Source organism: Corynebacterium freiburgense (assembly GCF_030408815.1).
Lineage (GTDB): Bacteria > Actinomycetota > Actinomycetes > Mycobacteriales > Mycobacteriaceae > Corynebacterium > Corynebacterium freiburgense.
In genome coordinates this window covers 2133843-2191195 of sequence record NZ_CP047355.1, presented here as the reverse complement: position 1 = coordinate 2191195, position 57353 = coordinate 2133843, and the positions used below count along the sequence as shown (strand labels likewise).

At 50.5% G+C, this 57353-nt stretch carries 58 protein-coding genes and 3 tRNA genes (2 of these 61 cut by a window edge); 39 read left to right on the top strand and 22 right to left on the bottom strand.

Translation table 11 applies throughout. The annotated features are described in order from the left end of the window. Nucleotides 1-61 carry the beginning of a 4-alpha-glucanotransferase gene (gene malQ, locus CFREI_RS09905; RefSeq protein WP_027011772.1) on the bottom strand. 2078 nt of this gene lie to the left of the window's left edge, so 61 of the gene's 2139 nt are visible here — the first part of the coding sequence; its start codon is at nt 59-61; the stop codon falls past the left edge of the window. A gap of 106 nt (nt 62-167) precedes the next feature. On the opposite strand from malQ, the gene CFREI_RS09900 reads away from it, so the two are divergent. From CFREI_RS09900 to hemW, 3 genes are all read left to right on the top strand, one after another. Then, a complete protein-coding gene (locus tag CFREI_RS09900; protein ID WP_027011773.1) occupies nt 168-2003 on the top strand; it encodes an AMP-dependent synthetase/ligase in 1836 nt (611 codons plus the stop codon). Nucleotides 2004-2327: 324 nt separating this feature from the next. Next, nucleotides 2328-3020, top strand: a complete 693-nt coding sequence (locus tag CFREI_RS09895; protein WP_027011774.1) for a hypothetical protein — start codon at nt 2328-2330, stop codon at nt 3018-3020. Continuing rightward, nucleotides 3017-4195, top strand: coding sequence for a radical SAM family heme chaperone HemW (gene hemW, locus CFREI_RS09890; protein ID WP_027011775.1), 1179 nt, complete (start codon nt 3017-3019; stop codon nt 4193-4195). Before CFREI_RS09895 ends, hemW begins: the two co-directional genes overlap by 4 nt. 92 nt (nt 4196-4287) lie before the next feature. On the opposite strand, the gene CFREI_RS09885 is transcribed toward hemW, so the two are convergent. After that, entirely contained in the window at nt 4288-4611 is a 324-nt protein-coding gene (locus tag CFREI_RS09885) for a hypothetical protein (RefSeq protein WP_027011776.1), read from the bottom strand. A gap of 426 nt (nt 4612-5037) precedes the next feature. Then, nucleotides 5038-5838 (bottom strand): class I SAM-dependent methyltransferase, encoded by an 801-nt coding sequence (locus tag CFREI_RS09880; protein WP_027011777.1) that lies wholly within the window; start codon nt 5836-5838, stop codon nt 5038-5040. Between the two features lie 92 nt (nt 5839-5930). On the opposite strand from CFREI_RS09880, the gene hrcA reads away from it, so the two are divergent. From hrcA to CFREI_RS09830, 10 genes are all read left to right on the top strand, one after another. Continuing rightward, the gene (gene hrcA / locus CFREI_RS09875) at nt 5931-6929 is read left to right on the top strand and encodes a heat-inducible transcriptional repressor HrcA (RefSeq protein WP_027011778.1); all 999 of its coding nucleotides are present in this window, start codon (nt 5931-5933) and stop codon (nt 6927-6929) included. Between the two features lie 54 nt (nt 6930-6983). Beyond that, the gene (gene dnaJ, locus CFREI_RS09870) at nt 6984-8111 is read left to right on the top strand and encodes a molecular chaperone DnaJ (RefSeq protein WP_027011779.1); all 1128 of its coding nucleotides are present in this window, start codon (nt 6984-6986) and stop codon (nt 8109-8111) included. Next, on the top strand, nt 8111-8851 hold the full coding sequence (locus CFREI_RS09865) for a 16S rRNA (uracil(1498)-N(3))-methyltransferase (protein ID WP_027011780.1): 741 nt from the start codon (nt 8111-8113) through the stop codon (nt 8849-8851). Before dnaJ ends, CFREI_RS09865 begins: the two co-directional genes overlap by 1 nt. Before the next feature lie 34 nt (nt 8852-8885). Beyond that, the gene (locus CFREI_RS09860) at nt 8886-9857 is read left to right on the top strand and encodes a PhoH family protein (protein ID WP_420834535.1); all 972 of its coding nucleotides are present in this window, start codon (nt 8886-8888) and stop codon (nt 9855-9857) included. Beyond that, entirely contained in the window at nt 9857-10432 is a 576-nt protein-coding gene (ybeY, locus tag CFREI_RS09855; protein WP_027011782.1) for an rRNA maturation RNase YbeY, read from the top strand. Before CFREI_RS09860 ends, ybeY begins: the two co-directional genes overlap by 1 nt. Next, the gene (locus CFREI_RS09850) at nt 10432-11736 is read left to right on the top strand and encodes a hemolysin family protein (protein WP_027011783.1); all 1305 of its coding nucleotides are present in this window, start codon (nt 10432-10434) and stop codon (nt 11734-11736) included. Before ybeY ends, CFREI_RS09850 begins: the two co-directional genes overlap by 1 nt. A 10-nt stretch (nt 11737-11746) precedes the next feature. Beyond that, nucleotides 11747-12658: a GTPase Era gene (gene era, locus CFREI_RS09845; RefSeq protein WP_027011784.1), complete on the top strand. Its 912-nt coding sequence runs from the start codon at nt 11747-11749 to the stop codon at nt 12656-12658. Nucleotide 12659: 1 nt separating this feature from the next. After that, on the top strand, nt 12660-13406 hold the full coding sequence (recO, locus tag CFREI_RS09840) for a DNA repair protein RecO (protein ID WP_027011785.1): 747 nt from the start codon (nt 12660-12662) through the stop codon (nt 13404-13406). A 78-nt stretch (nt 13407-13484) separates the two neighbouring features. Continuing rightward, the gene (locus CFREI_RS09835; protein ID WP_240483193.1) at nt 13485-14156 is read left to right on the top strand and encodes an isoprenyl transferase; all 672 of its coding nucleotides are present in this window, start codon (nt 13485-13487) and stop codon (nt 14154-14156) included. Beyond that, entirely contained in the window at nt 14153-15250 is a 1098-nt protein-coding gene (locus CFREI_RS09830; RefSeq protein WP_027011787.1) for a VIT1/CCC1 transporter family protein, read from the top strand. The genes CFREI_RS09835 and CFREI_RS09830 overlap by 4 nt, the downstream gene beginning before the upstream one ends. A gap of 569 nt (nt 15251-15819) precedes the next feature. Here the strand turns inward: CFREI_RS09830 and CFREI_RS09825 are convergent. Next, entirely contained in the window at nt 15820-16239 is a 420-nt protein-coding gene (locus CFREI_RS09825; RefSeq protein ID WP_027011788.1) for a Fur family transcriptional regulator, read from the bottom strand. 366 nt (nt 16240-16605) lie between these two features. Continuing rightward, the gene (locus CFREI_RS09820; RefSeq protein WP_276201881.1) at nt 16606-16731 is read right to left on the bottom strand and encodes a hypothetical protein; all 126 of its coding nucleotides are present in this window, start codon (nt 16729-16731) and stop codon (nt 16606-16608) included. On the opposite strand from CFREI_RS09820, the gene CFREI_RS09815 reads away from it, so the two are divergent. From CFREI_RS09815 to CFREI_RS09805, 3 genes are read left to right on the top strand one after another with little or no spacing between them, the layout of a single operon-like run. Next, the gene (locus CFREI_RS09815) at nt 16712-18097 is read left to right on the top strand and encodes a glycine--tRNA ligase (RefSeq protein WP_027011790.1); all 1386 of its coding nucleotides are present in this window, start codon (nt 16712-16714) and stop codon (nt 18095-18097) included. The two genes, CFREI_RS09820 and CFREI_RS09815, sit on opposite strands and share 20 nt — an antisense overlap. Nucleotides 18098-18113: 16 nt before the next feature. Next, nucleotides 18114-18665: a hypothetical protein gene (locus CFREI_RS09810; protein ID WP_051255785.1), complete on the top strand. Its 552-nt coding sequence runs from the start codon at nt 18114-18116 to the stop codon at nt 18663-18665. Between the two features lie 25 nt (nt 18666-18690). Further along, on the top strand, nt 18691-19131 hold the full coding sequence (locus tag CFREI_RS09805) for a hypothetical protein (RefSeq protein WP_027011791.1): 441 nt from the start codon (nt 18691-18693) through the stop codon (nt 19129-19131). Nucleotides 19132-19740: 609 nt separating this feature from the next. On the opposite strand, the gene CFREI_RS09800 is transcribed toward CFREI_RS09805, so the two are convergent. The 3 genes from CFREI_RS09800 to CFREI_RS09790 form a co-directional block, all read right to left on the bottom strand. Next, the gene (locus tag CFREI_RS09800) at nt 19741-20352 is read right to left on the bottom strand and encodes a Fic family protein (protein WP_027011792.1); all 612 of its coding nucleotides are present in this window, start codon (nt 20350-20352) and stop codon (nt 19741-19743) included. Then, nucleotides 20349-20546, bottom strand: a complete 198-nt coding sequence (locus tag CFREI_RS09795) for a hypothetical protein (protein ID WP_027011793.1) — start codon at nt 20544-20546, stop codon at nt 20349-20351. Before CFREI_RS09795 ends, CFREI_RS09800 begins: the two co-directional genes overlap by 4 nt. A gap of 148 nt (nt 20547-20694) precedes the next feature. Continuing rightward, nucleotides 20695-22743, bottom strand: a complete 2049-nt coding sequence (locus CFREI_RS09790) for a TPM domain-containing protein (protein ID WP_051255786.1) — start codon at nt 22741-22743, stop codon at nt 20695-20697. Nucleotides 22744-22817: 74 nt separating this feature from the next. On the opposite strand from CFREI_RS09790, the gene CFREI_RS09785 reads away from it, so the two are divergent. The 3 genes from CFREI_RS09785 to CFREI_RS09775 all read left to right on the top strand — a co-directional run bounded on the left by CFREI_RS09785 (nt 22818) and on the right by CFREI_RS09775 (nt 25801). Next, the gene (locus CFREI_RS09785; protein WP_027011795.1) at nt 22818-24113 is read left to right on the top strand and encodes a deoxyguanosinetriphosphate triphosphohydrolase; all 1296 of its coding nucleotides are present in this window, start codon (nt 22818-22820) and stop codon (nt 24111-24113) included. A gap of 82 nt (nt 24114-24195) precedes the next feature. Beyond that, nucleotides 24196-25413 (top strand): MFS transporter, encoded by a 1218-nt coding sequence (locus CFREI_RS09780; protein ID WP_051255787.1) that lies wholly within the window; start codon nt 24196-24198, stop codon nt 25411-25413. 28 nt (nt 25414-25441) lie between these two features. After that, a complete protein-coding gene (locus CFREI_RS09775) occupies nt 25442-25801 on the top strand; it encodes an ArsR/SmtB family transcription factor (protein WP_027011796.1) in 360 nt (119 codons plus the stop codon). Nucleotides 25802-25841: 40 nt separating this feature from the next. Here the strand turns inward: CFREI_RS09775 and CFREI_RS09770 are convergent, their stop codons facing one another. Further along, nucleotides 25842-26348, bottom strand: coding sequence for a guanyl-specific ribonuclease (locus tag CFREI_RS09770; protein WP_027011797.1), 507 nt, complete (start codon nt 26346-26348; stop codon nt 25842-25844). A 290-nt stretch (nt 26349-26638) separates the two neighbouring features. Here CFREI_RS09770 and CFREI_RS09765 point away from each other — a divergent pair, with 290 nt between their 5' ends. Further along, nucleotides 26639-27850 (top strand): HNH endonuclease signature motif containing protein, encoded by a 1212-nt coding sequence (locus CFREI_RS09765; protein ID WP_027011798.1) that lies wholly within the window; start codon nt 26639-26641, stop codon nt 27848-27850. A 10-nt stretch (nt 27851-27860) separates the two neighbouring features. After that, nucleotides 27861-29648, top strand: a complete 1788-nt coding sequence (gene dnaG / locus CFREI_RS09760; protein ID WP_027011799.1) for a DNA primase — start codon at nt 27861-27863, stop codon at nt 29646-29648. On the opposite strand, the gene CFREI_RS09755 is transcribed toward dnaG, so the two are convergent. The 3 genes from CFREI_RS09755 to CFREI_RS09745 all read right to left on the bottom strand — a co-directional run bounded on the left by CFREI_RS09755 (nt 29645) and on the right by CFREI_RS09745 (nt 31882). Continuing rightward, the gene (locus CFREI_RS09755; protein ID WP_027011800.1) at nt 29645-29875 is read right to left on the bottom strand and encodes a hypothetical protein; all 231 of its coding nucleotides are present in this window, start codon (nt 29873-29875) and stop codon (nt 29645-29647) included. The two genes, dnaG and CFREI_RS09755, sit on opposite strands and share 4 nt — an antisense overlap. Continuing rightward, complete coding sequence (gene betT, locus CFREI_RS09750; protein WP_051255788.1) at nt 29872-31755, bottom strand: choline BCCT transporter BetT; 1884 nt, start codon at nt 31753-31755, stop codon at nt 29872-29874. The genes CFREI_RS09755 and betT overlap by 4 nt, the downstream gene beginning before the upstream one ends. Nucleotides 31756-31809: 54 nt before the next feature. Further along, nucleotides 31810-31882 (bottom strand) — tRNA-Asn (locus tag CFREI_RS09745). 116 nt (nt 31883-31998) lie between these two features. On the opposite strand from CFREI_RS09745, the gene CFREI_RS09740 reads away from it, so the two are divergent. The 6 genes from CFREI_RS09740 to CFREI_RS09715 all read left to right on the top strand — a co-directional run bounded on the left by CFREI_RS09740 (nt 31999) and on the right by CFREI_RS09715 (nt 36154). After that, nucleotides 31999-32072 (top strand) — tRNA-Ile (locus CFREI_RS09740). 541 nt (nt 32073-32613) lie between these two features. Next, the gene (locus tag CFREI_RS09735) at nt 32614-32781 is read left to right on the top strand and encodes a hypothetical protein (RefSeq protein ID WP_156907692.1); all 168 of its coding nucleotides are present in this window, start codon (nt 32614-32616) and stop codon (nt 32779-32781) included. A gap of 12 nt (nt 32782-32793) precedes the next feature. Continuing rightward, nucleotides 32794-33423: a trimeric intracellular cation channel family protein gene (locus CFREI_RS09730; RefSeq protein WP_051255789.1), complete on the top strand. Its 630-nt coding sequence runs from the start codon at nt 32794-32796 to the stop codon at nt 33421-33423. 128 nt (nt 33424-33551) lie between these two features. Next, complete coding sequence (locus tag CFREI_RS09725) at nt 33552-34844, top strand: dicarboxylate/amino acid:cation symporter (protein ID WP_051255790.1); 1293 nt, start codon at nt 33552-33554, stop codon at nt 34842-34844. Between the two features lie 11 nt (nt 34845-34855). Then, entirely contained in the window at nt 34856-35662 is an 807-nt protein-coding gene (locus CFREI_RS09720) for a serine hydrolase domain-containing protein (RefSeq protein WP_027011803.1), read from the top strand. Nucleotides 35663-35845: 183 nt separating this feature from the next. Next, entirely contained in the window at nt 35846-36154 is a 309-nt protein-coding gene (locus CFREI_RS09715) for a hypothetical protein (protein ID WP_156907693.1), read from the top strand. Here the strand turns inward: CFREI_RS09715 and CFREI_RS09710 are convergent. Further along, a complete protein-coding gene (locus CFREI_RS09710; RefSeq protein WP_290246068.1) occupies nt 36151-36387 on the bottom strand; it encodes an acyl carrier protein in 237 nt (78 codons plus the stop codon). The two genes, CFREI_RS09715 and CFREI_RS09710, sit on opposite strands and share 4 nt — an antisense overlap. Nucleotides 36388-36406: 19 nt before the next feature. On the opposite strand from CFREI_RS09710, the gene CFREI_RS09705 reads away from it, so the two are divergent. Beyond that, nucleotides 36407-37336 carry an alpha/beta fold hydrolase gene (locus CFREI_RS09705; protein WP_051255792.1) on the top strand — a complete coding sequence of 310 codons (930 nt, stop codon included), beginning with the start codon at nt 36407-36409 and terminating at the stop codon, nt 37334-37336. Here CFREI_RS09705 and CFREI_RS09700 read toward each other — a convergent pair. The 3 genes from CFREI_RS09700 to aceE form a co-directional block, all read right to left on the bottom strand. Then, the gene (locus tag CFREI_RS09700; protein WP_027011804.1) at nt 37331-37813 is read right to left on the bottom strand and encodes a hypothetical protein; all 483 of its coding nucleotides are present in this window, start codon (nt 37811-37813) and stop codon (nt 37331-37333) included. The genes CFREI_RS09705 and CFREI_RS09700 overlap by 6 nt on opposite strands. A 112-nt stretch (nt 37814-37925) precedes the next feature. Continuing rightward, nucleotides 37926-38456, bottom strand: coding sequence for a DUF1707 SHOCT-like domain-containing protein (locus CFREI_RS09695; RefSeq protein WP_027011805.1), 531 nt, complete (start codon nt 38454-38456; stop codon nt 37926-37928). Nucleotides 38457-38551: 95 nt separating this feature from the next. Next, the gene (gene aceE, locus CFREI_RS09690; RefSeq protein ID WP_027011806.1) at nt 38552-41290 is read right to left on the bottom strand and encodes a pyruvate dehydrogenase (acetyl-transferring), homodimeric type; all 2739 of its coding nucleotides are present in this window, start codon (nt 41288-41290) and stop codon (nt 38552-38554) included. Between the two features lie 286 nt (nt 41291-41576). On the opposite strand from aceE, the gene CFREI_RS09685 reads away from it, so the two are divergent. From CFREI_RS09685 to cbiB, 5 genes are all read left to right on the top strand, one after another. Continuing rightward, a complete protein-coding gene (locus CFREI_RS09685) occupies nt 41577-42005 on the top strand; it encodes a DUF3052 domain-containing protein (RefSeq protein ID WP_027011807.1) in 429 nt (142 codons plus the stop codon). Nucleotides 42006-42063: 58 nt separating this feature from the next. Beyond that, a tRNA-Val gene (locus CFREI_RS09680) sits at nt 42064-42139 on the top strand. Between the two features lie 164 nt (nt 42140-42303). Next, nucleotides 42304-42612, top strand: a complete 309-nt coding sequence (locus CFREI_RS09675; RefSeq protein ID WP_027011808.1) for a hypothetical protein — start codon at nt 42304-42306, stop codon at nt 42610-42612. 228 nt (nt 42613-42840) lie between these two features. Beyond that, nucleotides 42841-43977 (top strand): acyl-CoA thioesterase/BAAT N-terminal domain-containing protein, encoded by a 1137-nt coding sequence (locus CFREI_RS09670; protein WP_027011809.1) that lies wholly within the window; start codon nt 42841-42843, stop codon nt 43975-43977. Next, the gene (cbiB, locus tag CFREI_RS09665; RefSeq protein WP_027011810.1) at nt 43974-44903 is read left to right on the top strand and encodes an adenosylcobinamide-phosphate synthase CbiB; all 930 of its coding nucleotides are present in this window, start codon (nt 43974-43976) and stop codon (nt 44901-44903) included. Before CFREI_RS09670 ends, cbiB begins: the two co-directional genes overlap by 4 nt. Nucleotides 44904-45233: 330 nt before the next feature. Here cbiB and CFREI_RS09660 read toward each other — a convergent pair whose 3' ends face one another. From CFREI_RS09660 to CFREI_RS09645, 4 genes are all read right to left on the bottom strand, one after another. Next, the gene (locus tag CFREI_RS09660; protein ID WP_156907694.1) at nt 45234-46238 is read right to left on the bottom strand and encodes a hypothetical protein; all 1005 of its coding nucleotides are present in this window, start codon (nt 46236-46238) and stop codon (nt 45234-45236) included. 43 nt (nt 46239-46281) lie between these two features. Continuing rightward, complete coding sequence (locus CFREI_RS09655) at nt 46282-47613, bottom strand: hypothetical protein (protein ID WP_156907695.1); 1332 nt, start codon at nt 47611-47613, stop codon at nt 46282-46284. A 114-nt stretch (nt 47614-47727) separates the two neighbouring features. Beyond that, nucleotides 47728-48114 (bottom strand): VOC family protein, encoded by a 387-nt coding sequence (locus CFREI_RS09650; RefSeq protein ID WP_035111324.1) that lies wholly within the window; start codon nt 48112-48114, stop codon nt 47728-47730. Nucleotides 48115-48207: 93 nt separating this feature from the next. After that, nucleotides 48208-48951: a helix-turn-helix domain-containing protein gene (locus CFREI_RS09645; RefSeq protein WP_027011814.1), complete on the bottom strand. Its 744-nt coding sequence runs from the start codon at nt 48949-48951 to the stop codon at nt 48208-48210. Nucleotides 48952-49084: 133 nt separating this feature from the next. Between CFREI_RS09645 and CFREI_RS09640 the strand changes: the two genes are divergently transcribed. From CFREI_RS09640 to CFREI_RS09625, 4 genes are all read left to right on the top strand, one after another. Next, the gene (locus CFREI_RS09640; protein WP_027011815.1) at nt 49085-51022 is read left to right on the top strand and encodes a vWA domain-containing protein; all 1938 of its coding nucleotides are present in this window, start codon (nt 49085-49087) and stop codon (nt 51020-51022) included. A gap of 378 nt (nt 51023-51400) precedes the next feature. Next, nucleotides 51401-51601, top strand: a complete 201-nt coding sequence (locus tag CFREI_RS09635) for a hypothetical protein (RefSeq protein WP_027011816.1) — start codon at nt 51401-51403, stop codon at nt 51599-51601. 422 nt (nt 51602-52023) lie between these two features. Next, nucleotides 52024-53001: a hypothetical protein gene (locus CFREI_RS09630; protein WP_027011817.1), complete on the top strand. Its 978-nt coding sequence runs from the start codon at nt 52024-52026 to the stop codon at nt 52999-53001. A 490-nt stretch (nt 53002-53491) separates the two neighbouring features. Then, on the top strand, nt 53492-54436 hold the full coding sequence (locus tag CFREI_RS09625; protein WP_027011818.1) for an Abi family protein: 945 nt from the start codon (nt 53492-53494) through the stop codon (nt 54434-54436). Between the two features lie 329 nt (nt 54437-54765). Here CFREI_RS09625 and CFREI_RS09620 read toward each other — a convergent pair whose 3' ends face one another. Together CFREI_RS09620 and CFREI_RS09615 are read right to left on the bottom strand one after the other, a co-directional pair. Next, nucleotides 54766-55617 (bottom strand): DUF4062 domain-containing protein, encoded by an 852-nt coding sequence (locus tag CFREI_RS09620; protein ID WP_027011819.1) that lies wholly within the window; start codon nt 55615-55617, stop codon nt 54766-54768. Nucleotides 55618-56251: 634 nt separating this feature from the next. Beyond that, a complete protein-coding gene (locus tag CFREI_RS09615) occupies nt 56252-56623 on the bottom strand; it encodes a PI-PLC domain-containing protein (RefSeq protein ID WP_027011820.1) in 372 nt (123 codons plus the stop codon). A gap of 125 nt (nt 56624-56748) precedes the next feature. Between CFREI_RS09615 and CFREI_RS09610 the strand changes: the two genes are divergently transcribed. Together CFREI_RS09610 and CFREI_RS09605 are read left to right on the top strand one after the other, a co-directional pair. Further along, nucleotides 56749-56934 carry a hypothetical protein gene (locus tag CFREI_RS09610; protein WP_027011821.1) on the top strand — a complete coding sequence of 62 codons (186 nt, stop codon included), beginning with the start codon at nt 56749-56751 and terminating at the stop codon, nt 56932-56934. 276 nt (nt 56935-57210) lie between these two features. Next, nucleotides 57211-57353, top strand: partial view of a VOC family protein gene (locus CFREI_RS09605; RefSeq protein ID WP_027011822.1) — the 5' end (the start) only. It continues 262 nt past the right edge of the window; only the first 143 of its 405 coding nucleotides appear in the window; its start codon is at nt 57211-57213; its stop codon lies off the right edge, out of view.

Genomic DNA, 57353 nt, shown 5'->3' with positions numbered 1-57353 from the left:
AGTACGAAGTAGCCACTCTGTGGGCTTCTGCAAGGTTTTTTAGTTCATCTCTATAAGTCACAAATAAATATCTTGCCACTTTGTTGGCTTCTTCTAGGCATTGTAGAGCGCATACGCGTACTTTGATATGGAGAGTAGGAATATTTTTCACGCCAAGGAGCAATGCAATCGTGCAGGAATACACCACCCCAGCAGCCTATGAAGTCGCCGAAAATGAAACGTGCCTTACCGCACTTTTGGCAACCGCCCAGGCCCGGCCATTTGGGGTGCTTTTTACTCGCCCTCGGAGTTTTGAATGGGTGAATGTGACGGCCAGTGAATTCGTGGAGGAGGTGTTTGAAGTTGCTAAAGGGTTGATTGCAAATGGTGTTCAACAAGGTGATCGTGTGGCATTACTTAGTGAGACCCGCTACGAATGGACCTTACTGGACTTTGCAATTTGGGCAGCGGGGGCGGTAACTGTTCCGATTTATGGTTCGTCTTCACCAAGTCAAGTGCAATGGATTATTGAAGATTCCGGGGCGGTATTTGCCATTACGGAAACCATTGAGCACACGGATATGATGAAGCACCTCGAATTAGATAATGAGGGCAATCCGCAGCTAAAAGGTTCTACATCGCAATTGCGGCGGGTATTGGAAATTAATGCTTCCGCCATTCAAACCTTGAAATTCGAAGGCCGCGGTATTTCAGACGCACAGGTCCAAGAGCGTATCGACGCCACGCGGGCTCAAGACCTTGCTTCACTGGTATACACCTCAGGTACTACAGGACGTCCGAAGGGCTGTCGGCTTACCCACCATAATTGGCTGGCGGAAGTTCGGGCACTGCTGACCCATCCGATTGGTCATATTGCGATTCCAGGTAGCCGGGTACTTACGTTTTTGCCACTGGCTCATGTGCTTGCCCGTGCGGTGTCATTGGCTGTGGTTATTGGTGGTGCAACGCAATCGCACTGGTCGGATTTTTCTTCATTGGCGGTGGAGTTCCAGCGTGCTCGCCCGAATTTAATTTTGGGCGTTCCGCGTGTGTTCGAAAAGGTTCGTAATGGTGCGGAAGCAAATGCATTCGATAAGGGGGTGGTTGCTGGCACCATGTTCCAGGCGGCGGAAAAAGTTGCTATTGAGTATTCCCGGGCCTTAGACACCATTGATGGGCCTTCCAAGGTGCTTAAGCTGAAGCACAAGACATTTGATCGGTTGGTGTATTCCAAGATCCGTGCGGCTATGGGGGCATCGGTGCGGTACTGTATTTCCGGTGGTTCAGCCATGAATCATGATGTTTTGCACTTTTTCCGCGGTCTTGGCGTGACAATCTACGAGGGCTATGGGCTGACCGAGACCGCTGCTGCGGCTGCCGTAAATTACGATGATAATATTATTGGCACGGTCGGGCGTCCTGTTGGTGGCGTGTCAGCGCGGATCAATGAGGAGGGGGAGATCCTGCTTCGCGGTGAAACACTCTTTGATGGGTATTGGAATAATCCAGAAGCCACTGCGGACTCAATGACTGAGGATGGCTGGTTTAATACTGGGGATTTAGGCGAGATTCTTGAGTCTGGTCATATTGTAATCACAGGTCGTAAAAAGGATCTTATTGTTACGGCCGGTGGTAAAAATGTCTCTCCAGGCCCCATGGAAGATCGATTGCGTAGCCATCCGCTTATTAGTCAAGCGCTTGTTGTTGGCGATGGCAAGCCCTTTGTTGGTGCACTCATTACCCTCGATGATGAGGCGTTCAAACGATGGAAGCTCAATCGTAATATTTCAGAGTCCAAGTCCATAAAAGATCTAGCCACAGATCCTATGCTGCGCGCCGAAATTCAGGACGCTATTAATGACACTAATGCGCAAGTTTCTGCAGCTGAGGCGATTAAGAAGTTCTATATTTTGGATCGGGATCTTCTTGAGGAAGAAGATGAACTGACACCGACCATGAAGATCAAACGCAATGTGGTGGTGCAGCGTTATTCTGACACAATCGATCAGTTGTATAAACGCTAGGTTGCATTAGGGGCGAGTCGCCTAAATGTGCGGGGCACAAGGCATTTAGGCGATGCGGGGGTAATTTCGGTACATCGCTAAGGTGTTCGTTTTGGATTGCAAACCGCGAGGTACCTGCGGATACGGGGGTAGGGGCGTCGATAAACATAGCGAGAAGTTGCGTACACCCGAAGCACCCCCGCTGTCCTGTGCCTCCACCTTTCTGGAGTGTCCCACGGCGAGGCTTCCCCAACCAACATAAGAAGTGTCTTAGGGTCGTATTCGTTAACGGCCGCCGATACCAATGCGGCGGCTGTACCCGTTCAAGAACCTTAAGGAGCAGCCGTGCATGTGACTGACGCGAAGCTGCGCCACCGCGAACTCACCCAAGAGGTCTACGATATTGGCGATGAAGTAGCCACATACATAGACAACCTTGTGGAAGCACTCACGGATTGGGATACCGAACTCGTAGCAGACTGCCGCCTCGAATTCGATGAGATTGTGGTTGAAGCGCGCGATGACTCCCGCCGTGTTGTAGCCGAGCTCGCCGGAGTGCGCCAAGCTTTAGTGTCCGGGCTGCGTTCCGGATCCATGAGCACAGCGCGCAATATACGCGAACCCATGGTGGAACGCCCAAGCCGGTTGCGTGCGGTAGACCTGCTGCAAACATACCCACTCGATGGCAGCCCCATTGCCGTCCGAGAGCTTGCCGACGCCCTGAACGCCCGTTCGTCCGCCGTAGTGGAAAACCTTGGCGCAATCACCGAATGGGTCATCGATCAAACCGCCGTAGCCGCAGCCGACCTCGACTCACTCAGCCTCCCCCTCCTCTTCTCCCGCACCCGTGATCTGGTGACCAGCGCCGTCGAAGCCTGGACCATTGCAGTTGCCCAAGCCCACCCCGCCTATACTCGTACTATGCGCGGACATAACCCCCCACAATTCCTTATGGAACGTGCACGTATCGACGCCGTGGTCGCCCGCGTAGCACGCCGCCGAGCAGAAGCCACCCGCGACGGAGGCTATGCCTCATGACGGCCCCCTTCGGGGTATATATCCACGTCCCATTCTGTGCATCACGCTGCGGATATTGCGACTTTAACACCTACACGCCAGGTGAACTAGGCAACCCAAACTCGCCGGAGGAATACCTTAAAGCACTCCGCGCCGAGCTTACTATGGCGGCAGGTGGGGGCCGAGTTGGAGTCGGCCCTGGTGAAGGGATCCTTGGTGGAGGGCCGGCCGACACTATCTTTATTGGTGGCGGCACCCCATCTATGCTTGGAACCCGCCTGGTAGAAATACTTTCTTACATTCGCGACACCTTTGGGATCGCCCCAGGTGCCGAAATCACCACCGAAGCCAACCCCGAATCCACCTCACCCGAATTCTTTGAAGCATTACGCGCCGGCGGGTTCACCCGAATCTCCCTAGGCATGCAATCCGCCGCACCCCACGTACTCCGTGTTTTGGAACGCCGCCACACCCCAGGGCGCGCACTCGCTGCTGCTGCCGAAGCACAAGCCGCCGGATTTAACCACATCAACCTGGACATGATTTATGGAACACCCGGCGAAACGAATGAGGATGTGGAAGCCACCCTTGAAGCGATCCTTTCCACCAATGTAGACCACGTTTCCGCATACTCACTCATTGTGGAAGACGGAACCGCTATGGCCCGCAAAGTTCGCCGCGGCGAAATTCCCAACCCAGATGAAGACGTCCTCGCCGAGCGCTACAACATTATCGACGCCCGGCTACGTGAAGCTGGATTCGAATGGTACGAAGTTTCCAACTGGGCAAAACCAGGAGGTGAATGCCAACACAACCTCGGATACTGGCGCGATGGAAACTGGTGGGGTGCAGGGCCAGGTGCGCATTCCCATATCGACCACACCCGCTTCTATAACGTAAAACACCCGGCACGCTATACGGCCTTATGTATGGGAGATGAGCTGCCAATCCAAGAAACCGAAACACTCACCGCTGCCGATCGACGAATAGAACGCATAATGCTCGGGATGCGCCTACGCGAAGGCCTACCCATTGAAATGTTTGGTCAAGGGGCACTTGCAGTGGTGAAACAATACTGTGACCAGGGGCTACTACTTCACCACGGTGATGCAATTGCATTAGCTCCCAAGGGGAGACTCTTAGCCGATGGGATAATTACCGACATTATTATCGGAGATGAAAAAGAGGGACGCTGATTGTGTTGGCGAGGCTGTAAACATCGCAGGAATGCTAGGTATTCCGGATAATAACCCACGAGATGATACGGCAGCGACGGTTCATCACACTCCTACAGAGATAACGCCCCCGTTGTGATTGCTATTGCAACTGTAATGAGCGCAAAACAACCAAAACCAAGCGCAATAGACACAAATTTCAACTTGGCCGCGTGTTCCCGCGTCTCCGTACCCTGCACGCAGGCGGCGTAATAAGCCAAAGCGAAACCTGCCCCAATACCAACACCTGCAAGCAAGGAATTACCCCAAGTACCAACAGCATTCATCACCGCGGAGCGATACCAAGACACAAAAAGCCAGGTAAAACCCATGCCAAGCAGTACAGCCGAACAAGAGTATAGGCGATACGAAAAGAGCTTTGTTTTATCTTTACTCATATCGTTTCCTATCCATAGGATGTGTTTTTGAAACGTAAATTAGTGAAAGCAAGGTTGCGCTACAAACATATAAATCGGTCTACTTAAACGCTAACAGGGTTGCTCATATCATGATATGAAAAGCTGCAGTTATTTGTTTTATTCACGATTTTGATTTGAAATATTGTAAATTAAATGTCAGTGTGTGACTGCTTTGACGGCAAGTACTAAATCATTGTGACCTCATTCTAAAAGATTTTAAACAATTCAGACTCGTAAATTTAGGGGACGTATTGTGTCACAATAATTGACACAATACGAAGTACTGGAAATTTTATATACTCACCGCTGGAAAGTTCATTGCGACTGTAGATATTGCAATGCGGGTACTTTAGTCACCCCAATGAAGAGTTCAAGCAAAAGGCCCAAGCCCAACCCATTTCTCTATCAGTCCGCAAAGTCCATGTTCACTTGGTACATTCCTTTGATTTTTTCAAAGAATCCGAATCCGATCCGGTGCCCTAAGGGTAATGCTTTGCGTTGGCTCGGTGGGAGGTAGTTGAGTAGGTTGAATTCGATTTCGTAGTTGGTGATTCGGTCGCTCCATGTTTTAGGTTCATAGGGATCTTTGATGCGGAAGGGCATGGCGCAAGGTGTTCCTTGTTTTGCGATGGATTTTTCGCTGAATCCGATGACAGTGGGGGATTCATTGTCAAAACTAAAGCGTCCGCCTGGGAATCGTTTGGCCATTTCAGCAATCAGTGCTTTGCCTTCTTCTACCTGGAGGTAATACATTACGCCAGCGGCGATGGCGAACATGCCGTTGGTATTGTTTACGTGGTTCATCCAGGTGTGGTCGGTAGCAGAGTAGGGGAGGTCGTGTTCATTGGGGGCTTTGGTGATCCACCGGCTTCGGGCTTCTATTACCTCTGGCAGGTCAAGGTTGTATATGGTGCAGTCTTCATCTTTGAGATCAAGGGTGAGGGTGTCAAGGCCGCATCCGATATTGACGATTGCTGCACCTGGATGTTCGCGCAGATAGCGTTTTGCTTCAAACACGGTGATTTGGTGGCGTATTCCGTAGACTGCCACGGGGAATCCTTCCATGGCTTTGGCCGGGGTGCCTTCGGCTTTTCCTATTTCTTCAGCTTTTATGGCCCAGGGGTCTTGAAAGAGTTCTGGCCAATTGTGGGCTGCTTGGGCGCGGCCAAAGAGTGGATAGAAAAGAGTGTGGGAGACAGTGTCCATATATATAGGTTAGGTTAGCCTTGCTCTCGGGGGTAAGTTTGCTGGATGGGTAGACTGAGGTTTCGGGTCTTGTGTCTGTTAGGAGGTTTTGGGTGTCTAGTGCCACTGAGCAGCGACGTTATAAGGTGTTGTGCGCCATTGTGGCGGATTACATTGCCTCTCAGGAGCCGGTGGGCTCGAAGTCATTGGTTGATCGGCATAATTTGGGGGTGAGTTCGGCGACCATTCGGAATGATATGGCGGTGTTGGAATCGGAGGGCTATATCGTTCAGCAGCACGCAAGTTCGGGGCGGATTCCAACTGAGAAGGGATACCGGGCGTTTGTGGATTCAATCCATGAAATTAAGCCTCTATCTAAGGCGGAGCGCCGTGCGATTCTTGCATTCCTTGATCAGGGGGTGGATTTGGAGGATGTACTGCGCCGTAGTGTGCAATTGTTGAGCCAGCTGACTCGCCAGGCTGCCGTAGTGCAATTGCCTACTTTAAAGGTTTCTCGGGTGCGGCATTGTGAGGTGGTGGAATTAACGCCAACGCGATTGCTATTGGTGCTTATTACGGATACTGGCCGGGTGGATCAGCGGAATGTTGAGCTAGATGAGCAATTAGGTCCGGAGAAAGTGGTGCGGTTGCGCGACGCTTTGAATGCCAGGCTTGCGGGGAAGACTTTAAGTGATGCGAGTGTGGCTATGGCGGATATGGCTGTCGACGCCCCGTTTGATTTACGGAATGCTGCGATTCGCTGTGCCACGGTGTTGATTGAAACTTTGGTTGAGGCGCCGAATGACCGGCTGATTCTTTCGGGGGCGTCTCATTTGTTTCCAACCGGGTTGCCGGGTGTAGTGGAAGCACTTGAGGAGCAGGTTGTGGTGTTAAAGCTTTTGTCTAGTGCGCAAAATGTGGGGCAGGTAAAGGTTTCCATTGGGGATGAAGAGCTGCGGGGTGCCGCCGTGGTTGCTGCAGGTTATGGTGCACCAGGTGCTACGTTTGGTGGCATGGGCGTTGTGGGCCCGAATTATATGGATTATTCGGGAACAATGTCGAAGGTATCTGCTGTTGCACAATATGTAGGTCGGGTACTTGCCGGCCAATAGGCTACAATGCCTTGACGTTGATTGAATGGTTCATAAGGGAGTTAGTGGAACACCGTGGCTCGTGATTATTACGGCATTCTCGGAGTTGAAAAGTCCGCGACGGATACCGAAATTAAAAAGGCGTATCGACGCCTCGCGCGGAAGTATCACCCGGATGTGAATGATACTGCTGAAGCGGCAGAGAAGTTCCGTGAGGTCACTTTGGCCTACGAGGTTTTAACTACGCCGGAAAAGCGTCGGATTGTTGATTTGGGCGGGGATCCAATGGAACAATCGGCGAGCCCAGGCGGTGGCTTCGGCGGCTTTAGTGGCTTCGAAGATATTTTTGGCGCATTTTTTGGTGGTGCGCAGTCTCGTGGCCCGCGTTCGCGTGTGCAACCGGGTGATGATGCCTTGTTGCGCGCCGCAATTACGCTGGAAGAAGCATTTAGCGGCGTCAAAAAGAATATTACTGTGGATACCGCGGTGCTGTGTGATCGTTGTGAGGGGACAGGGTCGGAATCGAAGGCTCGTCCGCATACCTGTGGACATTGCCATGGGACTGGTGAAATCCAGGAAGTGCAGCGTTCATTTTTAGGTAATGTAATGACTTCCCGGCCATGTCCGGCGTGTCAGGGATTCGGCGAAATTATCGATGATCCCTGTACGAAATGCCATGGCGATGGCCGCGTAAAAGCGCGTCGTGATTTAGTAGTGAACGTACCTGCCGGTATTAGCGATGGTATGCGCATTCGAATGGCTGGCCAGGGTGAAGTTGGGCATGGCGGCGGTCCCGCAGGCGATTTATATGTGGAGATTACAACCATGCCACACCCAGTGTTTACGCGGGAAGGCGATAATCTGCATGTAACGGTGAGGGTGCCTATGGTGGATGCCGCGCTGGGTACGGAGTTTGAGGTTCCTTCGCTATCTGGTGAACAGGTGAAGTTCCAGGTTGCGCCAGGCACACAGCCTGGGGAGCGGGTACACTTGCAGGGTGCGGGTATGCCGCATTTGCGTGCCGAAGGTGCAGGCGACATTGTGGCCCATATGGATGTGATTATTCCGAAGGATTTGGATTCACAATCCAAGGAGCATTTGCAAAAGCTGCGTGCACACCGACAGGAAAAAGTGCGGATTCAGGATATGCAGAAAGAAGAGGAAAGCTTATTTAGTCGATTGCGGAGTCGATTCCGCCGCTAATGTCGCTTCCAGTATTTCTGTGGTCTTCCGGCCCGCTGCCAGCCCCAGGTTCCGCTGCGGTATTGCAGGGCCCGGAGGCTCGGCATGCCCTGGCGGTTCAACGCTTAGGGCAGGGGGAACAATGCATGCTTATCGACGGTCGCGGGCATGGCGTTATTGTGACGGTGACGGGTGGCAGCGGTAAAGATACTCTGCAATTTGTGGTGGAGCGAGGCGTCGAAAAGCAAGCGCTAAGGCCTCGGGTAACACTTGTACAGGCATTGCCGAAATCTGAGCGTTCTGAATTGGCGGTCGATCTGGCCACCCAAGGCGGCGTGGACCGTATTGTGCCATGGCAGGCTGAACGGTGCATCGCCAAATGGGGGCAGAAAGCACAGAAAGGCGTGGCAAAATGGCGGAATCAAGCCTTGGCTTCCGCCAAGCAATCACGTAGGTTGGATGTGCCGGAAATAGCGGACTTGGCAAGCACAAAGGATATTGAAGCGCTTATTCGAAACTGCAATGGAATTGCGGTGTTGCTCCATGAGGAGTCTTCGGTGCCTTTTGCGAGCCTGCAATACGCTGACGTGGAAGAAGTGATTTTGGTGGTCGGCCCGGAAGGCGGCCTAAGCCCCGACGAAGTCGAACGTTTCACCGAAGCTGGTGCACGTGCAGTGGTGCTTGGCCCGCAGGTATTGCGCACCGCCAGTGCCGCATTCGCTGCACTTGCCGCACTCGGAGTGCTTACGCAACGCTGGTAACCTATGGCTCAAAACGAAAAGGAATACTTTGGCCATTTACAATAAAACCACCGAAATTTTTACCGAACTTTACCAACTGGATGAAGAGCACGCTCAAACAATCCTGGGCACCGCCGATGAAAACTTGCGTGTCTTAGAAAACCAACTTGCCTGCGATATTTTTATCCGTGGAACCAAGGTGACGCTCACTGGCCCAGCCCATGAAGTTTCGCGAGCGAAAAAAACCCTTGATGAACTCCAGGCTATTGCCCGACGCGGCCATGTAATTAGCCCGGCAACCGTAAAAAATGCCGTTAATATTGTCACTATTGAATCCCCGCATTCTGTGCGGGAAGTGCTTGCCGCAGATATTGTTACCCGCCGTGGAAAAACCGTACGGGCAAAAACTCTTGGGCAAAAACACTATGTTGATGCCATAGATAACAATACGATTGTGTTTGGTTTAGGTCCTGCTGGCTCCGGTAAAACATATCTGGCTATGGCAAAGGCCGTGCAGGCATTACAAACCAAGCAGGTCAATAGGATTATTCTTACCCGCCCGGCGGTGGAAGCCGGTGAAAAACTCGGTTTTCTTCCCGGTACGCTTAACGATAAAATCGACCCCTATCTACGACCACTACATGATGCTTTACGTGATATGGTCGAGCCGGAAATTATTCCAAAACTTATGGAAGCCGGCATCGTTGAAGTTGCGCCATTAGCCTATATGCGGGGACGAACATTAAATGATGCATTTATTATTTTAGATGAAGCGCAGAATACTACCGCTGCGCAAATGAAAATGTTTCTAACCCGGCTAGGTTTTGGGTCTAAAATGGTGGTCACCGGGGATATTACCCAAATAGATTTACCTGGCGGCCAAAAATCCGGTCTGCGGCTTGTGCGCCATATTCTTCGCGGCGTGGATGGCGTGCATTTTAGCGAACTCACTTCTGAAGATGTTGTGCGTCATAGTTTAGTGGGCGCTATCGTAGATGCTTACGAGCAATACGAAAAGGACAAATAATGACCATTGAGGTGTTTAATGAATCCGGCTACGAAGGAGTAAACGAAGAAGCCCTTATTAACGTAGCAACCTTTGCACTCAATGCAATGGATATTCACCGCGATGCGGAAGCCTCAATCCATATTGTGGACCTAGATACCATTGCGGACTTGCATGTACGTTGGCTGGACCTTGAGGGGCCAACGGATGTAATGAGTTTCCCAATGGATGAGCTCACACCAGGCTCAGGGCGGCCAGATGGTCCGGAAATAGGGCCAGCAATGCTCGGGGATATTGTGCTCTGCCCGGAATTTGCTGCCCGCCAAGCCGAAAAAGCCCGCCACTCCCTTGGGCATGAATTAGCGCTACTAACTATCCATGGTTGCCTGCACTTATTGGGCTACGATCATGAAGATCCAGCCGATGAACAAGAAATGTTCGCGCTGCAAAATGAGCTATTAGCAGCTTGGTATGACTCAGGCGGAGCATACGAACCGAAGCCATCTGGCCCAGAGGCGTTTCCAAGCGCCGCTGATCGTGACGACGCCCCGCCAACCACCGGCGGTTCTCTGCCCGCGGTAGGTGAACCAAACTAATGGAGGTACTTCTAGGACTCGGTGCCGCCGCAGCCCTTATCCTTTCCGGAGCGCTTGGCACCGTGGAGTCTGCCGTTGCCTCAATTTCCCGCACTCGGGTCGAAGAACTAGTAAAAGATGAACATCCAGGTGCAGCAACACTACTTCGAGTACTTGATCGCCGTGCCGAACACATTAATCTCCTAGTATTGCTCCGCACCCTTCTGGAATCCGTTGGTGCCGTGCTTACAACGGCATTGGCGTACCACCTTTTTGCCTCTGAATCCATGGCATTATTGATTGCCATTGTGGTACTTACATTGGTGACCTTTGTGGTTGTTGGTGTGTATTCCCGAACTATTGGTAGGCAAAATCCATATACCGTGTCATTGCAATCAGCAATGATTCTTTCCGTACTTGCATTTGTGTTGGGACCGGTCGCCCGACTCCTTATTTGGGTGGGCAATAAACTCGCGCCTGGCCAGGGATTTCGCGATGGCCCGTTTGCCAATGAGCATGAACTGCGTGAGATGGTGGATATCGCGCAAGAACACGGCATAGTCGAAGTAGAAGAACGCCGTATGATTCAGTCGGTGTTTGATCTTGCTTCAACGACCGCGCGTTCCGTAATGGTGCCGCGCCCAGAAATGGTATGGATCGAACAAGATAAAACTGCAGGACACGCAACAGCGCTATGTGTCCGTTCTGGACACTCCAGAATCCCGGTTATTGGAGAAAACGTGGACGATATTGTTGGCGTAGTTTATTTGAAAGATTTGGTGCAGCTCACCTACCATGCGACTGATGGTGGGCAAAGTGTCCGGGTAAGTGATGTAATGCGCAAAGCCACATTTGTGCCGGATTCAAAAAGCCTTGACGATCTCTTGCATGAAATGCAAGTGCACCGAAATCATATTGCCATGTTGGTCGATGAATACGGCGGCATTGCTGGTTTAATTTCCATTGAAGATATTCTGGAAGAAATTGTGGGTGAAATCGCAGATGAATATGATGCTGCGGAAATTGCCCCGATTGAACAATTGGATGAGCGGATATTCCGAGTGGTATCAAGGTTGTCCCTTGATGAGCTTGTGGAACTTATTGAAGAATCCTGTGGAATAGAAATCTCATTCGAAGAAGATATTACTGAGGAAGTGGATACTGTGGGTGGTCTCCTGGCATTAGAACTTGGCCGAGTCCCGCTTCCGGGATCCACGGTGGAAACCCATGGAATGACACTTGTGGCAGCGGGGCAGCGTGATCGTCGCGGCCGAATGCGGATGACTACAGTAACCGTTGAAGTGCACCCCACCGAACAACACTAAGGACGAAAAAATGTTCAATACGCCCGAGGGCTTTCGATCTGGATTTGTAAGTTTTGTAGGTCGACCAAATACCGGCAAATCAACACTTACAAATGCCCTGGTGGGGGAGAAGATTGCAATTACTGCGGATCAGCCCGAAACCACACGGCATCCAATTCGCGGAATTGTTCACCGAGAAAATGCCCAAATTATTGTGGTGGATACTCCCGGATTGCACCGCCCCCGCACGCTGCTTGGCGAGCGCCTAAATGAAATAGTGAAAGATACCTATGCCGATGTAGACCTTATTGCGCTTACCGTACCAGCCGATGAAAAAATCGGTCCCGGTGATCGGTGGATTTTAGATGCCGTGCGAAATGCCGCTCCCAAAACCAAACTTATGGGTGTGGTCACCAAAGTGGATAAAGTTTCTCGTGATCAAATCGCCGAGCAGCTTATGGCATTGCATGAACTCTTAGGTGGAGAATGCGAGGTAGTTCCGGTATCCGCCAAGAAAAATGAGCAAATAGACGTACTGTTAGATGTAATGACCTCGCTCTTGCCGGAAGGGCCAAAATTCTATCCAGATGATCACATTACGGATGATGATACAAATACCCGTATGGCCGAACTGATTCGTGAAGCGGCATTAAGTGGGCTGAAAGATGAATTGCCACACTCCGTTGCTGTGGAAATCGATGAAGTTATCCCTAATGAAGAACGCGAAGGCGTACTCGATGTACATGCCGTGATTTATGTGGAGCGTCCTGGACAAAAATCAATCCTTTTGGGTAAAGATAATCGCCGAATGGGGCGGATTATTCATAATGCGCGAAAAGAAATCATTGCGTTGCTTGGCCAAAATATTTACCTTGATTTAAGGATTAAGGTGCTTAAAAATTGGCAGTCTGATCCAAAGGCATTGGGCCGACTCGGGTTCTAATATGGGGCGTGAGAGTTATCGGGAACGTGCCCTTGTGGTGCGAACATATGATTTCGGCGAAGCGGATCGAATCATTGTTTTGCTTACCAGAACCCGTGGGGTGGTGCGTGGCGTAGCCAAAGGGGTACGGCGTTCTAAATCGAGGTTTGGTTCCCGGCTGCAGCCGTTTGTGGAATTAAATGTGCAGGTCTATCCCGGACGAAAGCTCTCAATGATTACTAGCGCCGACACGCTTAATTTTTATGCCTCAGGAATTATCGATGATTATGAGCGCTACACCGCTGCATGTGCAGTCCTTGAAGCTGCTGAGCGCCTTGCAATTGCTGAGTTTGAAGACCCCTGGCTCTACGATGCGGCACTAGGAACACTCGTTCAATTATGCGGTGTTGATAATGCCACATTTGTCTTGGATTCATTCTTACTGAGGGCTATGGATCATGCGGGTTGGGCGCCCAGTCTCTTTGAATGTGCTCAATGCCGAACTCCTGGACCACATAGTGCATTTCATCCAGGTGCAGGAGGGGCAGTGTGCAGAAAATGCCAGCCTAAAGGTTCTGCGGAAATTCCGGAGGAAACACTTCGCCTAATGTGGTGGTTAGCCAATAATGCGTGGGATACGGTGCGGGGGGCGTCGATAAGTAATTATGTGGGGGCGTCGGCACATCGGCTGACCCGAGCACATCTTCAATGGCATCTCGAACGGGCTATCGTAGCACTCGATGTACATGATCAGGGGGCGTTTACCTAGCCCTGTAGTATAGGCTAAGTGAACTTTAATCCTCCGAATATCCCAGCTGAATTTCTACCCCGCCATATCGCCTTGGTTATGGATGGAAATGGCAGATGGGCGCAGGAACGCGGGCTGAAACGCACTGAGGGGCACCGGCGTGGTGAGGCGGTCCTTCTTGAGGTTGTCGACGCTTGCCTGGCGCTCGGGATTCCATATTTATCGGCGTATGCGTTCTCAACTGAAAACTGGCGTCGTAGCGCCGATGAAGTTCGATTTCTTATGGGCTTTAACCGCGATGTATTGCGACGCCAACGTGACGGCCTCCACCAAAAAGGCGTTCGGGTTCGGTGGGTGGGGCGACGTCCGCGGTTATGGCGCGCTGTTATTCGTGAACTGGAAGCCGCCGAGGAACTTACGCGCGATAACACCAAAATGACACTCGCCATGTGCGTGAATTACGGCGGCCGCGCAGAGATTATCGACGCCACGCGCGAAATCGCCCGACAAGTAGCTGCAGGTACATTGCGCCCGGAGGATATTACCGAAAGTTCATTTGCACAATTCCTTGATGAGCCAGATATGCCCGACGTGGATTTATTCCTACGACCCAGTGGCGAGAAACGCACCTCAAATTTCCTACTATGGCAATCCGCCTACGCGGAAATGGTGTACCAAGACAAACTTTTCCCAGATTTCACTGCCCAGGATCTATTTGATGCCGTAGCTGAATATGCCCAGCGTGATCGGCGGTTTGGGGGAGTGAAATGACGGAACCCACTCGAAAGCAAATTCGCCGCTGGCAACGCTACCTTGCCAATGAACGTGCCGAAGCTGCTGTATATCGCGAGCTCGCCTTGAGTAAAGAAGGTCCAGAACGCGATATTCTGCTCGCCATTGCCGACGCCGAATCCCGCCACGAAGAACACTGGCGAAAGCTCCTTGGCAATCATGTTGGTATGCCGCAGCGCCCTGATTTCTCCACCCGCTTTATGGGATTTATGGCAAAGCGCTTTGGCAGTGTATTCACCTTGGCATTAATGCAAGCCGCGGAAAGCCGCACACCCTATGCCAAAGACGAAGACGCAACCCAACAAATGATTGCCGATGAGCGGATTCACGCAGAAGTAGTACGCGGCCTCGCCGAACGTGGACGGGAACAAATGTCCGGCAATTTCCGGGCAGCCGTATTTGGAGCTAACGACGGCCTGGTCAGCAACCTCGCCCTCGTGCTCGGCGTCCTTGCGGCAGGCGTGGATAACCGACTTGTGCTGCTTACCGGAATTTCCGGACTACTCTCTGGAGCCCTTTCCATGGGTGCTGGCGAATACGTTTCCGTTTGCTCTCAACGAGAACTGCTTGAAGCCTCAACCCCAAACCCCGAAACCTCATCCGAAGTGCCCCGACTCGATGTAGATGCCAATGAGCTAGCCCTGGTATATCGTGCCCGCGGAATGTCCACAGAAGATGCCGAACAACAAGCACAAGCAGTATTTGCCGAGCTAAAAGCGACCGGTATGATTAGCCATTCACCAATTGGAAACAATAGCGACTCCACCACCAATAATGGCGAAGAGACTGATGTGGTAGGCAGCGGATGGTCTGCAGCAGCCTCTAGCTTTATGTTTTTTGGAACAGGTGCGCTCATTCCTGTTATTCCATTTTTCTTTGGGCTATCACCCCTGGTAGCCGGCGTTTTAGCATGTGTACTCGTAGGCATTGCCCTGCTATGTACCGGCGGTATTGTCGGCGTGCTCTCCGGAGCTTCCCCTTGGAAACGTGGTCTCCGCCAACTTGCCATTGGAATGGGTGCGGCAGCAGTTACCTACGGACTTGGCAGAGCCTTTGGCGTGGCAGTCGGGTAAGTGCACGCACCTAAAAAGGCTCATGTGGCGGCAATGAAAGTGAAACCTTTAGAGAAATATGCCAAAAAGCCCAGGGCGCGTGAAATCTGCCTGGTTTCCGGGGTGTGGGCTGGGCTTTCCGGGGTGTGGGCTGGGCTTTTCCCGGGCGTTTGATAGGCTCACCCTATCGAACTAGTGATGTTTTTATCCCAAGTGTCGCAGATTCCATAAAATCGCCTTTAAAAATGGAATTTGTGACAGCAACCAACATTGCGCACAATCGTTGAACTGGGGTTTGTCACAGATTCCATAAAATCGGCCGAAAAAATGGAATCTGTGACAGGTTCCCTACCTATCGTGTCGCAGATTCCATAAAATCGGCCGAAAAAATGGAATCTGTGACAGGTCTCAGATCATCGGGCGCTCACAGCCAATTTTCTGGTAGTAAAATTCCATGAGGCATGGCCTTCTTAGTGGGATCTGTGACACCATAACCACACAAATCTCAACAGCACCTTCTGTCACGGATGTCGGTCAGAGGGTCCAGCAAATAAGGGGGCGGTTTAGGTATGGGCAACTAGGGGATGGGCTTATCGTTGGCATTGCCTGCAAAGTCCGAAAACTTCAGCGGTATGTCCAGTCAGTTGGAAACCATTGCTATCTGCAACTGAGTGTGCCCAACGCTCAACCGGTCCGCCATCTATTTCTACGGTAGTTCCGCAACCAGTACATACGAGATGATGGTGATGTTCATCTGAGCTACATTGACGGTAGAGTGACTCGCCGCTGGCCATATGCAGTACGTCCACGGCGTCGATATCGGCAAGGGATTGTAATGTTCGGTAAACGGTTGTAAGGCCAACTTTATGCTTGCGTTCAGTAAGCGCTTGGTGAATCTCTTTAGCGGAGGCAAAATTATCGAGTTCGCGGAGAACGTTGACTACAGCGGCGCGCTGACGGGTGCTGCGTACGCCCAACTTTGGCATAATCGTTTCATTGTGTACAGCCATGGTATCCGGGCTCCTTCCAGAGGTCCGCTTCGGCAGTTTCACGGGGTATTTTTACGGGATGCTTTGGTTCACTGGTGAAAAACAGTTGCTTGTGATGCTTCTTAATGCTACCCCATTAAGCGGTATGATAATGAAAAACCGCTGTTCACAAACGTGTATTTATGCCATTTCTGAACTTTTCTTGCTGTATTTTATAGGGGTAAACTATAGTGCTACCTCGTTGTATGCTGATGGGCGCGCCAGATTGTAACAGTGTGAACACAGCGTGAAAAAAGTTTTATAAAAGCACGTTTACAGCAATCAATGCGGGCCAAATGACTGGTAGTTTGCGGGACGCGCTAAGGTTATGTTTGACGTATGCCGTCATCACATGCCCGTCAGCCAGGCGGGCATAAGGATTATTGGAGTGTTTGCTGGATTGAAGTTACTCAATGGCAGGCGCTCTGCTTGATAGAGGAGTTGTGAGAGTTCAGTGGCGAATGAATCCGTCATCGATACCGTGGTAAATCTTTGTAAGCGCCGCGGTTTGGTCTACCCCTGTGGTGAAATCTACGGCGGCACTCGCTCAGCATGGGATTACGGTCCGCTGGGTATGGAGCTAAAAGAGAACATCAAAAAACAGTGGTGGCGAACATTCGTCCAGGGCCGTTCTGATGTTGTTGGTATTGATTCCTCCATTATTCTGCCGCGCCAAGTATGGGTCGCATCTGGACATGTTGAGACCTTTACAGATCCACTCGTAGAGTCATTGCATACCCATAAGCGATACCGAGTAGATCACCTTATTGAGGCTTATGAAACTGAGCACGGTCACCCGCCTGCCCGTGGCCTGGAAGACATTGCCGACCCTGAAACCGGTGAACCTGGCAAATGGACCGAACCGCAAATGTTTTCTGGTCTAATGAAGACTTTCCTTGGTCCGGTAGATAATGAACAAGGTTTGCACTATCTGCGACCAGAGACCGCTCAAGGTATTTTTATTAACTTTAAAAATGTTATGACCACTGCGCGTATGAAGCCACCATTCGGTATCGCGCAGGTAGGCAAATCCTTCCGCAATGAAATCACGCCGGGTAACTTTATTTTCCGCACCCGTGAATTCGAGCAGATGGAAATCGAATATTTTGTCGCTCCAGAAGATGCGGATGAAAAATTCCAAGAATGGGTTGATGCCTGCCAAGAGTGGTTTGTTGATCTTGGGATAAACCCAGAAAATCTACGGCAATTCGACGTCCCTGATGAGGAACGTGCCCACTATTCCAAAGGCACCATTGACTTTGAATACCGTTTTGGATTCCCAGGCGGGGAATGGGGCGAACTCATGGGTGTGGCAAACCGTACGGACTATGACCTTGGTTGCCACATTGAACACTCAGGCGAAGACTTGAGCTACTTTGACCAGACCACTGGACAGCGTTACGTCCCTTGGGTAATCGAACCCTCGTTTGGCTTGACTCGTGCTCTTATGGCGTTCCTTGTGGACGCGTACCATGAGGATGAAGCACCTAACGCTAAGGGCGGCGTCGATAAGCGAGTAGTGCTGCGCCTGGACCGTCGGCTTGCGCCAATTAAAGTTGCGGTATTGCCGCTGAGCAAAAAAGATACGCTCACCCCAGTCGCTGAAAAAGTAGCTGCTGACCTACGGAAACTCTGGAATATTGATTATGATACTTCCGGAGCGATCGGACGCCGTTACCGCCGCCAAGACGAAATTGGTACTCCATTCTGCGTGACTGTTGATTTTGACACACTGGAAGATAATGCCGTAACTGTGCGTGAGCGTGACTCCATGAAGCAGGAGCGAATCAAGCTTGATGAGCTCGAAGGCTACCTCGCACAAAGGCTCGTAGGCTGCTAGTCGCGGAAGGGACACAATGGAAAACCTTCATTGGGGTGCGCGCCAAAACGCTGGTTCGAAGGTGACGATTCCACTGCTGCAAGGTGGTGAAGAAGTTGCCACCTTCACAATGGACAAATCGGATAAAACCACTACAGCAAAAGTGGGGGAGCGCACTTGGGAACTCACTGTAGAACCCAAGAAAGAAGCCCGAGCGAAGATCGCTGTAGAAACCTCTAAGCCAATCGAATATAGTGCCGTTCCCGAGGAAGGTCGCTTCGATCGTGCCAAGCGAATCCGGGCTGACCTCGGTGGCACGGAATTCACACTGGTGAATGAGGCGAAAACCGATTGGGTAGTGCTCGATGCCGAAGGCGAAAAAGTTGGGCAATTTACAGGTGCAAACCATGGCGTACGCCATGTGGAACTAGAGATCGAACCCGGTGCGGAGGTTTCACAAGACCAAGCGGTATTCCTGGCCTGGCTTGCTAGAATCGCTCTAGAAGCCAGGCTTGTGGGGTCTACCTGGATCCTCACAGTATCATTGCTGGTACTTAGCCCAATAATTATTTGGATCTTCCTACTGTAGGAGCCATTGAGGAGCGCAACGAACCATGTCACGACCACAACCGACTTGGGTGTGGGAAGATAATGTCCTACGCGACCAGCAGAAACAGGTCGTGGCACTAGTTCGTGCCGATGTCATCTTTGTTGGGGAACACAGGCTGCTCGTGGAATCCACCCCTGGTCCGCTCCACTTCCGCTTTCGTGCCACCGCCGAAAATGGCGAAATGATTACCATGCGCCAAACTGGGTTTACCGTCCACTCATTAGTAGCTACCTGCGGAGACCGGCACTACACCCTGCAACGAAACTCACCGCTACGAAAAGAACGCACTATTGAGCGGGGAGGACAAGTTGTGGCAAAGGTTTCGCCGTATCGAACAACCCTTGGGGTTTATGACATTGCTGACTTCCCACTTCTTGACGCGGTAGTTCTCACCTGGGGCTGTGTGCTGGTCGACGTCCCGGCTCGAAATATGCGCATTTCTTAGGGTCGGTTGAAGGTCTGCCAGTTAAGGAGACGGCGGCAAAGATCAGTTGAGCGTGTGAGCCGATTTTTTAAGCGAGTGGACTGAAGGTGCCGGGGTTTCTCGGGTGTTTAAGCCGCTTTCCCGGACGTTTGATAGGCGCACCCTATCAAACTAGTGATGTTTTCATCCGCATTGTCGCAGATTCCATAAAATCGCCTGAAAAAAATGGAATCTGTGACAACACGCCCAACCGGCGTCCAACCAGCGCCCAACCAGACCCCAGGAAGGACCAACCAGCCTCAAAAAGACCGGCTAGCCCTAAGCAAATCCCAGTTCACCGGACGCACACAACCAAACCGCCAGTCACAAACCCCCGCAAACGCCAGTCCAAAACAAGCCCTCCACCGGAATCCGTGATGCTATAACCCCACAAGTCACATCAATCACGGCATCTACCCCAAAACCCCGCCAGCCACAACGGCTCTCAAAAACCAGGCCAAGCCAGCACCCAAGCAGCACCCAAAAAGACCAAGAACCAGGCCAGCCACAACACCTCAGAGCCGCATTGTAATCAAGGGTGAAGTGTTTGCTCATGCAAACCGCGCCTAACAAACTTGAAATTGCGGGTGGTTAGTAAAATTGGTCGCGGAACCGGGGGAATCGATAGTTTTTCCAAAGGTCTACTAATCCCTGTAGGGACTGGTGGATATCAAATTCTCGCAGAGCTTGAATATATGTGGTGTGCATGGGGGACGCGGCGTCGATAGATATTTCAATGGGGGGAAAATCAAGCCGGTGCATAACTTCATATACCAAAGCGCGAATCGCGCGCCCATTAAAATCCACAAAGGGGTGGATGTGTAAGCCTTTAGCCTCCACATATGCAAGGAGTTCTAGGGTATTTTGCAGATTGCCTTCGGTATATTCCATGCGGGCATGAATATCATCAAAGTATTCCCACAGCTTTTGTGAAACAAAAATGTGTTCGGGTGGGTAGTGGAGCCCAATACGGACTGCGCATTGGCGTAATTGGCCGGCAATAGCTGGGGTAAGGTCTCCGCAGATGCGGCGGTGAAATTCCTGGAGAAGGGGTGGATTTAGCTCAAAATCTTGAAAAGCCCCTTCGTTAATCTCATTGATTAGAACTCGAAGGGGCTCAGCAACACGGTCATTTACCTCTGTGTAAGGCAACTTACCGTGAACGGTATCAAATGTTCGTGTGCCGTTAAATTCGGGTGTCATTGAACCTTAACTGGAGCAAGTTGATTTTGACGTTCCTGGGCTTGATAGAACCATTCTTTACTTACGTACTCGCGTTCCATAGCCATGGACATTGCTACACGTTCCACCGCAACTGAACGACGACATTCAGCCTTAACATCCTCCGGCAATGCGTACCACTCAGAGAGCAGGGAAGAAATTTCGTAGATATTCATTTGTGCCTCCATTCTTCCCTCTGCGTAATACGGGATATATTAAAGCTGTGTGTTTAATGTGAATAATTGTACATGAAGTATAGAAGGTTCGCTAATCTCCGCGCAAGTCTTCACGTTTGGGATCCACAAACACTAAAGCCTCGCACTACTAGAAACTGCCGCTACTGGAGCTGACGCCTCCGCCTCCTCCGCCGGAGAAACCGGAGAAGCCGCTTGAAAAGCCGCCGCCACCACTGCTCATAATATGTCCTGCAATCATGCCGGTAGTAAAGCTACTATTAGCGCTGCTTTGTCGTGCGTAATGTGCATTGACATCGCTGCGTGCACCCTTAAGGGCACGTTTTGCAATAGCTTGCGCTTCCTGTGCCGCTACGATGGCTGCTCGGGTATCTGTGGTGCGATTTTGCAGAGCAAGTGCATGTTGGCGGTGTCCCTCTGCTAATTGGGCACGAGCGGATGAGCCAACGATTTTGCCTCGAGTACCAATAAAGTCATCGGCGGAGCGCAATGCCGCTTCGGCGGATTGCAGTGTATTGTCCAGAATTTGCAATGCGCGGGCTTGTTGAGCGTTGCTTTCCCGAACTGTATCTAATAGGAGATCGAGTTCGGCATCGTATTCAACAAGGGTGCTATAGGTGGTCAGTGGGTCTGCTTCGGCGTTTTCCCGAGCTTGGGAGAGTACATCGGGGGCACGGTTAAGTGTTTCTGCAACTTTGTCCCAGTTGGCGTGAGAACCTTGGGCTTTGCCTACTGCTTTAAGTTGCTTCGCTTCCTCGACTTCTTGCTCGATTTCTGTGATTACTAGGCCAATGCCAGCTTGGGCAGCGGCAATATCTGTTGCGGCGTTTTCTACGCTGGAAAGTGCTTTATCGGCATGGGATACTGCGTTTTCAGCATTTCGGATGGCATCTATAACGCCGCCTTGGGAGCCAGGAGGCAAACTTAATTGCTCACGTGCGGAGTCAATATTGGATTCCGCTTGTGTGGTGAGTTCGCTGGCTAGATCAACATTTTCATCAATGCTATCGATAATTGATGGAGCATAGGTTTGCTGGAGTTGTTGTAGGGTTTCGCCAGCATGAGGAATTCTGCTGCGCAAATCGATGGTTTGTTGCGTGAGCTGCTCGATTTTACTTGGCGCATTTACCAAAAGGTTGCGTAGCTCAGCAAATTCAGCGGCGACCTTATCCAGGGCGTCGTCAGCCAAACCGCAACTAGAAACAATATCTACAAGCATGGCTTTGCGTTGTGTGGGAGAACCGGCTTGGCCACTATTAATTTTCTGCTGAAGTTGGAAAGCGCGTTGCAATGTGGATGTAGAGCTATTCATGGCGCTAGTAAATGGGCGCACCCGTTCCGCGCCGAATTCAGACATAGCTAAATCCAGTTCATCACGGGCGCGTCGAATAGATTCATCAGTAGAGACTAATTCCTCTTTGGCAAGTTCCTCCAGCACCTCAATTGGCTGATTGCTGAGCTCATGAACATTTCCTGGTTCGATCTCCCGTGCGGATGCAATATTCTTTGCCTTACGGCGGCGATTTAAATACCAAACGCCACCACCGGCCGCCACAACGCTCGCCGCTCCAGTGCCCAAAAATGTATATGTGCTTCGGGTTGCTGCCGCTTCTTCTTCAGGGGTGCGTAGGGCTTTTCCGCCGCCAGCTTTTACAGCGGCAAAGGCAGCGCCTCGGAAGTCTAATTCCACAAGTTTTGTATGGGCTGCATCTTTAACGTTTGTAATTTCGCGTTGGCTCCATGCGGAGTTTTCAGTGCGATGAGCTACCGCGTATTTTCTGGTCTCGGTGGCTACTGCGAAAACTAAAACATTATCGGCCGCATTGAGTTTAAATGTGTCTTCAGCAAATTTATTTGGATCTAAAGTTCCGAATGTAGGTTGGTACACCACATACATATCGCGCTGTTCTTGTTGCCTAACCTTGGCGATCATATCTTCTAATTCGGCGATATCGGAATCACTGAGCACCCCGGAATGATCGATTACATGCTGGGTGTGTGCGCTCGGGGGAGGTGATTGGGTATCCACGTCCTGCGCAAGGTGGATGCTAGTAGTTTCAAAAGAGTTCGGCGCCACGGCCAATGCTATGGGTGCCGTGCTAAGTGCAGCGATTCCTGTGACACACATAGCTGCGAATGTTGCGGATGTTGTTCGGACATTGGCGCGCTTTGAATACATACCACAACAATAGCTATCGACCTGGCACACTGGTGTCTAAGTTATAAAAAGTTTTATCTGAAAGGGGTCGGGCAGTGGGGTACCACTACACCGCATTGGATTATGAGCGGCGTTTTGTCGAATCTGCAAAGCGTAGTCATTTTCCGGGAACGAACCAGGAACATCGCACTGTGTTCGCCCGAGACCGTGCGCGGGTTTTGCATTCTGCTGCATTGCGTCGTCTTGCAGATAAAACGCAAGTAGTGGGGCCGCACGATGGCGATACTCCGCGGACGCGACTTACCCATTCATTGGAGGTGGCCCAGATTGCACGAGCATTAGGTGCGGGTCTTGGGGTAGATCCTGAACTCGCAGAGCTTGCCGGGCTGTGCCATGATATCGGGCACCCACCATTTGGGCACAATGGGGAAGTGGCACTCAATGAGCTTGCGGATCTTTGCGGCGGCTTTGAAGGCAATGCTCAAACTTTGCGTATTCTTACACGTCTTGAACCGAAAGTGCTATCACCTTCCGGGGAGAGTTTTGGTTTAAATCTTTCGCGGGCATCGCTGGATGCGGCGTGTAAATATCCATGGACACAAGCGGATGCGCAGGCCCAGGCAAGCGGTGTATCAAGTAAAAAATCAGGCATAAAATACGGGGCTTATAACGAAGACCAATCGGTATTGGCGTGGATTCGGCAGGGCAGTAGTGGTGTGCAGCCTCCGGTAGAGGGGCAGATTATGGATTGGTCCGATGATGTTGCCTATTCCGTTCATGATGTTGAGGATGGCGTTCTTTCAAATCGAATAGATTTGCGTGTGCTTTGGGATCTTGTGGAGCTGGTTGCGCTCGCGGAAAAGGGTTCGCGGGCTTTTGGCGGAGATCAAAACGAACTCATTGAAGCCGCAGCCCGATTGCGGCAATTGGAAGTAGTGTCCGCAGCGGCGGACTATGACGCCAGTTTAGGAAAAGTAGCGGCGCTCAAGGCGTTAACGTCCGAACTTGTGGGCAGGTTTGTGTCTGCAACTATTGCTGCAACTCGCAAATCTGGTCAGGTATTAGGAAGGCATTCTGGGATATTGGTGGTGCCACCGCAGGCGCTGGCAGAGGTAACGCTTTTAAAGACCATTGCGGTGCTTTATGTTATGGAGGATCCCGGGCATTTGCGCAGGCAGGACCGGCAACGGGAGCAGATTCGATTGGTATATGAATATTTGGCAATGGGGGCGCCGGGAACACTAGATCCCATGTTTCGGCCATGGTTTGATGCAGCGGCAAATGATGCACAACGGCAACGCGTGATTATTGATCAAATCGCTTCTATGACCGAATCGAGATTGCAGCGTGTGTATAAGGAAGCGGTGGCAATTTCCGGATTTTTTGAATAATTCTCTTGCGGTGAAGCTAGGTTAGGTTTACCATCAGTCAATATGTGCATACGGGTGCACATATTGGTTGAAAGGTTTCGCTATGCTTGCCCCACTTCGTCATCGCACGTACCGACGCCTCTTTGCTGCACAAATTGTCGCCTTGATTGGCACCGGGCTGCTTACCGTCGCTCTCGGGTTATTGGCCTATGATTTCGCAGGTAGCCAGGCCGGTCAGGTGCTTGCCATAGCGCTGACCATAAAAATCTGTATGTATGTTTGCGCCGCGCCCATAGTGAGTTCATGGTTTCAGCGCGCCCCTACTGCCGCCGTCCTTATAGGTGCTGACGCCCTGCGCATCGGCATTGCATTAATGCTGCCGTTTGTAGACACTCAGTGGGAACTGTATGCCGCTATTGCGGTATTGCAATTAGCTTCAGCAACTTTTACTCCGGCATTCCAGGCTACAATTCCGCGGGTAATTGCGGATGAAGACGAATACACCGCAGCCCTATCGCTATCCCGGCTGGCATATGACCTTGAAGCACTGCTCAGCCCAATGCTTGCCGCCGCAGCATTACTTGTAATGACCTACCACGGACTTTTTATGGGTACCGCCCTCGGGTTCCTTGGCTCGCTGTTATTCGTTGCCTCCGTTATCCCGCAACTACCCAAAGGCTACAAAAGTAAAAAGCACAGTCTAGGCGGCATTAGCACTATGGTCCGCACGCCACACTTACGACGCCTCCTCTGGCTTAATATTGCAATCGCCGCCCCAATGGCCATGGTATTGGTAAATACCGTTGTTATTATGCGAACCGTATTTCAGCGTAACGACGCCGCGGTCGCTTGGCTGCTCGCAGTCTTCGGGGCTGGCTCAATGGGGGTGGCCTTCCTTATGCCAAAAATTCGCGAACGCTACGGTGATTTTCCCGTGATGTGGGCGGGGGCCGCGGCGTCGATAAGCGGAATGGTGGTGCTCTACCTCACCCTGATTTTGCACTGGGAATGGTTACTCTGGATTATCTGGCCCGTGCTCGGTGCTGCCCTTTCCGCAATGCAAACCCCAATCGGGCAAATCCTGCGGAAATACACGCCTGAAGCGGAACTCGGACAAGTGTTTGCGGCGCAATTTTCCTTAAGTCATGCGTGCTACCTGGTAACCTACCCACTTGCCGGCTGGCTCGGCGCCACCATGGGACTTTCCTGGGCCACACTAGTGTTGATAATTATTGGTTTGTTCGGCACAATGCTTAGCGTTAATACCCGAGAGGCCGCGCCAAAATTGGAACCAGTGGGTACACTCAATTCAACACGTTGAACTTTTTAATCCAATGGAAGTGAACTGAATGGAAATGCACGAAACCCTTATCGAACCATCGTTTGTTCACGACCTCGAAGCATCTCCAAAACTCCTCGAATCCGCCTCCAATACCCTCAAACTCCTAGCCGAACCCACCCGACTCCACCTCCTATGGCTCCTTACCGAAGACGAACATAGCGTCGCCGAACTCGTTGCCGCCACCGGCGCTAACCGCACGGTTGTTAGCCAACACCTTGCCAAACTCCGCCTCGGCGGGCTCGTCGAATGCCGCAAAGTTGGACGAAATGTTATCTATAGCGTCCTCGACGGGCACCTTAGCCGCTTAGTACTGGAAAGCCTTAACCACGCCGACCACCTTATTACCGGCGAACCAACCCACAGCTAGCGGTTAGGCGATCTGGTTTGTCGAGTGGTTGGAGTGCGTGCTAGTTCTCGGCATCGGGAATAACGCAAAAACTCTCATAATGGTCGTCTGTGTAATACCAAGTATCCGGATCCTGTTTCGAGCCCCCACCCACAACAATCCTGCGCTCCCCACGATGATTTACACCCGGAGTATCCACTGTGTACTCCCGGTAGAAACTACTTTTCTCTTTCGGTAAAATCCGCTCATAATTGCCAAAATGCTTACCATCAATGCCAGGATGTTCGAACGGGCCGCCCGCTAAAATATCGTCAATTACATCATTGGCTTGATCCGGAAGTGTGTTTACAGGGCATGAAGGTAGCCCGCTCCGGTTGGCCTTAAAGTTACTGGTGGCCTGGTCTTTCTGTTTTGGTTGGTTGTCCTGTGGGGCGGATGATTGCGTGACTTGGTTGGATTGCGTGGTGGATTGGGTGCCGTTATTTTGCGAAAGATCTATGCCTAACCACGCCGCAGCAATAACTAATACTGCGCCACCAATGCTTTGAAGCACGCGATTCCGTTTCATGTTTACAAGTGTATGTGTGGGAGATCTTCATTGGATATTCTAGGCCGCGATTGTGGCTTATTTTGGGGTGGTTCGGTATTAGATACATGGTTTTTATTTGAGGTTTATGGGCGGGAAAACTGATTTAAGGGCTCGAATATATGTGCTTTTTAGTAAAAAAGTAGCGTGGTTAGTTTTTGTTACCAATTTGGGGGTAGGTAGCGTGGAGCTTGGTTAAATTATCTGTTAAAATGGGTCTTAGATTCAGGGTCGGGAATTTACTTCTTATTGTTAGGGGGTGAAGGCGGAAAATGTCTAATTTTATGGTCGCTTATAGTGATAACCCATTGGCAATACGTGCGCTGGAAAAGAACTACAACGATATTATGGACCATATTGCACAACAGCCTGACCTGCAGGTAGCGGATTGTTCTATGCATGCAGAAAAACAAGCTCAATTAGCGCAAACCAGTGTGGCAATTGAGCGGGATTGGGTGCTTATTATTGATATGCTTCTGCGTCACCTCCCACAATTTTTAGAAGCCGCACTGTATTACCGGCATATGACGTTTTATCATTTGCGGGGAATACTGAAATGCACTGAGCATTTAGGTGACGATCATGAAATATGGGGCGAATTAGATGCCGCATTAGCTCAACATGTTCAACCAATACGTGATCAGCAAGCGTTACCGCGCCCGGAAAGCATTAAGCGTTGGGTAAAAAACTTTCTGCTTGCACAAAGCGCAAAACAAACACAAAAAGAAACGACAATTCTTGCGCCGAGCATGCAAGTTAAAGGAACCGCAACACCTGGAATGCGGCGTGTTGAGATAGTCTTGCCAGCGGCTGAGGCGACCCTGTTTGAACAAACCATAGCCAAAGTGGATAAAGACGTCTGCACGGCAATAATGGCGCTCGTAAACGGGACAGCACAAAACGTAAAACTTGAACTCTATGGAACAGTGGCGCCACCAGAAGATCTTCAGCCTCACTACCTTGCTGGTGCGGGAGTCCTTCAAGGGAAAACAGCGCTCTTCGAATCTGCGGAAATAATCTGGCGTGACGCAATTGCAGTGGCTCAAGAATGCCATGAGCATTATCGCCCCGGTGCAGCAATAAAACGAGTCCTGGAATTGCGTGACGGAACTTGCCGGTTCCCTGGATGCGAAAAACCAGCAGAGTTTTGCGATAAAGACCATGTGATTGACTATCGCAGTGGTGGGTGGACCTCACTGTCGAATATGCAATGTCTTTGCCGGCACCATCACAATATGAAAACAGGTGGCAGGGCACGATGCGAAATAGCAGTTGATGGAACCTGTACGTGGCAGATAGGGGACATCACTACGATCACGACTCCACAAGGTCCACTTGCAGGAATTAGAGGAACGTCCAAAGGCAAAACAAGGAGGCCGGGAAAGCATGAACCGGATGGCGCAAAAGCTGATAGATTTAGACAAACATTTGCTCAAGAGAAGCGGCGCAGACTCAAGCAATACAGAAAACCGAGAGGGCGCTAAGGTATAGGGCATGGCAAAAGGAAGAATCCCAGATTCGGATATTGCAGCGATACGGGAACGTACCCCCATCGAAGAAATCGTTGGGGAATACGTGCAGCTCAAACCTGCCGGTGCGGATTCACTCAAAGGGCTTTCGCCATTTAAAGATGAAAAAACCCCATCATTTCATGTGCGTCCAAACCGTGGGTATTTTCACTGCTTTTCATCAGGCGAAGGTGGAGACGTATTTACGTTCCTTATGAAAATGGAGCATGTTTCCTTCCCCGAAGCCGTGGAAATCTGTGCGGAAAAAATCGGATACCGCATTAATTATCAAGGGGCTACTAGGCGCGAAGAGCCAGGAACGCGTCAGCGTCTTATTGCGGCCAATAAAGCGGTCCACAGTTTCTATATGGAGCAATTAGAAACCCCTCAAGCAGCAAAGGCGAGGGAGTTTCTTACCGAACGAGGGCTCTCAGCAGCTGATGCACATAAGTTTGGTTGTGGTTATGCTCCGGAAGGCTGGGATGTAGCTACCAAGCATCTCCTCCGCAAAGGATTCACCTACCAAGAACTTGAGGCCGCAGGCATTTCTAAAATGGGTCGCCGTGGGCCCATCGATCGGTTTCATCGACGCCTGCTGTGGCCAATCCGAAATTTAGCTGGCGACGTTATTGGGTTCGGCGCACGCAAACTGTTTGAGGATGACAACCTCGGGAAATATATGAACACTCCCGAGACCATGCTTTATAAAAAGTCGCGGGTACTTTTTGGCCTTGATCAAGCGAAAAAGAATATTGCTTCAACGCATCAAGCTGTGGTTGTTGAAGGGTATACCGACGTTATGGCAATGCATGCTGCCGGTATTACTACTGCGGTGGCTGCCTGCGGTACTGCTTTCGGTGAAGAGCACCTACAAATGCTGCGTCGCTTGATGTTGGATGATACGTATTTTCGGGGTGAATTGATCTACACCTTTGATGGCGATGAGGCCGGCAAAAAGGCCGCAATGCGAGCTTTTGAGGGGGATCAGCAATTTACCGGGCAGTCATATGTAGCTGTGGCGCCAGAGGGTATGGATCCATGTGATCTTCGATTGCAGCAGGGGGATGCGGCAGTACGGGACCTTGTAGCAAAGAGGGTTCCAATGTTCGAGTTTGTTATTCGCGCTATGCTGCAGGATTTTTCTTTGGATTCGCCTGATGGTCGGTTGCAGGCATTACGAAGAACTACGCCTGTTGTTGCGGGGATTCGTGATGAAACACTACGAAACGAATACGCGCGTCAATTAGCTGGTTGGGTTGGTTGGCCGGACCCTACGGAAGTACTGCAGCAGGTTCGTCGGGCATGGAAGCCGCAGCGTGTACAGCAACAACAAAAAACTGATCCGAAACTTTGGGCGGAGCGTGAAAGCCTGAAGTTGGCGCTGCAGTATCCGGAGCTAGTTGCTAACTATTTTGATGGGATTCCGGCTGATGCGTATAGCAATGCATCATATCGGGCCATTCGTGAGGCTATTGCGAAAGGCGGTGGAGTAGCCGAAGTAGCTGGGGAAATGCCTGATTTACTAGGCCGGACTTTGGTTTCAGAATTGGCTGTTGAAGAGATTAGGTGCGACCCCGAGCATTTGGCAAAGTATGCGGATAGTGTGCTATCGCGCCTGCAGGAAGTTCGGGTAGGTAATCAGATTGCATTGCTTAAGGGGCAGTTGCAGAGAATGCGGCCTTCTGATGATGAATCAACCTACAGGTCAATGTTTGCTGATTTGGTTGCATTAGAGCAGGCCCGCCGCGAATTATTAGAGAGGGCGTTTGGTTAGTCTTCGTCAGGTTCCAGGATGGTCGTGTCCCGCACTTTGATTTCTTTCATGCGGGGCTGCGGATCAAGCTTATTGGCTATAGCTTTGCGGGTTGCTTTAATTGCGGCTTTTGAGGCTGGTGAATTCACGGCAAAGTTGTAGCCTTTTTTGATTTGCTCGAAACGCTTTCGCCCAGCTTTTGTACCAAGGACGTAGCCTGCAGCTGCGCCAATAACAAATTGGATCATGGTGTTCCTTTCCGTTCCGCTTCCACTCGATCAAGGATAACGCTAATAAGTTCGTCGGTTTCAAAGCCGTAGATGTCAATGTCGCCAAGGTGAAGCTCAAAGTAGGGGTCTTCGCGATCCAAACTATAACCGGCAAGTGCGGGAATGTCGCCTTGTATTGGAACAATCGAAAGTGATTTCTCACCGAAATTGAGGGTGAGTGTGGTTGGGAAGGCGTCTGTGGTGGTCACGGCCGCCGGAAAGTTTTGTGCTGACAGTTCCTTTGCGACGTCGTTAAGCGCGGGCAGGGCAATATTGTTTAGGTAGTGCTGTGCTTTCGTAGCATTCGGCCAGTCGAAAGAGCGGGCGAGGCGGCGGCGCCAGTCGATCGGTGATTGGGGTGAAGTTTCGCTGCGAAGTGACCGCCACAAGCTAATCATAAGTGGGTACATGAACAGCGTAAACGGCAAACCCATGACGATCGTTGCGGATTGGGCTGTGGAGACACCGTCGATACGGAGCATGACCAGAGTAAGCAAGCCAATTAAAATGGACCAAACGATGCGTGACCAGCGGGGACCGTCGCTACGATTGTCAATGCGAGATGTGAAATTGGACATGACCAGTGCGCCGGAATCCGCAGAAGTGATATACAGCAAAAGTCCGATCATAGTGGTCAAACCAATAAGCCAAAAGCCGCCAGGATAATCAAGCAGTAGGTCATAAAAGCCACGCTGGGGGGCTTCCATAGCCATTTTTCCGAATGTGTCGTCGCCATTTCGAACGCGGTCGAGTGCGGCATTCCCAAAAAAGCTCATCCACATCAAAATAAAGATAAATGGGATGGTCAGTGTGCCAAACACGAATTGACGTAATGTCCGTCCGCGAGAAATTCTGGCGAGGAAGAGCCCGACAAAAGGCGCCCAGGCAACCCACCAAGCCCAGAAGAAGAGCGTCCAACTAGCAAACCATTGGCGGGTGTGTTCGGGGGTGTCGGAGTATGCGTATGTGTCCAAAGTCCAATCTGCAAACCTCGCAATATAATCGCCAAGGTTTGCTACAAACGCGTCAAGGAGGAAGGAAGTTTTGCCTGCAAGGACCACATACAGCATGAGGGTCAACGCAAATAAAATATTGAGTTCGGAGAGTCGCTTAATGCCGCGATCTACGCCTGAGACTGCGGAGATACCAGCCACAAAAACACTAAAAATAATAAGGGCGGATTGGACGATAATGCCTTCCTCCCAGCCGAATAGCAGTTTGAGGCCATAGTTGAGTTGGACTACGCCAATGCCCAGGGAGGCGGCAATGCCAAAAATTGTGCCAAGGGTGGCGGCAATATCGACTGAATACCCAAATGCGCCTTGTACGCGTTTGCCAAAGAGAGGGTAAAGTGCGGAGCGCAGTGTAAGCGGCATATTCCAGCGAAACGCAAAAAAACCGAAGGACATACCTAAGAGGGCGTAGAGTGCCCAGCCGGAGATTCCGTAGTGAAATAGTGCGAAGACTACTGCGTTTTCTGCGGCCTCTCGGGTTTCTCCGGGGCCTTGGGGTGGGGAATAGTATTGAGTTACGGGTTCGGCAACAGAGAAAAACATTAGATCCACGCCAATACCTGCAGCAAAGAGCATTGCCGACCAAGAAAACAAACTGAATTGTGGGCGGGAATCATCTGGACCGAGGCGAAGATTGCCCATGCTTGAGCAAGCAATAACAACTACAAAAACTACGGCAATAGTTGCGGTTAGTACGTAAAACCAGCCAAGTTTTTCGGCGATAAGCGTGGTAACGGCATGGAGTGCGGCTTCAGCGGAGTCGTGGCCAAAGAATGCCCATGCAGTCAATCCGATAATGCCTAGGAGTGTAATGCTGAAAACCGGAACGTTCAGGCGCTGAGGCATAGTGTTTCCTAACGGTCGGCAGCAAAAAACCCCGTGAAGCTCACGGGGTCCAAGCTCCCCCAACTGGACTCGAACCAGTAACCCTTCGATTAACAGTCGAATGCTCTGCCAATTGAGCTATGGGGGAATGTTTCCAACGAGAAGTAACTATATAGTGGGGTGGGTGGCAGTGCAAATTGGCTGGTAAAGGCTGGTTTGGAAAGTCAGTTTTTCATCAAGGCAAAGAAGTATTAAGCTCTTAGCGGGGCTATAGCTCAGTCGGTTAGAGCCGCGGACTCATAATCCGCTGGTCGCGGGTTCGAGCCCCGCTGGCCCCACAAAAGCACCATTTTATATGGTGCTTTTTGCTTTTTGGTGGGCGATATAGGCGGCGTAGAGCAAGCATAGAATTTGGGCGATAAACAGCAAGGAAAGCCATGTATTGAATGCGGTGCCGATAATGCCGATAACCCCGATAATGCATGTAGCTATGAGATATGGTCGGGCGGCGGTGTGTCCTGTATGCCAGGCAGTGTCGGAGGTGAGTGCGTATGCCGATAAGGTTATTTCGTTCGAGGTTGCCGTGTGCGATGAACCGTTCGAGAAGCAGACTAATGGCGGATACGAGGAGATATCCGAAAAGTATGGATATATAGCTCATAGGTTTAATCTCCCATAAAAGGAACGTTGTACACAATGTGAGTTTTGCGCTATAAAAAGGTCCACTACCCGAAAATGTGGCTGAATTTTCTAAAAGAATTTTCCTAAGAATGCGGTTGGGGCCGTTTCATACGTGTTGTAGGGCGTGTCGAGGTGTTACACATATGAAAGTCCGATTGTGGACGATGCAGACCGAATTCTCATAGAAGGAGTGCATTGATGATTCTTAGGGGTACCGTTCGAGCGGCATACGAAGAGCTTGGGTTACCAGCGGATGACGCCACGATCGATAAGGTTTGGCAGGAGATTGTCGCTGGTGCGGCTGGGCGTGCGGAGAGTATTCATAGCATGCTTGAGCAGGATCCAGAGTTAGGTTGGGCTTCTTAGTAATGTGTAGGCATGCCTACGGTTGATCCAACGATTCTGGCGATTTATCAGAGCCTGGACCTCATTGGCGTTGTGCTCAATGGTGTGATTGGCGGCACGATTGCGCGGCAGCGAAATTTTGACATTATTGGGGTTGCGTTTTTGGCGTTGTTTTCAGCGCTTGGCGGCGGTATGTTGCGCGATACTTTAATGCAGCGCGGCACTCCCGCCGCCATTGCGGAGCCGCTCTATATGGGAATGGCTATTGCTGGGGGATTATTGGCTATGGTGCTTCATCTTCAGGGGCGGGCATGGGAGTTGTTTCGGGTGCATGGAGACGCCGTGATTTTGGGGGTTTGGGCGGTAACGGGATCAACAAAAGCATTGACGTATGGGATGCCGTGGGCTTCGGCATTGTTTATGGGCATGTTGACCGCTGTTGGGGGCGGCATGATTCGGGATATTAGTACTGGTAGCGTTCCTGCGATTTTTGGCGGGAATACGTTGTATGCAACTCCGGCGATTTTTTCATCGGCGGTTATGGTGGCGTTTCATTTTGCGGGGCATGACGCCATTGGGATGATCGTTGCGACGTCCGTCGGGGCCGGGTTTGCCATACTGGCTTACTGGCGTGGGTGGGTGCTGCCTACTCGAAGTATATAGACTAATTGGTCTATTTTAAAGTTGAAGGTCAGTACGTATACCTGGTGAACAATATGACTTTGTAGGACATTTGACCGAACTGATTGGTCTATTCTATGCTGTGCTAACACTTAGAGAAAGAGTTGAAAATGACAGCATTAGCTACAAAGCCGATTCCCCGGCAGAGTACGTTTACGTCCTTTGGCGCCCAAGTGATTTATGGCCTGATTATTGGCCTAATATTGGGTTTTATTGCGCGCAGTCAAGCATGGCTTGTGCCGATTGTGTCTGAGGTTGGTAGCGCGTATGTATCGCTACTGAAAGTGCTGGTGCCTCCACTGGTGGTCACCGCGGTTATTACCTCAATTGCCAATCTGCGTCAGGTAACCAATGCGGCACGCCTGGCGTGGAAAACCCTCGTGTGGTTTGCGCTTACGGCGTTTGTGTCCGTACTTGTTGGCATTGGGGTTGGTACCGTACTGCAGCCTGGGCGTAATACGGCTGTGGATGCCTCGACTGCTGACGCCCCCACCTCTGTAGGTTCTTGGGCGGCGTTTTTGCAGGGCATTGTGCCTAGCAATATTTTTGGATTGCAGGTTGGCATTAAGGAGAGTGCGGATGGGCTCTCCGCATCCCCGAATTTTGATGTTCTGCAATTGCTATTGATTTCCATTGCGTTTGGTATTGCTGCAGTAAAGGTCGGTGAGAAAGCCGATCCGGTATTAAATGTTGCGTCCAGTGTGCTGGAAATTATTCAAAAGGTGCTGTGGTGGATTATTCGCTTGGCGCCTATTGGTACTGCCGCATTGATTGCCAAGGCTGTGGCGGTATATGGCTGGGAAGCTTTAAGCTCGCTAGGTACGTTTGTGCTTGCGATTTATATTGGATTGGCGCTGGTTATTGGCGTTATTTATCCGCTGGTACTGAAGTTTAATGGGTTGAGTGTGCGGCGATTCTTTGCGCATGTGTGGCCGGTTACTTCTCTTGGTTTTGCTACACGGTCATCTATGGGTGTTATGCCCGTCACTGAGCGGACTACGGTTGAAAAGCTAGGGGTTCCTCGTGCATATGCTTCGTTTGCGGTGCCGTTAGGCGCTACCACGAAAATGGATGGTTGCGCTGCGATTTATCCTGCGATTGCGGCAATTTTCGTTGCGGAGTTTTATGATGTGCCGCTGAATATTACGCATTATCTATTGATTATTTTTGTGTCAGTGATTGGTTCTGCGGCTACTGCAGGTACTACTGGCGCAACGGTCATGCTTACATTAACGCTTTCTACTTTGGGCTTGCCATTGGAGGGTGTTGGTTTGCTGCTTGCTGTTGAGCCGATTGTGGATATGGGCCGTACTGCAGTGAATGTTACTGGTCAGGCATTGGTGCCGGCGGTGGTTGCTAAGCGCGAAGGGATTATGGATGAGGAGGCTTTTGCCGCCAAGTAGAATCTGGGGTCATGGAGTATCTTCGTGATTGGCCCGTTGATCATGCTGGAGCTGCTGTATTAGGCAGCTCCATTGCTTTTGAGGGGGATATTGATCGAGTTTTTGAGCTAGCGAGTGTGACCAAGCCTGTGGTTGCCTATGCGGCATTGATTGCTGTGGAGGAAGGCGTATTCGATTTAGAGACGCCATTGGGGCCTCCTGGGGCCACGGTAAGGGATTTGTTGGCGCATAGTTCAGGTGTGGGGTTTGCGTCTGCTACGCCGGAGCGAGGCGTACGGGAACGCCGCATATATTCTTCGGCTGGGTTTGAGATTTTGGCGGCTGCTATTGCCCAGGAAACTGAAATGCCTTTCGAGCAGTATCTGGAGGAGGCGGTATTGCAGCCATTGGGGATGGCAAGCACAAAGTTGGTTGGTTCGGCGGGGCATGGGGCGTGGTCTTCTGTGCGCGATATGGCGGCTTTTGCTGCGGAGGTGCTTTCGCCTACGCTTCTCGACGTCGCGACCGTTGAGCTCGCACTTACCCCCACGTTTCCGGAATTGGTGGGTGTAGTGCCGGGATACGGCATGCAAAAACCTTGCCCTTGGGGGTTGGGGTTTGAGATTAAGGGGTCGAAGAGCCCGCATTGGACTGGTCAAAGCATGCCGCCTGATACGGCGGGACACTTCGGGCAAGCTGGGACTTTTCTATGGGTTCACCGTCCGACTGGTCGTGCCGTGGTAGCGTTAACTGATCGTGCTTTTGGGGATTGGGCGAAGCCGTTATGGTCAGATACAAATGACCAAATATGGGCAAACCTTCAAGCTGAACTTGAATAAATGGGGGTGTCAAGTAAAGGTTGAGGGTTGTTCCCAACTTAAATTCTCAGTAAAACTGTGCACTACACGCATGAATTCGAGGCCGTTGGGGAAGACGATCCTCGTCTTGGCGTACACAACCGTGTACGTCTGGTTCACGACAGGGAAATGAAGACAGTGACTCTGCCTACCACAGTGTGTTCCATGCATGCCGTTCTTACTATTCATGGCATGCCCATCCGGCTGCGCCGTACCGTGGAAGACGCCATGGTCGAGTGCATCCAAACCCCAGCGGATTATGCTGGCGTGACATTCGACGATGTCTTCGCCTCCGAGTGGTTTACTCAGTGGCACCGTACTGCACCCGGCGCAATTGGTTGCCGACAGGTGCTTACCGGTGACGCCGCCGAACTCGCCGATCTAAGCGACGTACTCGAAGCTCTTGGACGTGAACATGGGTTCCATGTATCCCTAGATTTCGACCATAGCTACGCGTATCGCACGGTTGCCTAAGATTCCACCAACTTCACAACATCACGAAGTGTAGTTGGTGAGAATGAATCAATGCGCTTGCCGAACTCTTCTTCGACCCGTACGGCGAGTTCGATAAGCGTAAGAGAATCAAGGGCGAGCGGGGCGTCGAGATCAATCTCGGTGGCATCAATATCGGTAACGCGACTGACGAGCGAAACTAGTCGCTGGGCAATGGACTCCATAAACCCAAGGTAACGTAGAAACGTAACCAACACATGAAGGGTATTAGCGGTGTCCAATATTATTCCTAGTTTTTTGCGTCGCTCCGAGAAACCAGTGCTGCAGGCATTTCCGGCATTTCAAGGTGTGGAACGTAGCGGCGTTATCGATAGCGTGCATTACTACGAAGCCGGGCCCGAGGACGCGCCAATAACCGTAGTGTTTGTGCATGGCTTTACTCTGGCCGCCAGCAGCTACTATCACCAATCCGAACACCTTAGCAAGCGTAAGAACGTACGTACGTTACTAGTGGATCTCCGGGGGCACGGCGAAACCGGGGAAGTGCCATTCCATGAATGTAGTGTTGGCGGTGCCGCAGACGATGTTGCGCGCGTGATTGAGCAACGCTGCCCTACAGGGGATATGGTCATTGTGGGGCATTCGCTCGGGGGATTAATCGCATTAAATCTTGCACGCCGTTACGGTCCAAAACGCGTGCGTGGACTTGTTCTTATTTCTACGGCCATTGAATCTTTAGGGAGCCAAGGGCTTCCGAAAGTGCTTACACATCCGATTATGGATAAACTCCGCCAAGCGGTGGAATCAGCACCAGAAGCAACGGAAAAATACACCAGAGAAGCGAAAGACTACTTAGCGGCAAAGCTAGCCCCGATATTTTTTAATACCAATACCACTGATTATGACATTATTCGGTTCCATGCCGAGCTAGTCCAGCAAACCCCAATGTCTACATTTATTGGGTACTTTGATGATCTGCAAAGCCATAATGAGCTTGATGCCGTAGAAGTACTTCAAAATATTCCCGGCATAGTGCTTGTTGGTGATCGGGATCGTGTAACACCAGTTTCCCAATCCGAGCGTATTTGCGAGCTTTGGCCCAGCGGGGAGTTGCGGACAGTAAAAGAAGCCGGGCATATGCTCCTCTTGGAAACTCCTGAGGAAGTTAATGCCGCAATCGACGCTGTGCTCGATACGCTATAAAAATGGCTTTACCAGGAATGTATATGTATGAGTTGCTGCGCATAAAAGCCAAAATATAAAAGCGATAATATTTATTACAAAAATCACCTTAAGCATTAATACGGTAATTTCAGTATGGATATACCTTGGTAGTAGTTTTTGCAAATTCTTTATTGGAAATGTGCCTAAGATAAATGCGAGTGGGAAAACAATAATGCTAAATAGCAGGCCAGCGGAAAAGGTTTCTATAAACCATGCATGAAACCAGCTTCCGGAGTGTCGTGCGGAAGCCGAAACGAGTGTGCAGGCGAAGGCGATAACTGCAAAGATCCAGCTTAAACCGGAGAAAATCACCAAGCGATTCACTTGTTTTGCAAGGTGTTTTGGGGTAAACAGTTGGTGCTTTACTGCTAGATACGAGCCTTGGGTATCACTGTGGAGCGGGACCTTTTCAGAAGGCGACGAATAATTCGGGTAGCTTCTGTGTTGTCCCGTCATAGGCTCCCTCTACTCTCACACATTCGATATTGCTAGCCCCACGGTATCGTTTGTGATGCGACTAGTGGCGTATTCGCATAGGCGTGTTGAAGAAAATACTCGAACTCCAAAATTATGCAGTGGTCACTTTTACAGAGCCGAATAGATTGATGCCCTGCAAATAGAAAATCGGTCCGGGAACCTCGGACACTTCCTTGGCGCGGATCTTTTCTTCAGAGAACAAGGAAAAGACTTCGGAGTGTACCTGAACTCCCTTGGGGACAATCAGCTCGACCTCGCCAAATAAACACACAATATTGAGCGTGGTTTTCGCAGAGGAGATCGAAGCCTTGCGTAAATCAAGCTTGACGGTTCCAAATGCCGCTACTACATCGGATTTATCGGTGAATTGGAGTGCGCCTTTGACCTTTTTAGAGCTAAAAAGCGCAAGCTGCTTTGACCTCAGAGTAGGTGCAGTGCGTTGCTTTGGCACTATTGCAATGGACTGGACAACTTGGTCTATGGTCGCAAGGTCATTTGCACTCCACACGGTTCCTACAAGCTCTGAATACGTCTCTAAATCGAGGTGGCCTTGGCCAACAGCATTCATAAGTTTTTCTTGGGCTTGCTCGCGTTGTGTCTGAAAAGGAAGTGGGAGGTTCATAGGAACCAATGTAGCCAGATTTCTAAAATGCGGTATTAGGCAAGAAAGTACCCTCACAACCAAGGTGGCTGTGAGGGTCTTATTAGCTGCGACTTTTAGACCGAGGTTGGGTCCGTGAGGTTGTATTTCTTAGCTGCTTCATCGGCAACTGAAATATCAATCTTGCCTTCGCGGGCGAGCCCTGACAGGACTGCAACCACAACGGACTCGGCGTCGATATTAAAGTAGCGGCGGGCAGCGGGGCGGGTGTCGGAGAAACCGAAACCATCTGCACCGAGTGTGGTGTAGTCGCCTGGAACCCACTGGCGGATCTGTTCGGGCAGGGCCGTCGCAAAGTCGGAGACCGCTACAAATGGGCCGGAAACATTGGCAAGCTTCTGGGCCACAAATGGGGCTTCAACCTGGGTGCCTGGGTGACGCAATTGCTCAAGGTTTTGGCGTTGGCCATCGCGGGCCAGCTCATTCCAGGAGGTAACAGAGAAAATATTGGCGTTGACTCCGTATTCGGCAGCCAAAATTTCCTTTGCCTTTAATGCGGCTTGCATACCAATACCGGAAGCCAGGATCGATGCTTTATGGCCGGAGCCTTCAGCGGCGGAGTAGAGGTAGATGCCCTTGTGCAAGCCCTCAATATCCAGGTTTTCTGGTTCGGCTGGCTGGGAGGTTGGCTCATTGTAGATCGTGAGATAGTAGATCACATTTTCGCCACCCTCAGGGCCGTACATACGGTCGATGCCCTTGCGGATAATATGAGCCAGCTCATATGCAAACGCTGGATCATAGGTCACTACGGCCGGGTTGGTAGAGGCCAAAATTGGGGAGTGGCCATCCATATGCTGCAAACCTTCGCCGGTGAGCGTAGTACGGCCCGCAGTTGCGCCAAGCAGGAAGCCGCGTGCCATTTGGTCGGCGGCAGCCCAAATAGAGTCTGCAGTGCGCTGGAAACCGAACATGGAGTAGAAGATATACAGCGGGATCATTGGCACGCCATGTGTGGCATATGCGGTACCCGCAGCAATAAATTCACCCATAGAGCCGGCCTCATTAATGCCCTCGTGCATAATCTGGCCATCCACGGCTTCTCGGTAGGAAAGCATAAGATCATGGTCCACAGGGGTGTATTTCTGGCCGTGTGGGTTATAGATCTTCAAGGTTGGGAACCAAGAGTCCATACCGAATGTACGTGCCTCATCTGGGATAATTGGCACAAAATGCTTTGCCAATTCTTTATCACGCATGAGTTCTTTAAAGATGCGAACCACTGCCATAGTGGTGGCAACTTGCTGCTTGCCGGAGCCCTTGCGAATGGACTTTAATGCGTCCATATCCGGTACTTGTAGCGGGGTATACGTTTGGCGGCGTTCTGGGAGGAACCCACCAAGAGCTTTCCGCCGCTCCAGCATGTACTTAATTTCTGGGGCGTCTGGGCCGGGGTTGTAATACGGCGGCAGGTATGGATCCTTCTCCAGTTCCTCATCACTAATCGGAATGCCCTGGCGATCGCGGAAGTGCTTGAGGTCATCCAGAGTGAGTTTCTTCATCTGGTGGGTAGCATTGCGGCCCTCAAAGTTATGGCCTAGACCATAGCCTTTAATGGTGTGGGCCAAAATAACCGTTGGGCGGTCTTTGGTTTCCATGGCGCGCTTAAAGGCGGCGTAAACCTTGCGGTAATCGTGGCCGCCGCGCTTGAGCTTCCAAATTTCCTCATCGGTCATATCTTCGACGAGTTTCTTAGTGCGCTCATCGCGATTAAAGAAGTGCTCGCGCACATACTTGCCGTCATTGGCGCGGAAAGTTTGGAAGTCGCCATCTGGGGTGATGTTCATAAGGTGAACAAGGGCGCCCTCTTTATCCTTTTCAAAGAGTTCATCCCATTCACGGCCCCAAACAACTTTTACTACGGACCAGCCTGCGCCCCGGAAGAAGGACTCTAATTCCTGGATAATCTTGGTATTACCGCGCACTGGGCCATCGAGGCGCTGCAGGTTGCAGTTAATTACAAAGGTAAGGTTGTCCAGGTTATTCAGCGCCGCCAATTGAATGAGGCCGCGGGATTCTGGCTCGTCCATTTCGCCGTCGCCAAGGAACGCCCAGACATGCTGATCTGAGGTGTCTTTAATGCCGCGGTCGTGCAGATAGCGGTTAAAGCGCGCCTGATAGATGGCGTCCATTGGACCAAGGCCCATTGATACGGTTGGGAATTCCCAGAAGTCTGGCATGCCGTGTGGGTGTGGGTAGGAAGGCATACCGCCTTGCGGGCGGGAAACTTCTTGTCGGAAGCCATCCAGGTCATCTTCGCTTAAGCGGCCCTCAAGGAATGCGCGAGCATACATACCGGGGGAGGCGTGACCCTGGAAAAAGACTTGGTCACCGCCGCCGGGGTGGTCTTTGCCGCGGAAGAAGTGGTTAAAACCAACTTCATAGAGTGGTGCGGAGGACGCATAGGTGGAAATATGCCCACCTACACCAATACCTGGGCGCTGGGCGCGGTGCACCATAATGGCTGCGTTCCAGCGGATCCAGCGACGATAACGCTTTTCCAGGTCTTCGTCGCCAGGAAACTCGGGCTCCATGGAGGTGGGAATTGTATTGACGTAATCGGTAGACGTCAAAGGTGGTAATGCTACTCGGCGTGCCGTGGCGCGTTCGAGTAGTCGTAGCATGAGGAAGCGGGCCCGTTCAGGGCTGGCTTCGGTCAGCAGACCGTCGAGGGACTCCATCCATTCGCGGGTCTCCTCAGGGTCCGAGTCATTTAGGTACGAAGCTACGCCGTCACGAATTAAGGCGAAGTTGCTGTCGTCCATTGGGTTCGAACCCTGTTGCAGGTCAGCCATACCAAATCCTCCAATCGGAAATAGGGTGTTTTCTCTATAAACAATACGTCTCTGTTAAGGTCGGCGTGGTGTCGGGGGCGAAAGCACAAGGTGAACGGCTATTGTTGAGGTGAAACTAAAACAAAAATATGGCAAACTCTTGATCAAAAGGTAAGAATTATGCCAAAAACTCGTCGATTCCGCCTATATGGGCGTAGTCTCGAGCACAGGTACATACATAACTACAATGTCAAGTTAGCTTTTATTGCATTACCATTTACTTGACAATTTCCAGGAGGAACACACAGTGGTTGACGCTCCGGGCGCAGTGAAAAATGGCGCCCAGGATTACGCAAAACTTTTAGGCGTGAAGCCAGGCCAGGTCGTGCAAGAAGTCGGCTGGGATGACGACTGTGACGCGGCAATCAGCGAAGCAATCGAAGATGCTATCGGTTCCGAATTGCTCGATGAAGATACCGATGAAATCTGCGATGTGGTGTTGTTATGGTGGCGCGAAGACGATGGTGACTTAGTCGATGCGCTTGTCGACGCCGTGCGTCCCCTCGCCGATGCCGGCCGCATCTGGCTTCTTTCCCCCGGCGCAGGAAAACCCGGCACCCTTGAACCAGGGGTTATTGCCGAATCTGCCCAGCTTGCAGGCCTCGTACAAACAAAAGCCGAACGCCTTGGCTCTTGGCAAGGTTCATGCCTTGTACAACGCGGCACAAAACGCTAATCTACCTGCGGATTTGCATAACTTTTCAGTCGTTGGGTAATGTTAACGGCTGTCGCAAGCGCCTTTAGCTCAGCTGGAAGAGCAGCTGGTTTACACCCAGCAGGTCGGCGGTTCGAACCCGTCAGGGCGCACCATAATTTCTCAGGCCAGTCTCCTTATTTTTAGGGAGGCTGGCTTTTGTTTTGTCTTCGTTGTTTTGCTTTTGTCGTTTCGCCTTTTGCGCCTCTTTGTTCGATTACACAAAATCTTTATTAAGATTACAGCCAGATCAATAACACCTAAACCAAAGGACAATAACGTGTCTGGTTTGCGAAAAACACTGGCCGCAATAGTTGCCCTCACCGCTTTAAGCGCTTCGCCAGTATTGGCGAACTCCCAGGCGCAGGAACAAACTGACTCTGGTGTCCTTTTGCCAATTACCGAACAGTCCCGAGCCGAGCTGACGCACATTGCTACCCAAGCCGACGTAAATACCCAAACCACAACCACAACCCGAACCGAAATCAATGCTGCATACGGGACATGGATCACACTCACACTTGTGACAATGATGCTCCTTAGCGTGGTAGTAGCCGCGTTTCTATTGGTAAAGGGACGGAGACGGTAGGCGGGCGGTTTACTGGTTCGTTGAGGTCTTTGAGTTCGCTGGAGCCAGGCAGATTTGACATTGGGCGCGATATTTGAGGACGTTTCCCCAGGTCACCAACCCAACCCAAAAGCTCACAATTCAAATCTGCCTTTTCGACGCCCCCGCACGCCCCCACACGCCCCACGCCCCCGCACGCCCCGCCCACCCCTACAGCACTTTTGGGATGAGGTTATTACGATCGGCTGTATGGAACTTGATGTGAAGTCGGTCAGTGGGATTAATACGCCGTTGTATGTTCGCGTGTTGGGTTTGCGGCCGGGGGAGCGGGTGCGGGTTTCGGTGTCTACGGTGGATGCGTTTCAGCAGCCGTGGTCGAGTGAGCAGGCGTTTCGTGCCGATTCGGATGGGGTGGTTGATTTGGCTTCGGCATTGCCGGAAAGTGCGCAGTGGGAGCCGGCGCATTCATTGGGGGTGTTGTGGTCGATGCGACCGGATTCCAGCGGACTCGGCGATGATGACGCTTATGCGTTCGAGCTGAGCGGCCTAGACCCTATTCATCTCTATTTTCGAATCCGCATTGAAGGTGAAGGTTTGGGTTCTTTGCTGCAGCGGACGATTGCTCGCGAGGTCCGGGAGTTTACCGGTCCGGGCGGGCGCCAAGGTTTCTGGACTTCCGCAGCCCCAGGCGTGGTATTGCTTATCGACGCCCCGCCCGCTACTGGTTCTGCTTCTGCTGCGGCTCTTGCGCATCACCGTATGACGACCCTCTATGCACCGGAAGGTCTTTCGATTGATGAGCTGCGTGAGTTTCATGCCAGTGAGTTTGTGGATTCATCGGTTCCTTTGGCTTTGGTCACACATGGTCGCAGTTGCGCTCAAGCGTTTGATTTTGCGGCTCGGTATCCGGATCTTATCGGCCCGGTAGTGGCGCATTCGCCAAGTGATGTGGCATTTCCCTTACCAGGCTGGACCGAGTTTCGGCGTTCAAAATTTACCGGCAAGCCTGCTGACTTGAGTGAATTTTATCAATCGTCTCACCCTTCGGCGCAGTCTTTGAATCTCGAAGGTATGGTCGGCCCTCTACTTCTTAGTTCGGGCTCGCAGGATGCTGTGTGGGATAGCGAAGGAATGGCAGCTAACCTGGAGAAACAAGCCCTTTCGCTTGGTATTGAAACCTTCCGTGTGGTGTATCAAGACGCTGGTCATATGTGCGGTTATCCTTTTGCATTTCCAGGGTTGCCAACGGCGACCAGTATGCGGGACCATGGGAATCGGATCCTTATCGGTGGTAGTAGTGACGCCAATGGTCGCGCCGCCGAAATTTCCCGCCAACAAGTAATTAGTTTCCTTGCCTCCTCCTACGACATCCCCATAAATATATGATTCTCAAACACACAAGCGCACTTGCTCTCGGCATGCTCGCCGATCGACTCATCCCAGACCCAAAACGAAACCATCCCGTCGCGCTCTTTGGCAACTACGCCACTTGGCTCGAACAAAAACTCTATCGCGATTCCAAGGTAGCTGGTGCTGTATATGTGGCGGCCTGCACTGTGCCTCCAACCTTGGCTACTGCGGTCGTCGCCAAGAAAGCACCCCAGCTTGCATTGATTGCTGCTTTATGGGCCTCATTGGGGGGCGCGACGCTGCAAAGAACAGCCACACATATGGCCGATAGCCTCGATACCGGAGACATTGAAGGCGCTCGAAACTGGGTTCCATGGTTATGCTCGCGGGATCCGCAATCCCTCGATGCTGCGGGCATGGCGCGCGCCACAGTCGAATCCGTGTCCGAAAATACTTCCGACGCCGTGGTCGCTCCCATTGTCTGGTCGCTGGTGGGCGCGCCGGGCGTTATTGCGCATAGATGTGTGAACACTCTCGATGCAATGGTCGGCTATAAAAGCGAACGCTATGGCGAATTCGGATGGGCTGCTGCCAAACTTGACGACCTTATGGCATGGGTGCCCGCACGCCTTACTGCACTTATCCACATCGGATTCGCAGCCAGTGCCGGGCGTGGCGGAGAAGCACTTCGAGCCTGGGCAAACGATGCCCCCAAACATCCAAGCCCCAATGCCGGGCCGGTTGAAGCGACGGCAGCCGCGGCTCTCGGAGTCCAGCTTGGCGGCGAAACTCAATACGCACATGGGGTCGAACAGCGGCCTACCCTTGGGGAAGGTATAGCGCCGAACACAGCTACGATTAGGCAGGCTGTGCGGTTATCAATGATGGTCCAAGGCGTTGCGGGTGGCGTGGTAGCGGGGATTGGGGTAGCAGGGGCATTGCTCTGGTGCTTGCGTAAGTGAGTGTTTCGTCATTTGTGATGGAGTGGTTGCTGCCCTGAATCCCAATTGCAACTCAGGGTCAGTAATCCAGCGCCATTGAGGGGTTAATCGGTTGCATGCAAATGATTACTTGGGGGTTGTCGTTTAATACACCATGTTGTGCACAATTGGTGTATTTAGCGACAAAAGTTAACTTTTTTAAGGCCAAAATGTCGCCGAAAACACCATCTTGCACAATTGGTGTAAAAAGCGACACTCATTATGTAAATATCATCTTATTATATATTTTGTTATTGCTTGGACGGAACCTCCTGTATGGTGCATCGGTGCTTTGGAGTTTTAATGCCAGCCTTAACACGGTTCCACAAGAGTTCGAAATGCTTGCTCGTCTTTGTTTTCGGAAGGTGCGCCGCATTGGTCTAGGTATGCAGTGTAACTAGAGCCTGCATCACCGAGTGCGAGCTTGATGATTCGGGGTTCTGTATTTCTGTTTCTGTTGTAGGGGCGACTACGAAGAGACTTCACAACATTGCTGACAGTCGATTGAACATTCGGATCCCAGGTTGGGTTCGGAAGAGCAATGTGTAAGTGTTGCAGACCTTCGCCTGTTCGAAATGTCATTTCGCGAATAGTTAGATCCGGGGATACGTCCGCGATCTGTTGGTATTCGTGGATTACCGCTTGCAATGATTCAGTGTTCAGGTGTTGCGAACGCGTAATTTGTACCAGAATTCGTGCGGGCTCATCATCGTTCGTATGAACGAATAATGAAAAATGGAAGGGAGCCTCAAACAATCCGGGTATGCCGTCGTACCACTGATCGAGGAACGAGGCCTGTGTGAGTAATGTGTGGTCAATGTTGGCGGCGCATTGTGGTGTCGACATGTTGCAAACGCCAATGCCAAGATCTCGAGTGATCTGCAGTTTCTCGATGCCAGGACCGAGGAATTGCAAGGCTAAGTTCAAGCGTTCGTTCGATTGTTGGCCGGCTATCCAGATGTCAGTGCCTTCGATTGTGCCGTATGTATCAACGAACATTTGAACGTCTGACTGTTTTGCATGTGCTGCTTGGTGGGTGAGGAATTCATGTACCTCTACCAAATGTTCGCGTGTAGTAATGCCAAGCTCAGCGTGGGCCTTTACGGAATGCCGACCCGACTCAGGCAATAGCTTATAAGCTGGCACTTTGGCCCAGTCGCGTTGAGTTGCTTCTTGTTGCGCTTGCGCTAGTACATTTCGGGCTGCATCTTCATTATCTATGGTTTGCGCGACTAACGAGCACCCGGAAAGGCCACACAGCGCTACGAACAGAGAGGCGAGCATTTGATAGTAACGGCGAGAATACGAACGCACCATAGTTTTAATCTAGTGCGCTCGCTTTTCGACGCCGCGGTAGCGTTCAGCCTTTAGCCAAGTTTGTGGGAACATATACGATTAATTTTTCACCATCAGGCGAATAGCTCCTTGTAGCTAGCCAATGATTGTAAATAAACAGGTCGGCCACATTTTCGCTTTCACTGAGGAGTTCCCGACCAGTAGTTATATCTTTCATGGAGAGGTGGTTGAGTTCGTGTGTTAGGAAAATGTGGCCTTGAAAGTCCATGGACAGTAGTTTTTGATTGTCGTGGATAAAAAGTACGTCCTTTAAGTGACCTGGGTACGCAAATGCACCGCCGAACTGTTGTTCAAGAACGGGGTTGTGCTGGGCGTCGTAAAGTATAAGAGGTGGCTGAACGATGTGGGCCAATTCGTGGTATGGGTCGGGGGCGCCATCGCCGGTGTGTAGCGGCGTGTGCCACGGATAAACTCTGAGCGCGACGGGGTCAGTAATTGGGACTTGAACAAGGAGTTCGCACTCGGAATTGTAGTAGGCAAGGGTGTTATCTTTCTCCGTAATCCAGCCGTATGTTGCTGGAAATACCCGTTCTTTTACGGTGGTATCGGCAATTTGTTGGCCGTCACGAGTATGGAACGTATTGATTATAAATTCCTGTTGGTTGGGCTCGCTACACAGCACCGTGGTGTTTTGATGGGTTAATCCGCAAACCGCAGATAGCGAAAGTCTATGCGACCAAAAAATAACTTCAGAATTCTTAATGCCGACCAAAAGGTTTTCGGACTGCATATCGGTGATTTGTAGGACATCAATGTCTTCGAGGGATCCCAAATATTTGATATTTGTGGCTAAAAATGGCGCAGCAAATCTGGCTATAATATTCCGCAGTTCAGCATTAATAAGCACAATGTCGGTGGTCTCGGGGTCTGAGCAATACGTTTGATTCCATCGGTTGATTCCGCTGCAGCCTTGCGCATTGATTCCGCCCAGGTATTCGAATGATTGCGAATCGTAGAACTTGAGTTCTGTGCCAGTATTGACCATGAATTCCCGCGTGGAATTAGTTGGGCCAACAAACCTCAATTCATTTGCTGAATCGTCTGTAAAAACAATAGGCTCGGCGCCTGATTGGTACGAAAAATCTAAGAACTTCGAATTATCATTCGGGAAAAACCGCATGTTTGTGTGGTGCGGCATATCTGCAAAAGTCCTACCTGGTAAGCGATCATAAAATAGCTGGACGTGATCTTCAGTACCGGGGGCGTCTTGATTATTTGGAGCTTCTATTGTTTTTGGAATGCCGCAGGCTACACACAAAACACATGTGCAGCCTAGTGCGATTAGCAGCCGTAAAGGCCGAGTTAAAAGAGCCGAGGGGAAAGTGGGGAAGCGCATAATCATTCACCGTTTTCTATAGCGCGCTGATGATTACGAGCCTAGTACTTTCACACCTCGTTTGGAAGTGCTTTATTCCTGGTCAGGCCATAAAATGACGATTGTTGGTCAAGGCTATTGAACTTGCTCAACAATATCCACATATGCTCCGGAAGGGTCACGAACTATAAAGTGCTTCTGTCCCCATTCCTCTTCTGTGAAACCAAGCAAAATTTCAACGGCTTTCAAAGCGGATACACGTTCGAATTCTTCTTTGGCGTTGGGGACCTCCAAACTCACAATCACACCCTCACCATCAAACCTGGGATGCAAGAACGCTGGTTGATTCTCCAAATTCGGAAGCATAAACCCAAGCTCAGCGCCACTCTGCTCGTGGAGAAGCTGCACATACCATTCAGAATCAAATACACGCACAAACCCGAACACATCAATATAGAAGTCCCCGCACTCCCGAAGCTTCTCCGTAATGATTACCGGGTACAGAGTTTTTAAACTCTTCACAATAACCTCCTAGATAAACAACAAATACGCTGCAATCCTAAAAGGCAGGTCACGGCTTCGTATTGTAAAAAACGGACATAGTGGGAGGGCGGCCTAAGGCGCCTCGTAGAGGCGCTGGTAACGCTGCGGTGTTGTCTTTGTGATCTGTTTAAAGCTGTGAATATAGTGCGCCTGGTCGGTGTAAAGCCCCTGCCAGGAGCTAGAAAACGTGCGCTGAAAAGTGACCACTTTGGAAAGTTCTTTTGGAGAGAATCCGGTCGCATTTCTCACTATTCGCCGCAATTGCCGCTCCGAAATATGCACAATTTTCGCAATTTCACTAATTGTGTGGGTTTCATTGAGTTGGATAATTTGCCGGATTAAAGCATTACTTTTCAAGGTGTCTTCGCATGCTAAAACGCGGACAAGCTGTGTGAGTTCTTGTTGCTGGTGAGCGAACGACATTGTGGCTAATCTGCCTATAAGATCGGATATATTTTCGCCGCCGAGCGACTTTAACTCCTGTACGCTCCCGACGATATTGGATAATTCTCTGGCATAGACCCCAGGATGTAGGCGAATCCCTACAAAATGAAACTCTGTGCCTAGGTTCAAGCAGACGCTTGTAACGTGGGGCGTCATAAGGAACGCTTCCGGGTAGTGCAGGTCGAAGACGATATCCACACAAGCATCCGGCATGACCAGGTAATCAAAACCAGTTTTTAAGGGGCTGGAAGTTCGCAGTTCCCAAAAGCAGTACACCAAATCGGCGAATACCTCGGGCGGCTGGCACTCGTGATACACGACCTCATTAGCGACGGCTTTAGCGATTCCAGTTTGGCGCGGCGCGTAACGCATAGGATAACTATTTCATAGGTGAGGGTAGTAGAACACCACCAAATCTTCGCTTTCCAACCCAAAAAACCAATTAAAACGTTGCACAAAATCTATTAAACTAGGATCGGTTATTTCCCCGGCGCAAGGATTCTCAATGTTTGGTTTACGGATGTTAGGTGCAGTGAGTTCAGTGGGGTTTATTATCGCCCTCTCGCCATTCGCCCAGGGGCAAACTCCAGCCCAGGCGCAGCAAGAGGTCACTCCCACAGTGGTTGTCTTAGACGCCTCCGGTTCTATGCTTGAGCAGGATGTAGATGGACTGACCCGCATGGATGCTGCAAAGCAAGCGGTGGGTGATTTTCTCCGTGAGGTTCCAGCAAATGCGCCACTTGGGTTGGTTACCTATGGCACCGGCACGGGGAGCACAGATGAAGAGAAAGAGGCTGGCTGTAGGGATATTTCAGTGCTTGCTCGCCCAGGGGAGAAGCCAATAAATGAGTTGGAGTCTGCGGTCAATGGCCTGCAGCCGCGCGGCTATACCCCGATTGGTAATGCTCTGAAACAGGCTAATGATCTACTCCCCAAAGAGGGTGCTCGTTCAATTGTTCTGGTTTCTGATGGTATAGATACCTGCGCCCCGCCTCCGGTTTGCGACGTTGCCAAAGAGCTCAAAGCGCAAGGCACTGAGTTAGTTGTACATACGATCGGTTTTAAGGTTGACGACGCCGCGCGGGCCGAGCTTTCCTGCGTTGCCGACGTTACCGGTGGTACCTACGCTGACGCTTCCACGAAAGAAACACTGCAATCCGTACTCACCCAAGCAACTACTCGAACTGGTGTCGGGTACCAATTCCCAGAAACAACAATTAAAGCCGGGCGTGACACAGCCTCAGCACCCGAACTTCCGGTCGGTACTTTGCAAGAACCAGCCCGGTTTCGGCTGGAAACTGTGAGCGAAGCCGAAGAGGTGGAACCAGGACAACATCTGCTAAAAGTAAATATTCCAAAGGGGCATCGCCTACATATCGGTGGTATTGCGGTGCCGGAATTGGGTACTGGCAAGGGCACGCTTGTCGGCTATAGCTTCAATCCGAAACTGCTGAACTCCAAAGAAACTCTTAATGTGTGTTCGATGAATACGGGTGGGGATTCGACTTTGGCTGGAGCTGATCGGCCTGTCTCTTTCTTCGCCAGCAGCAAACTAGATAAGTATTTGGAAGACTGCCAAGAAGGCGAACTATATTTAGACCTGGGCCTAGACCGAACAGATTACGATAAACCCATCAATATCGATATGGCCGTCGCCCTCGTTCCCGAACCGTCAGAACTTGGCGATCCGCTTAATGAGAAACCCAGCGAGGAGCGTGCTGAAGAAACCGTCGGAGACCCGCTTCCCGCCGGGGAAATCAAACGTGTGGTCGCAGGTACTCAACCGAACAATGCTCCGGAACTTATCGGTACAACCGAGAGTGAAATCGTGGAAGGCGAAACCCAGTTCTTTGCTATCCCGGTCGAATACGGACAGTCGATTAAAGGCACTGTTGAAGTCCTTGCGGATCCAGGATCAGAGGATGCACAGGGGACTATCGGTGGTGTGGTCCGTAATCTTAATATTTGGGCGGTAAATGAGCTTGGCCAAAAGCAAGAGCTTATTGGCGAAACTGATGTGCACACGTCAACCGACCCTAAACCCTCCACGTTCGCATCAAAATACGACATCAGCTACGCGAACATAGACGCTAATGGTCTTGGTCAAACATCCTTCTGGCTCGGCGGCAAACAATACGTGGCAGTCAGCTTCACCAACTTCGCCGGACGCGACACCGACGCCCAAACCCAACTCAAACCACTGAAATACCACATTACGCTCGAAACGCTTGGCGACGCCGCGAAAGGCCCAACGTTCGACTCCGCCAAAGTGAACACAAACAAGCCAAGCAATACAACCACCACTAGTTCAGCTGAAAAACAAACATCCGAGAAATCATCCGGTGCAAGCTGGGTGTGGTTAGCAGTAGGTATTGGTGCAGTCATTGCACTAGTGGTGCTGGTTGGGATCCTGGTGCTATTGCTGAGGCTGATGCGGAAGTAGGGGAGTCGTTTTGGAGTGGAAGGCTGCGCGAATTCGTGAGCCTTTCCTCCGTTGCTGTAATCGGGTGATAAGAAGATAAAGATAGATGCGTCTTGACTCTGCGCCAAGAATGAATCAAAAATGTAAGTTGCACCCCTTCACTTGGGTTTTTACAGTGTTAGCTCCAGTGTCGGGTGTTGTTGCCTATACGTTGTGCCTGGCTGGAAGCACTCGTGCAGTCGTTTGTCTGCTAGCAGGAATTGTTAGTGGTGGATCCCTGATTCTCGCCGGGTTGGTAGCTAGGCAGTACAGGTAGTTGAAGCAAAACTTGTTGCGATCTTTTGCTGCTCATTGACCTAGCAGCATAGGGTTCCGGACAAAAGTAAAGAGGAGGAACCGGTGGCAATCGATAAACGCACTGCTTTTCAGTGGCTAACGCAGCGTCATAGTGTGTCTTTCGCAGGTGCTGAAAAGTCCGCGGAGCTCGCATTAAATTCCCTGATGGACGAACTCGATCAGAACGACGAGGGCCTCAGCGCGGAACAAGCGATGAAGATCGCGTTAAAAGAGGCTGGAGTAACGCAAAACAAAACTCCTTGAGCCCTTTAATCCGGGCTAGCTCCTCGGGGTTTCTGTGATTATGGAAAAACCTAAGCAAGTACTCGGCGGTAAACGGTACGTAGCGAAAAGCTGAATCGACTTCGCAGGCAGGGGGGGGACATCGCCTTAACTCAACTGATTCTGGTGACATACTGCATCACCCTAGGAACGCTTGACGACGCCGTGCAAAGCCCAACGTTTGCGGCTACCAACATCGAAATTTCAAGCATTAGCGGTGTTAGTGCTTCGCCGAAGTGTTAGACGTCAGTGTAACGAGTTAAGAAGCTAGTGATGGATGAGGAAGTGGTAGATAGAGCACTTGTTTGGGGTGTTTACCACCGAACTGAAAATTAATGAAGCACAACTTAATTGTATGTTAATGTTTTACTCAACTTATTTACATGTTATTTGAAGGGTTGGGTATGGGAATCCGCACGGTAATTTCATCCGCAGTCGTGACAGTTTTAGCAGTTACCACGGTCTCAGTGACACCGGCGCAGGCGATTGAAACGAAGCTGCGCAGCGAGGGTGGCGTCGAGTACTGCGGTTTCTTCGCTGAGAAATCAGTTCAAGAAGATTACAAGAGGTTCATTCGGTTGTATGAGCAGGAAGTATCTGCTGCGTACAAAAAACTTCGCGATGATTTAAAACAGAATGCTTTCATCTGGAATCATATCAATAGCCTTGAGTTGCCTCCTGTAGCGGAGAATCCTGAGATCTACAATGATTTCGGTCGTTGGAATTCGGTCTCATTTCCACCTGATTTCAACTCGGCTGAAGTTGACCTGTTGTTAGCTGATAACAATATCGAATTCGAAACGGATCGCTCGCTAGAATATAAACTAGAAAGGCTTCCTTGGTATGCATATGTAGATCAAGAATACTTCGAAGAAGTAATGGCGATGCGGATAAAAGAAGCTAACAATAGTTGGTTATTAAAAGGCCCGCATCCAGTGAAAGTTCCTGTTTATCGGATCGAAGAAGTGAAATTGAACGTAGTTGGGGAGAGAGGATTGATACAAAATTTGTCACCTCTTGTCCCAATGGTTCAAGGTTACTATTTAGAACAACGGTGGTCTTATTTGCAAGTCTTCACAGAAGAATTTAGCCAGCTTGAGAACGAGATCGTTCAGAGTTTATATGGCCCCGAACTTACTAGTGATTTGCTTGAGAAATGCGCAGAAGAATCCAGGAAGCGGGAGCAGCGAAACCCGTCAGTTACGCCAAGCACAACATCTGAAAGTCCGAAACCAACACAAAAACCTGCTGCGCCGGAAACCAAGAACTCGCAAAGCCCTATTGCAACAATCTTCCTCATTCTCGCATCTGCGTTTGGAGGATTCTTTGCGGCGTTGCTCGCACTTGCCCCTCAAGTTTTTGGGCCTGGGTTTAAGTTGTAAACAAGCTACGTTGAGTTGAGACTTCAGCAAAACGCGGCATGCGGGCTATGTTGTTGCCTCGACTTCTCAAATCCAAGACAATTCATCCAAACTCCCACCCGTAGGAACGGTGATCACGTACTGTGTTGGAGGTTGAGGAAGTGCCATCAATGCATCACTCAGTCCTCGACGGGCTTAGAATGAACAGCCGCCGTTTTTCTCTGATGAGATGAGGAGGCTATTGACACTGAGGCGGTGCGAGTGCGGGCGCTTACCCGTGTTCGACAGCTACACAACAAACAGTATTCTCATCGACTGTAACTCACTGTCACACATGACGAAGCAGCTTTCCAATGTGGTGTGATTTTGTCCGTTGCGTTCTGTACTAGAGGTCTTGCTTCCCAGGGATACATGAATTACAATAATCTCTGATAGATCCCCGGTCAGGCCTCTAACCCATAAGGGTAACGCACAAATGGCCGGGGCCCTTTCTTTTTGCAGGAGGCATGGGGTGCCAAAATGCTGGCTCAGCTATGATGACCAAGTAGTTTTACTACGTAAGCGTGGGATGCAAATTAATGATGTTGGCGAAGCAGCGGATTTTTTATCTCGAGTGAGCTACTACCGTCTTTCGGGATATTTTCGCCACTGGCAGGAGGAGCCGCAATGTGGTGACAACAGGTTCATCGAGGGTACTTCTTTCGATATACTGCGGGCCCTATATGAGGCGGAGCAGGAACTTGCCACCGTTTGTGATGATTTGTTGCATCTAATAGAGATCCTGCTGCGCACCCGATTTGCGTATGCTTATGGCCGTCTCGTTGGGGTAACTGGTGAGTTCGCGCGTGGGGAAGGATTCACCCAATCACCGAATCCAGATGCCGAGCTGGTCGAAGAGCATGCCTTGATGAACTTGGATCGCAGTAAGGAATTGTTTGTTGCGCACTACCGCGACGATATTAAGCAAGGAAACACGTACAAGCCGGAGGCTTACGACCGTATGCCGATTTGGGTTGCTGTGGAGGCATTTTCCTTCGGTACGTTGTCGCGTCTTATCGAGGCTTCTGGCGAATCGGGTGTTTTAGACGATGTCGCTGGGTCGTTGAAGACGTCTCGGCGACTCTTGCCTTCCCAAGTGCGAGCCTTTGTGTATTTGCGTAATAGGATCGCGCACTGCGCTCAGTTGTGGAATCATTCCGTGCTTGACGTACCGGGTCTGCAGCCCAATACTTCTCGGCGCATTCAAAAACGTTACCGCAGCTTCACCGATCACTCGGTATATAAGGTCCTCGTTGCACTTGATGATTTTGCTACACGGTCAGGAATTCATTCCGGATGGTTAGGTGATAAAATCGAGCCTATTCTTAACACGCATCCACTTTTAGCCTATGGTGTAGCCCAACCTCAGCGGTATGGCAAAATGCCGCACGACGTTCTCTGTAAGACCTCTCCGTAGATCGGTTATTCATTAAATGTTGTAAGTCTTCAGGTCTTATGAGACATCTAGTTAAAGTTTTAAGGCTTACATGTTTAATATATCTACAAAGCTATCGAATATGAAAATTTGCTTACTATATTTATGCTAAGTTGGTCCCATCACCCTGCGGTAAATGAATTATTGAATAGTCTAATTGATGAAATTTTCACATTCTCTCAATGGTAATTTATTGTAAATAACCTCGATAGGTATTAAATAAATTCATCATTCAGATTTGTTACCTCTATAGCGATTCGCGTGACTAATGTTACTATTTAGTCGGACTATGCTGTAGAGGCTTCGAATTTTTAGATATCAAAAGTTGCAGACTTTTGCTCGTTGTTCTCCATCCATTTGAGCATTATTTGTGGATTGCGAACACCCCAGCCATAGATAACATTCAGTTTTCGGGTTACGCCAGGATGAAGTGAAATTGGCTGATCTGGTGTAAATATTCGCATGCAACTATCCTCGTCAGAAATAGCCTCGAATTGGAGTTCTTCGGCGGGTGAATCTCCAGCGTTTGTTATCTCGAGCCAATATTTAGTTTCGTACTTAATACGTCCTTTGCTGTCAGTTTCCTTAGGGCGCTCTTCACTTTTTGGCTGCACCTTGAATTTTACTCCTTCGGGCATTTTCGCCAAAGTAGTAGTCATTTCTACTTGATTAATATCGTGTTCAATCACGTTCCATATTTGATTTTCCAATTGACGAAAGTCGTCAAATTCACCCAGCAATCCACGTTTTCCAATTTCTTTTTTAAAATTTCTTAATCCTTCTAATTGTTCCGTATCAACGTCATGTGGAAGCGGAGCCGTAGAGAAAAATATGTGGATTGGTTTATTGCTTGCTAAAGCTTTTTCTATCTCTTCTACTGTTCCAGAGACGGCTTCTTTGGTTGGAGAGCCAAGGCGACTGCCGAAAAGGGCAACCACGATGTCGGCTGAGTCAACACCTTGCTTGTTGATAATTGCTTGAGGATGAGCACCTAGCATCGGAATCGAGTTGGTTTCCCAGCGCCATGGAAGTAAAACGATCCTTCGGGGGACAGCGTGTCGACGGTTCCACGAATGTATTGCATTTTCTACGGCATCCCGTGCTTCAGGGACGTCAGAAGGAGACGCGATGAGAATTCGTAGAATAGTTGCATTGAAACTCATAGCTAAATTTTAGATGAGCTTGTCTATGCCAACTAAATAGAACATGAAATTTCTGGGACTTGCATTTCCTACTGAGGTAATCGGTACGCGAAGGTGGCTCAGGCACTTCTCTATATAAAAAATTTAATGACGGTTTGTATTGCGTGCTTTGTCGCTTTAATAGGTAATCAAAAGTTGGTGTGAAAGCTGCTAAATATCTGCTTCGCTGAACTGCTCGATGCGAACACCTTGATCTGCCAGTGAGGTGAGAATGTGACCGGTGGGGCGACAACTTCGGGGTACTTCGCCGTTCAAGCACAAACGCTGTCGGTGGTTACGTTTTGCTGTCAGCCGATATCTCTAACGCTGCGGGTTGACCGAAGTGTTTCGTGGAATCTGGAACTTATAGGAGATCCAACCGCCTCGTTTTAACCCGGCTCCCGGCCTAAAATATTTATTGCTAACTAATTGTGGCGGTCCAACCACCAATGCTTAGTTCCAGGCTCTTATTTAGTTTGGCGGCCGTGTGGTCGAGCCGCATCATCCCAGCTAAACGACGTTACGTAACGCAACCCGTCACTGAGACATGATGCTGTTTTCATAGCGGGGGTTCTCCCTACCTAACTTGACTGTTATGCAACGCAATATGAGGAAGCTACCACCGGAAATCTTGGTTTGCGTTCCCCACGAGATTCACCCGGTTTGTCCAAATGTAGCCTGCGTAGTCGGGTGGTACTTGTTCCATGTAGTAGACGAATGTTTGTGACCAACCCAGAGTAATGGTGCATAGCCAGGCTATGCCGTCGTTGTTGCTGTAGACGGTAAGCCAACATCGTTGATGTTCTGGTAGTTTAGCCAGTGTTTCGAATAGCACTTGGTAGGTTTTGTGTTGACCATCTTGGATATGGATGAGAAGGTCATGGTTTGGAATCTCGCGTAGTACTTCGGTGAAGCTTGGCATCACGCCAATGTCTTTGCCGCGAAATGGATATGTTTTGCCCCATTGTCCTAACTGATGCCACAACACTCAACTTCAGATCCCAAACCCTCCCCAGTGCTTACCGACGCCGCGGAAAGCTCCTTCAGCCACTGGGTTACTGGACTTTAATGTTGTGTCTTGGCAGGCTGGTCAGAAGAAGAGAGGAGGATCCAATGGCATTAGACAAGATATCTGCGCGTGAATGGTTAATTCAGCGTCATGGTGCGTGTATTGCTGATGATTGGAAGTTAGCTGAGTTGTCATTGAATTCCCTCATGGATCAATTGGATCAGAATGACACTGGTCTCAGCGCAGAGCAAGTGATGGAGATAGCCTTAGCGGAGGTATTGAAAAATTAAAAACATCGCAAGGAAAGCCCTCTTGGGCGTAACGACGACCACCGAGTGAAGCAAAACCGTTTTTCTCACCGTAAGGCCATTTCTGTCCTTACAAAGTCAAGCGATTATGGTCTTCAATAATGGAAACAAAACAGCTAGTCAATATATGATTGCTATGCGGGACTCGATTCTTGATCCATTATCCGTGTTACAGAAACTTGATGCCGCGCCTCCCCGCAGCGTCTAAGGTGCGCAACTTAATTTCCGTCAACCTATCCCACATGCTCTAATATCCCCATGCCTCTTATCTCCACTAACCACCCGATTCGTATTGCCCGGCCGACTCGCTCACTGCAGGTAGCTGAGCGTTTTTGGTGTGAGGGTGTTGGTCTTGAGGTGCTTTGGCGTACTGGTACGGATGCGGTCGGGGGTCACGCGTT

Bases quoted from the DNA above. Each gene is read 5' to 3' on its own strand.
- hemW (WP_027011775.1), top strand. From the start codon at position 3,017: ATGACGGCCCCCTTCGGGGTATATATCCACGTCCCATTCTGTGCATCA.
- CFREI_RS09885 (WP_027011776.1), bottom strand. From the start codon at position 4,611: ATGAGTAAAGATAAAACAAAGCTCTTTTCGTATCGCCTATACTCTTGT.
- CFREI_RS09880 (WP_027011777.1), bottom strand. From the start codon at position 5,838: ATGGACACTGTCTCCCACACTCTTTTCTATCCACTCTTTGGCCGCGCC.
- CFREI_RS09865 (WP_027011780.1), top strand. From the start codon at position 8,111: ATGTCGCTTCCAGTATTTCTGTGGTCTTCCGGCCCGCTGCCAGCCCCA.
- ybeY (WP_027011782.1), top strand. From the start codon at position 9,857: ATGACCATTGAGGTGTTTAATGAATCCGGCTACGAAGGAGTAAACGAA.
- CFREI_RS09850 (WP_027011783.1), top strand. From the start codon at position 10,432: ATGGAGGTACTTCTAGGACTCGGTGCCGCCGCAGCCCTTATCCTTTCC.
- era (WP_027011784.1), top strand. From the start codon at position 11,747: ATGTTCAATACGCCCGAGGGCTTTCGATCTGGATTTGTAAGTTTTGTA.
- recO (WP_027011785.1), top strand. From the start codon at position 12,660: ATGGGGCGTGAGAGTTATCGGGAACGTGCCCTTGTGGTGCGAACATAT.
- CFREI_RS09835 (WP_240483193.1), top strand. From the start codon at position 13,485: ATGGATGGAAATGGCAGATGGGCGCAGGAACGCGGGCTGAAACGCACT.
- CFREI_RS09830 (WP_027011787.1), top strand. From the start codon at position 14,153: ATGACGGAACCCACTCGAAAGCAAATTCGCCGCTGGCAACGCTACCTT.
- CFREI_RS09825 (WP_027011788.1), bottom strand. From the start codon at position 16,239: ATGGCTGTACACAATGAAACGATTATGCCAAAGTTGGGCGTACGCAGC.
- CFREI_RS09820 (WP_276201881.1), bottom strand. From the start codon at position 16,731: ATGACGGATTCATTCGCCACTGAACTCTCACAACTCCTCTATCAAGCA.
- CFREI_RS09810 (WP_051255785.1), top strand. From the start codon at position 18,114: ATGGAAAACCTTCATTGGGGTGCGCGCCAAAACGCTGGTTCGAAGGTG.
- CFREI_RS09805 (WP_027011791.1), top strand. From the start codon at position 18,691: ATGTCACGACCACAACCGACTTGGGTGTGGGAAGATAATGTCCTACGC.
- CFREI_RS09800 (WP_027011792.1), bottom strand. From the start codon at position 20,352: ATGACACCCGAATTTAACGGCACACGAACATTTGATACCGTTCACGGT.
- CFREI_RS09795 (WP_027011793.1), bottom strand. From the start codon at position 20,546: ATGAATATCTACGAAATTTCTTCCCTGCTCTCTGAGTGGTACGCATTG.
- CFREI_RS09790 (WP_051255786.1), bottom strand. From the start codon at position 22,743: ATGTATTCAAAGCGCGCCAATGTCCGAACAACATCCGCAACATTCGCA.
- CFREI_RS09780 (WP_051255787.1), top strand. From the start codon at position 24,196: ATGCTTGCCCCACTTCGTCATCGCACGTACCGACGCCTCTTTGCTGCA.
- CFREI_RS09775 (WP_027011796.1), top strand. From the start codon at position 25,442: ATGGAAATGCACGAAACCCTTATCGAACCATCGTTTGTTCACGACCTC.
- CFREI_RS09770 (WP_027011797.1), bottom strand. From the start codon at position 26,348: ATGAAACGGAATCGCGTGCTTCAAAGCATTGGTGGCGCAGTATTAGTT.
- CFREI_RS09765 (WP_027011798.1), top strand. From the start codon at position 26,639: ATGTCTAATTTTATGGTCGCTTATAGTGATAACCCATTGGCAATACGT.
- dnaG (WP_027011799.1), top strand. From the start codon at position 27,861: ATGGCAAAAGGAAGAATCCCAGATTCGGATATTGCAGCGATACGGGAA.
- CFREI_RS09755 (WP_027011800.1), bottom strand. From the start codon at position 29,875: ATGATCCAATTTGTTATTGGCGCAGCTGCAGGCTACGTCCTTGGTACA.
- betT (WP_051255788.1), bottom strand. From the start codon at position 31,755: ATGCCTCAGCGCCTGAACGTTCCGGTTTTCAGCATTACACTCCTAGGC.
- CFREI_RS09735 (WP_156907692.1), top strand. From the start codon at position 32,614: ATGATTCTTAGGGGTACCGTTCGAGCGGCATACGAAGAGCTTGGGTTA.
- CFREI_RS09730 (WP_051255789.1), top strand. From the start codon at position 32,794: ATGCCTACGGTTGATCCAACGATTCTGGCGATTTATCAGAGCCTGGAC.
- CFREI_RS09725 (WP_051255790.1), top strand. From the start codon at position 33,552: ATGACAGCATTAGCTACAAAGCCGATTCCCCGGCAGAGTACGTTTACG.
- CFREI_RS09720 (WP_027011803.1), top strand. From the start codon at position 34,856: ATGGAGTATCTTCGTGATTGGCCCGTTGATCATGCTGGAGCTGCTGTA.
- CFREI_RS09715 (WP_156907693.1), top strand. From the start codon at position 35,846: ATGCATGCCGTTCTTACTATTCATGGCATGCCCATCCGGCTGCGCCGT.
- CFREI_RS09700 (WP_027011804.1), bottom strand. From the start codon at position 37,813: ATGACGGGACAACACAGAAGCTACCCGAATTATTCGTCGCCTTCTGAA.
- CFREI_RS09695 (WP_027011805.1), bottom strand. From the start codon at position 38,456: ATGAACCTCCCACTTCCTTTTCAGACACAACGCGAGCAAGCCCAAGAA.
- aceE (WP_027011806.1), bottom strand. From the start codon at position 41,290: ATGGCTGACCTGCAACAGGGTTCGAACCCAATGGACGACAGCAACTTC.
- CFREI_RS09670 (WP_027011809.1), top strand. From the start codon at position 42,841: ATGGAACTTGATGTGAAGTCGGTCAGTGGGATTAATACGCCGTTGTAT.
- cbiB (WP_027011810.1), top strand. From the start codon at position 43,974: ATGATTCTCAAACACACAAGCGCACTTGCTCTCGGCATGCTCGCCGAT.
- CFREI_RS09660 (WP_156907694.1), bottom strand. From the start codon at position 46,238: ATGGTGCGTTCGTATTCTCGCCGTTACTATCAAATGCTCGCCTCTCTG.
- CFREI_RS09655 (WP_156907695.1), bottom strand. From the start codon at position 47,613: ATGCGCTTCCCCACTTTCCCCTCGGCTCTTTTAACTCGGCCTTTACGG.
- CFREI_RS09645 (WP_027011814.1), bottom strand. From the start codon at position 48,951: ATGCGTTACGCGCCGCGCCAAACTGGAATCGCTAAAGCCGTCGCTAAT.
- CFREI_RS09640 (WP_027011815.1), top strand. From the start codon at position 49,085: ATGTTTGGTTTACGGATGTTAGGTGCAGTGAGTTCAGTGGGGTTTATT.
- CFREI_RS09630 (WP_027011817.1), top strand. From the start codon at position 52,024: ATGGGAATCCGCACGGTAATTTCATCCGCAGTCGTGACAGTTTTAGCA.
- CFREI_RS09620 (WP_027011819.1), bottom strand. From the start codon at position 55,617: ATGAGTTTCAATGCAACTATTCTACGAATTCTCATCGCGTCTCCTTCT.
- CFREI_RS09610 (WP_027011821.1), top strand. From the start codon at position 56,749: ATGGCATTAGACAAGATATCTGCGCGTGAATGGTTAATTCAGCGTCAT.